Source organism: Paenibacillus sp. FW126-R14, assembly GCF_058789495.1.
Map to the genome: position 1 here is coordinate 57,257 of NZ_JBYTBS010000012.1, position 57,671 is coordinate 114,927.

Sequence of the window (57,671 nt, forward strand, 5' to 3'; positions counted from 1 at the left end):
CCGTTATCCCGATGCCGTTATCTTCCACGCGAATATAGAGCAAATGTCCCTGCTTCCATGAGCTTAAAGAGATAAGCCCGTGTTTCTGCTGCAATCCATGGAGATAAGCATTTTCAATTAGCGGCTGCAGCGTAAATCGGGGAATCATCGCAAGCAGCGTATCTGAAGCCAGACTGATGGCAAGCCGAACATTCTCCAGATGCCGGAAATTCATAAGCTTCATATACTGTTCAATCGTACCCGATTCCTCGTGCAGCGTAATGTATTCGTTATTCCGGTTAATCGTCATCCGAAGAACCGTGGACAAGGAACCAATAATTTCTGCGATTTCCACCTCGCCCTTCATCCTGACCTGAAGCCGAATGGAATTAAGGGTATTAAATAGAAAGTGGGGGTTAATTTGCGCCTGGAGCGCCTCCAATTCGGCCATTCGCTTCCGCCCTTGCTCCCATTCAATTTGGCGGATCATATCCTCAATCTTGTCCAGCATTCTGTCGAATGACGAACCTAGCCGTCCGATCTCATCCTGTCCTGTAACCTGCGAACGCTGATCCAGATTGCCGAGCTCAACACGCGAAGCTGTCTTGACCAGCTGCACGATCGGCTTGGTCAGCTGCCGCAACAGGTAGAACAGGACGAGAGAAAACAAAACAAAAAACAACGCTTGAAAGACAAAAATATCGTTCAGGAAATTACCGATATTGCCGGTCACAACCCAGTACGGCGTCAAGCTTTGCAAGCTCCAGTCGGCGATAGCAAGGGAATGATTATACGCAATGTACTCCCCGCCGTTCCAATCCAATTTCTCCGTCAAGCCGGAGGAAAGCATCGAAGCCGGAACCTTGCTGCCGATCATCTGTACATTGGCATGGGAAACTATCGTCCCCGTCCCGTCCAGCAGCATCATCGTCTGATCCTCGGCATATTTGCTGAAGATTTCATGAATCTGTTCCTCCGGCTTGCTGATAATGATGTAGGCATTGGGTGCGTTGGCATACAGCTGAATCGTACGAACAACGGTAATCAGCTTCGGAAACCGTCCGGCATCGGAACGCACATAGTTGTTTTGGACGCCGACCCAATTGGTGGTATTGACCGGATCCCCCGCCATCTGCTGCAGCCACGCTTCTTTGTATAACGACGATAAATTGTTCTGGTACGTAGAGTAGTTGGAAAAATACAAGCCGCTGGGCAGCACAATCGTTACATAGGTCTTTCCTCCAAAAAAGGTGAGCTGCTCCAGCTTCTCGGCCACGGGCTTATAGGCGAAAAAGTCGACCTGATTGCCGCTGCTCTTGTCGTAGCTGTTCGATGCGAGCCTTAAATTCGTAATGAACTCGCTGTCATATTGAAGCATGTTAAAAGCGTTCAGCATGTCCCTGACAATGTTGGAAATATACAAGTCCGCCACTTCCAGCGATTGCTCTGCTTTAACGGACGCTTTGGTGGTCAGTTCATTTTTGGTATACAGCCCCGTAAGCGCAAGCGTAAGAATAGAAGGAATAACCAGACATAACAACGAGATGGTGATCAGCTTCTGACGCCAACTAAAGGAAGGCCATCTCATCCAGATCTCTCCCTTCTTTTGTGAACATAGGCCTGTCTATCTGGAGTGTATCATATCCGTACGCGTCCAGATACAGCTCACGAAAAAGGGATGCCGTGTTAGGCATCCTCTTTCTTCCATTTTTATTTCTTATTCGCATCGATTATTTTTTGCAGATTCGTTTTAATACTTTTCATCGTCGTTTCGATGTCTGCCGCACCGAGCAAAAATTTCTCGGCTTCAGAAATGTAGGCTTTTTCGATGTCTGCAAAATAGGAAACGGCGATCGGGGGATCAGGAAGCTTCGATATGGTCAGCGTATTGATCAAGGACGCCTTATCAATCTTGTCCGGGGTCTTCGTTGCGGCAATAATCTGATCCAGCTCATTGTTAAGATTCGCTTTTTTCCATGCGGACAATTGCTTTGTCAGCCCCATTCCTTCCGTAGAAAGGAAACGGATGAATTGATAAGCCTCCTGTTTATGCTTCGACTTGGACGAGATGACCAGAGAATCCGCTCCGCCGAACGAGTAATTCTCGTCTCCCTGGTTGTTAGTTGGCCAAGGAGCGAATGCGGATACGAACGCAGCAGGAATTTTATCGGTGCCACCCGCTTCTGCGATCATCCACGGTCCGGTCGGCAGCATGCTGGCTTTGCCCTGGAAATATTCGTCCCGATACGGAATTTTCTGCGTGACAACATCTTGGTAAGGTCTGACACTGCCGTCCGTTCGCTCCATAGCGTAACGCAGCTCAAGCGACGCTTTCATCAAAGGATTATCGGCATCAAGCGCCGTTCCATCATCGGTCATAATGCCTTGATTTTTCGGTGAGCTGTACTTTTTGAGCAAGAAATAGTCCTTCCATGTGTGCATGAACGCGCCATACTGCTTGTTCGGTCCCTCCCCCTTCGTAAGCTTCTTGGCGTAATCCCGGAATTCATCCCACGTCCAGCTCTTCGGAACGGCAAGTCCCGCTGCATCGAGCTGCGCCTTGTTCAGCAGAATGAACCACGGCCCGAATTTACCCGGCAATGAGTACCGTTTCCCGTTCACTTTCATTTGTTCGGCTTTGTATTCATCGCTGTATTTTACATTTTCTTTGGTCAAATATTCGTCAAGCGGCTCCAGCATGCCGCTGGTGGCCCTTTTACTGAAATCCGGGGTTGAATTCAGCGAAAACACGTCAAAATCCTCTCCGGATGCATACATAATATCGATTTTTTTCTGCGTTTCATTTGAATCATTTTCCACTAACGGCAAGTATTGAACTTTAATGTTCGGGTACTTCTTCTCAAAAGCATCAATCGTCGGCTGGTAGACCGAGGCTTTCTCCCAGTTCAGGAATTTAATCGTTACCGGTTTGGCGGGACTGGCCGCAGCGGACGCGACGGGATCGGATGCTTTGATTGGTTCTGCCTTGGAACCGGTCTCTCCGCCGCAGCCCGCGAGCAGGCTTGCGATAACGATAGAAGACGCGGATACAGACAGCCATTTTCTTTTCATGATTGAATACCTCCCTTAGGTGAACAACCTTTATGTTCTCTACTTCATAACCTTATCAGCTATGAATTCGTTTTCAAAGTTAGTATCTTTACTACTTCGCTTCTTTTTTTTACCCTTTAACGCCTCCCAGCGCTATACCCGCAATCACCTGTTTTTGCCCAATGATGAAAATAACGAGCAGCGGAATGATGGCTGAAACCGTACCTGCCATGATGAGTGAGTAGTAAGCCCCGCTCTCGGAAGAAAACTTTTGGATGCCGATTTGAACCGTTGCCAGGACATCGCTTCTGAGAAAAATCAATGGATTCTGATAGTCGTTCCAGGTCCAGATAAAACGCAGAATCCCGTAAGTGGCAATCGCGGGTTGAACAAGCGGCAATGCAATTCGGGTGAAAATAACAAATTGACCTGCACCGTCGATTCGCCCCGCGTCCAAATATTCTTTGTGAATACCAAGAAAAAACTGTCGGAGCATAAACGTTCCCAATGCGCTGAAGGAACCGATCAACACAAGCCCGAGATGCGTATCGAACAGATTCAGCCATTTGAAGATCATAAACTGCGGCACAATAATGGATGAACTCGGAATCATGAACGTCATCAGAACGACCGCAAACCAGGCCTGCTTTCCTTTGAAGTCAACATGAGAGAAAGCGTAGGCGGCCATACTGGACACGATGATTGAAATCAGTGTCGTCAGCACACTGACTTTCATCGAATTCCAGTAATATCGCATAAACGGATGCTCCCCAGACCAAACCTCATGGTAATTTTGGTAAGCTTGCCAGTGCTTCGGAATCCATTCGACCGGGTATGTAAACACATCGATCTCCGGCTTCATCGAAGCGGATATCATCCATATAAAAGGAAGCAGAAAGGCTGCTCCCACGATCAGCAGGAGAATCGTAACGACGGCTCTCCCAAGTTTACCAGTTGTTTCCATTTGCCTGCCTCCACACCTAGTAGTTGACCCATTTTTTCTGTCCATAGAGTTGGATAATTGTCATGAGCAGGACGCAGCCGAACAAAACCCATGCCATGGACGACGCATATCCCGTCTTCAAATTTTCGAACGCCGTCGTATACAAGTAATACGTAATGACCGAAGTCGAGTAAGAAGGGCCTCCGCCCGTCAGCACTTTAATAATATCGAAAGACTTGAAGGAGCTGATTAGTCCTGTCACTAACAGGAAGAGCGTTGTCGGCGATACCAGCGGCATCGTGATTCGCAAGAACCTTGTCCAGGGCCCCGCCCCGTCCATATCCGCCGATTCATACAGATCCCTTGGAATCGCCTGCAGCGCAGCCATATACACAATCATGCAGAAGCCGATGCCGATCCACACGAGAATCAACATAACCGATGGAAGCGCGTAGTGCATGTCTGCCAGCCATTTGGGAGAATCGGCAACCCCGAGCGCCTTTAGCGCTTGGTTGACCGGACCGTACGAAGGATGGAACAGCAGTTGAAAAACAATCGCCACAGCTACAATGCTGGATATGTAGGGCATGAAGAAAATAACTTTAAACAAACTTTTCATGTACACATACTTATCTATGAGCACCGCCAGAATTAACGCGAGAATAAGCTGTATCGGCACGACAAGTAAAAGCACCAAATTGTTGCGGAACGATTTCAAAAACACCTGATCATCCAACAGCAGGAAATAATTTTTAAATCCGATAAATTTCATTTTGTCCAATCCCGCAATAAAGCTCCAATCGGTGAAACTGAGAATCAGAGACAGCAGCGTAGGAATAATGGTAAAAATGATCAACCCCATCAGCATCGGCCCCACAAGGATGTAGCCCGCCAGATTCTCCTTTTTTTCGCCTTTTATCTTTCGAAGAGCGGAGGCCGGTTTTGTTTCAGTTTTCAGCACGATGTCTCACCTCAGTGTTCTTGTTAAAATAGCTGTCTCGCTAATGCTCTAACGATAGTTTTATTAAACTGTTTTATGTCGTAAAAAAAAAGTTATAGATTTGACTATTCTCAAAAATATTTGACTACTATGCCTCTCTGATAATAAAAAGCGCAGCTTTTGAATCGCTCCAAAAAGCTGCGCCATTTTTCCCGTTATTCATTGCGAGGCATAACGTACTAATTGTAGACGTTAAACTCCCTTACGGACCACCAGTTCGTCGCCGTCCCGGTCTGCACGACCTTAATGTAACGCGCCGTTTTGGGGGCGAGACTGATCGTAATCAACGGATCCGTACCGGTTCCGCTGGCAACCTCGCTGCCCCAATTGGTGCCGTCGCTGGACACAAACACTTGATATCCGCGCGCATAGTCCTTACTGTTGCCGGTGCAGTCTAGGGTCAATTTATTGAAAGTTTTGGCCGCTTTCATATCGACGATGAAATATTGGCCGGGGACCATATCCGTCCCGGTCGTCCAACGGGTGGATGCGTTGCCGTCCAGCATGTTGGCCGGCGTGCTGTTGACTGGGGAGGTTGTCGCCGTCCAGCCCGTGCGGTCAAGTGCGGAACCGCTTGCTGCTTTCGTATACGCGCGCACGTAATCCACATACATCTTCTGCGGCAATGCCGTATCGTCAGGGCTCGTTTTTCCGGTAAACGGTGTGTTGGGACCGCCAATCGCCAAATTCAGAATGAGATAGAACTTCTGATCAAACGGCGCCGGATACGGAGCGGAAGGCGTGAACCATCCCGTTTTTGTGGAAAAGAGCACATCATCAACGTACCAGCGGATGGCATTTTCTTCCCATTCGACCGCAAATGTGTGATACGAATCGGCGAAGGATTGCCCGCTTGGCAAGAAGTAGCTGGCCCCGGATGAGGAGTCGTTCGGCCAATCGTTGCCGTAGTGAATGGTACCGGACACTTTATCCGTCACGTCACCGCGATTTTCCATAATATCAATCTCGCCGCTCTTCGGCCAACCGCCGTAAAGGCCATCTGTCGAAAGCATCCAAATAGCCGGCCACATGCCTCTGCCCTGAGGAAGCTTGGCGCGAATCTCGAAACGTCCGTACTTCCAATCGCCTTTGTTTTTGGAAATGAGTTTTGCCGACGTATAGGACTGACCGCTATAGCTTTCTTTCTTGGCGGCAATGACCAGCGAGCCGTTCTCCAGATACGAATTGTCTCTTCGGCTTGTATAGTACTGAAGCTCGCTGTTGCCAAACCCGCCCCCTTGATCGATAAGACTCCAATTGGCGGAATCCGGTGCGGAGCCGTTCGTTCCGTTAAACTCATCGGACCACACAAGCTGCCAGTTGTCGCTAGGAGCCGAGTATGCGGAATGGACGGGCAGCAGGCCTATCATCAGAAACAGCAGAAGCATCATAGATACACGTTTATTCAACAGTTGTCACCATCGCTTTCTTCATTCGTCAATTGTACACATTGAACTCTCTGACAGACCACCAGTTCGTTGCCGCAGCGGTCTGCACCACCTTAATGTATCGCGCGGTTTTCGGCGCAAAATTGATCGTAATCAGCGGAGCCGTGCCCGTCCCGCTGGCCACCTCGCTGCCCCAATTGGTACCGTCGCTGGAGACGAACACCTGGTACCCGCGCGCATAGTCCTTGCTGTTGCCGGTACAGTCAATCGTAAGCCCGCTGAACGTTTTCGACGTCTTCATGTCTACGACAAAGTATTGTCCTGGCACCATGTCCGTCCCGGACGTCCAGCGGGTTGTCATATTGCCGTCCAGCATATTGCTTGGCGTACTACTCACTGGAGAAGTCGTTGCCGTCCAGCCCGTACGATCCAGCGCTGTCAGCATCGGTGTGCCGGTTCCCTGGAATTCAGCCACCGTCTGCCTCATCGCTGCGCTCGGTGAATTCGCATAGACGCGATCGCCAATGTTGTTAATGACATGCGTGATCTCACTGCCCGCCGTTCCCGAAAGCCAGATCGTCGTCATGTGGTGTACCTTGACTCCCGTTACATCTGGCACCTCGATGCCGCTATTCAGTTTGACCGCCGCATCTCTGAAGAAAGAATAAACGCCAAGTCCCCAGGCTTCATGCGTAGTGACGGTATCCGCGACCTTGTAGGAGGGATAACCGTTCTCCGTTCCATTCCTGCTCATCCAGACCGATTGATTCGGTACATCGTACGGAATTTCCGATTGATAGAAATAAGTGCGGCCACCATTGCCGTTCCAGAGCGTTTGATACTTGTTGTGATGTTCGTTGAACAAGCCGTAGACCGTCACGTTGTTTCCGTTCACAACCAGCCCGTAATTGGAGTCGTTCACTCCCCAACCGCTGCCGGTGCCATGATCGGCGCGCCAGATCCAGAAATGATCGCCGATCACATTGCTGCTGTTGATTATCAAGTCAGTGTCTGCCAAGCCTGCGCCTGCTCCGCCAACCCGGAAGAACAAATCCTGTAAAATCGTCGGATTCGAGCTATGGCTTAGCGAACTGCCCGTCGGTCCGACTTCCAGCAGCGAGGACGACATGGACGGGCCGGCATCGTACAGAATGCCCGAAATTTTCACGCCGTCGACATCAGCTACCGACATGGCAATTTTCCCGTTATCCGGCACGAGTGTCGGCATGCCGATGCCCAGAACGACCGTGTTTGCATTTGTGATACGAATCGTATCATTTAAGTGGAAGATGCCTGGTGTAAACAGCACATGCTTGCCTTGATTCAGTGCAGCGTTAATGCTCGCAGCCGTGGCCGTTTCCGGCCGGGCAATATAGAACTGATCGATCGGGAGAGAGGAGCCCGGTGTCGAGCCGCTGGCCCAGCTGACGCCTTTGGTATTCGTTTGCAGCGTCGGGACGAAAATGTTATATTGCCCGGAGCTGTTGACATACAGATACGGTTTTTCCCGCACGACGGGGGTATTGGCAACAATCGTGTAGGGCGGATCAGGGAAAGTGGCCGCAGGCGGCGAAGCGTCTCCTACCATAACCGTGTTCCAGACGGAACCTCCCCAGGACGCATACTGATTGTTTCGATTGAACCACTGCTGCTGCGAAGCAGGTGTGACTTTATTGTCCACGATGGAATCCGCCAAGTATCCGCCGCTGGCCCAGCCGGCATTATAGTTGGCATCAAAATCGAACAACTCCAGACTTCCCTTGACGTGAACGCGCCGCATAGGCGCAGCCTGCGAAACAGCCCACCGCATCTTGCCGCTCGATGGCGCCACCGCCAAATTTTCAATGGATCGCCAAAAATTTTGCGTCGCGTTGCCGTTGGCCCACTTGGCATCCACGTTAAGTCCACCCGTAATGCTCACGTCATCGGGATTCTGTCCCAGCCCCGCAACATGCGTATAGAAACCCTCACGGATATTCACATTATACGTTCCGGGCTTAAAAAGCATCGCATATCGCTGAGTACCGAACTGATTCGTTTCCTGCTTGGTGAAAATGGTTCCGGCGACGCTCTCGATGTCGGCAGCCGGCATCGTCGGGTCGAATACGTAGACATTCGGCCCGAAAATCGTGGTGTTTGCGTCGCTAATTGATGCCGCTTTGGAAATTCCGGATAATACGGGCAATAAGCTCATTGCCAAACTTACAACGGAAACAGCCGCAAGCACTTTTTTAATCATGATACCTCCTCCTGAACTGAAAAATAAGATATGATGCTCTTGATTTCTGCGTAAAGTAAACGCTTTCACCTCCTCTTATCTGGTATTGTAATCAAAAATCAATGATTTTCTAAGAAGCTAAAATGACTGTTTTTAAAATTTTTTTACCATTGTTTCACTGTCATGATAGCGGTACATGAACAAAGCCCCCAACACCTGTTGGAGGCTCCGTCTTTGTCTTTGTCTCTGGCTTTGTCTCACCACTGCACTTACTCAGCACTGCTCTTACTTCGTCACCTTCACCGTCACCTTGTCGCTGGACGTAACGCCGCCCGCATTAACCAACTCGCAGCGATACTCGTAAACGCCGACGGCCCGGCCGGCGATCGCGCTCACCGCGCTTTGCGCACCAGGCGAAGCTGCGCTTAACGCTTTCGTTTCGATCAATACGCCATTTTCGTATAAACGGTACTCTGTCGCATTGGTGCCCCACCACATGTTCATCGTCACCTGGTAGTTGCCGTCGCCATCCCAATTGTCTTGAGAAAGCACCGGTTTGCCGGGAGCTGCATCGGTGATCTTCACAACAAGCGGGGCGCTTGTTGTCGTTCCAAAAGAATTCATCAATTCACTCGTATACGTATAAGTGCCATTCGGTTTGCCTTTCACGTCCGCTTTGGCCGTTTGAGCGGCCGGCGATGCATCAGTCAGTGCTTGCGTATGAATGAGCACGCCATTCTCGTACAACTTGAACACCGAGCCGTTATTGCCCCACCACATGTTCATCGTTACGGTAAAGTTGCCGTCTTTCAAGCCGGTCGCATGACCGCTGTTATCCGACAGCACAGGCATGCCTGGCGCCCCTGCGGACAACGGCTTCACAACGGTAATCGTAACCGCATTCGTTTGCACCGTTGTTCCATTCAGCGTAACTGCAGCTGTCAGCTGTGCCGAACCTTCCGCCTTCGCACTGACTTTGCCCAGTGCATCTACAGTCGCCACAGCCCCATTGCTTGTGCTGTACACTACAACAGCACCGCTCAAGTCCGCAGGCGCCCCGCTGCTCAGCACACCCGTTACACGGGCAGCTGTCGTTTCGCCCGGTTTCAGCGAAGCCGCATCAACCGCCAGCGTCGCTTGGCTGAGCTTCACCCGCGCGCTCACGTTGAACGGCACCGTCGCTTGCGCAACGTTGCCCGCAGCGTCGACAACACGGTACCCGACCGTGTGCGCGCCCAACGTTAAGCTGCCTGCTGCAATCGTTTGGCCGCTGCTGATCGCTGCGCCATCGAGTGTCAACGCCTGCTCGGCTACGCCTGAAACAGCATCTGTACTCGCCAACGCAAATGTTAACGTATCTGCATCCGTTACATCCCCAACCGCATGACCGGATTGCGTCAATACAGCTGTCGGAGCGGTTTTATCCAGCTTCACCTGCAAAGTTTTTACAGCCTCCGCATTCCCGGCCGCATCGGTGGAAGAATACGACAGCGTATTCGCACCCTCTGTTTGAATCACTACGGGCGCTTCATAACGAACCGATGCCCCGCCGTTCATGCTGTACTGCGTCGTCACCGCACCCGCACGATCATCCGAAGCTGTCAACGTGACCGTCACATCTTCCTTAAACCAGCCCGCGCCGTTCGGAGCACCTGATAAGGCGGCTGTCGTCACTGGCGGAATCGTATCCGCAGCTGCGGTAAAATCGCTAAGGCCTCTAGGCTTCAACTGGTATACGCCTTTAAAAATGGCCGCGATACCTTTGATACTCACCGTTTGTCCCTCTTGATAAGGGAACGTGCTCTGGGTTAAACCGGTTCTCGCATCAACACGGATATGATTGCTCACCGAGCCCTTTACGGCATCGAATTCAAATGAGCCCGCCGGTGTAGCGCTTATCACATTTTTCACCGTAACGTCCGTAAGCTCGACCAATTGCCCTTGATTATCGTTCGTGACCGCTGCCACCGCTGTTGGAACCGGCAGTGCCGCAACGCCTGTTTTTTCAATAGCAACCGGATCCGCTAGTTCCAGCTCCGTATTGTATAAAGCTGTAGATGCCGTAATCTTCACTTTATCCCCGAGATGAAAGCCGCTCAAACTTTGGAACACATAGATTCCGCCGGTTGCATCCTGCAGGTAGAAGGCTTGACCGCCAAAAGCGCCCGGTTCTGTCGTCACAACCCCTTCCACAGTCACCAAAGTGCCAGCCGTTTTACTCCGGGCATCGGAGATATTGATCTTCGCAGGGATTGGGTTCTGCTCTTCGGGCAATGACTCGGCAGGCACGTTGCCTAGAGTAACAGCCTCTGTGATCAAATTCGTAGAAGCTTGACGCAGGCGCAAATTTGCCGCAGCCGTCGTTCCCGGCTTAATGCGAACCATCAAATCCTTTGATGCATGACCCTTAATATCAGAGGTCACACTGAACTGTGCACTATACCCGTATGCCGTAGGCCATGTGCCGTCCGCATTCTGAACCATCGCAATTTGCGTGCCGCCGGTAACCAAATAAATGCCGACATTGAACCCCGAAACGGTTGTGGACGGAGGCAAATTATCCACCGCAACCCGCAGCGGGAATTCCACCGCATTCGGCAGCGTCGCTTGATGCACAAAGCTGTAAGCTGCACTCGCCGTTGCCGCCGGACCGCCATAGGAGCCTGGCTTGAAGGTGCTGCGGTCATACCATTTGTAGCCCGCATTCGGGGCAGCCCAAGGCTCTGGCTGCGGCTCTGTCGAGGCGGCAGGCTCTTCGAAAGGCAGCAGCGCCGTCCGCTGATCCAACTGCAAGCCGCTAACTTCCGTCAGGCTCGTGTAGCTTTCTTTTTTCGCAAGCCAGTTCACCATATTAACAAGCAGGACGCCGTCGTCCACTTCTTTAAAACCGTCATACGTCGTCTTCTTCGCGCCCGTATCCTCGCGCAAATACTTCGGCGTCGCATCCTCAACCGGCGAGGAATCGCCGATGAACCCGGCCTTCCCTGCGCCTGATTTCGCTATGGCCACATACGGGCCTTCGGCCACGCCGCCTCCGTTGTATACACCTTGATCCACCGCACTTGCCCAAGCTTCGTTCGTTTGCGGCAAGTAGACAAGCCCTTTGGCCTTGGTCGGATCGATGATCGCCAGTGTGGATCCTGCATGCATCGCAACGTTCGAAACGCCAGTCGTAATGCCGAACGACTGCTGAGGCGGCACGATGTTATTCGCATTAATATCGCCTAAAGCGTTATAGCGGAAACGCAAGCCGAATTGGGTCGCCAACCAGTCCGAGCTGGCTACATCCTGCATGGCCGAGGAGGCCCTTTCTTCGGCGCTCATGCCTTTCGCCGGATCCGTCCATGCGCCACGGCGGTAGCCGTTGAACACTTCCGAACCGTCCCAACGGTTCTTGTTGCGGTCCGCATTGTAATGATCTGCAATGAAGAAAATACTGCCGCCGCCCTGTACATACTGCGACATAGCTGCCTGCTCGCTCGTCTTGTAAGGAATATTGGACTCAGCCACGACGAAGACATCATAGCCGCTCAAATCGCTGAGTGTGATGGGGGTTGTTTTACGCAGTTCTTTGACGTAGTAGCCGTTATTCGCTAAAGCATTCGCAAAATCGGAAAAAGCGCCGTCGATCACCCAGTCCGCCGCACCGGCAGTCTGTTCATGCGTGTTGTCGAACAGCACCTTCTTCCCTGCATTTTCGTTTACAACTTTGGCCTCGATGAAAGGAGCCGGATCGCTCGGTCCTTCCGCCATCACCGTCTGCCAGCTGCCAATAGCCAGCACTTGAAGAGGTAGCGCTACTGTCAATGCCAGCGCCGCTTTTAACGCTTTTGCCTTCCATCCCGCTCTCTTACCCATTACAATTCCTCCTTTTAGCTTCTAATGAGACAAGCCTAATAACTCCCTTATTTTACCATGGTTCAAAAAAGGATGGTGCAATTATTTTGTAAAGAATGGGAAATTTTCGATATAAACAAAAACAGAGCTGTCTCTCAGGTTTTTCAAACCTTCCGAAACAGCCCCATATATACGCCAAGCCGCCTTATGACGACGGCTGAGTCCCCTTATTCTGCCCGCGAAAAACATTCGGCACTGTCCCCGTATGCGCTTTGAACAGCTTCCCGAAATAATTTTTATTCTCGTAGCCCAGCATATCGGCGATTTGTTCCACGGTTTTATCCGTGATTTCCAATAGCTCCTTCGCCTTCTCCATCTTCATCCTCGTCACATACTCCACGAAATTCTCACCGGTTTCCTTCTTGAAAAGCCGGCTTAAATAGCTCGGATGGAGGTGCAAATGCGCCGCTGCATCTTCGAGCGATATTTTCATATGCAAATGATTATAGACGAAGCGCTGGCACTCCAAAATCTCCCGGTTGTGCGACTCGCGGTACACCTGCCCCGCCCACTGAATCGCCTGCTGCAAGTAATCCTTCAGCCACAGCTCCAGCTCCCTCACAGACGACAGCTCATGCACATCATGATGCAAAAGCTCGGAAGAGAACGTCGACTGGTAATGCTGCAGAGACTTCAGCCGCATGCGCACGTCGAGGATCATTTTCAGCAGCCATTCCTTCACTTCCATTGGACGGAACCGGTGGTATTGGATAAAGTCGATCCATTTCGAGACATACATATCGATCAAGTCCGAGCGCTCATCGAACACTACACTTCGGAACTCCTCCAGCGTTTGGGCATATTCCGCAAGCAGCAGCCCCCCGTCTCCGAAGCCTTCCCGGACATGCTCCAGCTTCACGACGGTGCTTTCCGGCAGGTAAAACCGCAAGCTTCTCGCTTCCACCATCCGGATCAGCTGATCCTTCAAAGCACGCACATCCTTAGCCGGACTTCCCGTTATGAACGAAAAGGATACCTTCGCAAACTGCTGCAAGCAGCTTTGCAGATGGCGCAGCGTCTGCTCGACCTTCTGGCTGTTGTTCACATGCATGCTGCCGTATTGCGGGAACAGCAATATAACCTCACCCGTATCATACGTGAATAGTGTCGTCTCCTTCTGGTCGACAAGCAGCTCTTCAATAATATTTTGAATCGTATACTCGAATAAATCCTTCGTTTGGAAACGCTGATGCGCCTCCTTCGCCCGGTTGACATAACCGAATACCGGCAGGACGCCGTGCTGTCCCAGGCGAAGGCCGAAGCCTTCCGCTTGCTGGCTCCACTCTTCCGAATCGAACAACGGCTCGTTGACGGTACTCCGGATAAAATGGCGCTTGGACGAGCTGCGGTGCAGCGCGGCCTCCTTCTCGAGCTTGCGGCTTTTGGAGAGCACGTGATTCTCGGCATCCAGCTGCTCTTTTAATCTGCCGAGCACCTCAGAGATGTTGCTGATATTCATCGTTTCTTTCAGAATATATTCGCTTACCGAAAGCTTCATGGCTTTCTGGGCATAGTGAAAATCGTCGTGACAAGACAGGATGACCGCCTTCACGTGAGGATCGCCCTCGCGGAGAGAGCGGATCAGATCCAGCCCGTTCATCTCCGGCATGCCGATATCGCTGATCAGCACATCGGTCTTCATCCGCCGTCCGGCCTCCAGGGCTTCCAGCGGATTTTCGAAGGCTCCCGCCAAGCGGAATCCCAGTTCTCCCCATTTAATCGCTGAGCTTAAAAATTCAAGTACGGGTAAATCATCATCGACAATGATGACTGTATACATGGCTAGCCCTCCTTTCCTGTCTGCTGCGGAAAGCGCAGCACGATGATCGTACCCTGATCCGGCCCGCTTGCGATTTCATAATCGAAACGATGACTGTAAATGATCCGAAGGCGTTCTAATACATTGTGCAAACCGATTCCGGACAAGGACGGACTTCGCGAAGCATGGCGATGCTGCGCCGGCACGTTCGCAAGATGTTTGCGAAGATCCTCCAAACGTTCCTCGGTCATGCCGACACCCGAGTCCCTTACCTCCAGTTGGAGCCGTCCGTCCTCGCAAATCCTGGAGGCAATCGTGATTTCGCCCGGTTTGCTTTTTAACCCGTGGATATAAGCGTTCTCGATAAGCGGTTGCAGCAATAACCGCGGGATCTCTATCAGAAGCGTGTCTGAGGCCGCAGAAATGCGGAGGTTGACCCGGTCTCCGTGCCTGGAATTCAGGAGCCGAACGTAATGCTCGTTAATTTCAATCTCCTCATGCAGCGGAATATATTCATTGTTGCGGTTGATGGTCATCCGCAAGAGCGAAGACAGGGAAGAGATTAATTCCGCGTTCTCCGAGTCGCCCTTCATCATAATTTTCAAGCGGATGGAATTCAGCACGTTGAATAAAAAATGCGGATTGATCTGCGCCTGCAGCATCGCTAGCTCGGCCATACGCTTGAGCTCCTGCTCGCGGCGGTTTTCTTCCAGCATCAGCTCAATACGGTCAATCATCCGGTCGAACACATAACCAAGCCGTCCTACTTCATCCACACCGCTAATATTGGAGCGTTCGCCAAGCTGACCGGATTCGATCCGGACGACCGTTTGGACAAGCCGCGCAATCGGTTTCGTAAGCGTACGCACCATGTAGAGAAGAATAACGGCAAATAAGATCAAGAAACATAGCTGAATGAGAAAATCCGTTTTCCGGAACGACTCGATTTTCTGTGCGGCTGTTTTATAGGGACTCATGTTGACAAGCTGCCACTCCGACGTCACATGGCTGCTTAGCAGAATATAGTCTTCCCCTTCCACTTTCACAAAAGAGGAGCCGTCCTCCTTCGGAAGCTGAGCATAGTAAGGAAAGGTCGTTCCGATTGTAGTCGAATCTTTATCGACCAAAATACGCCCCTGCTCATCGATGATAACCATAGATTCATTATTATGATATTGACTAAACAGATCTTGAAGGCTTCTCGGCTCTAGTCCGACAATGACATACCCATACGTCGTATCGTTCTTGCGCAGCGGTTTGGCTGCCGACAGCAGATACGGCTGGTTGGTCGATTGACTGTAGTTGGGCTCCGCTCCAATCCACTTGACATTATAACCGGACACTTGCTCCACAGCACTAAACCAGTCTCTGCTCAGAAAATCAATCGGATTAAAAGAGAAAGTCGAATAAGAGGCAACGTACTCATGATTGGGCAGCAGCACCGTCACATTCAGATTGCCGAAGGAATCGATCACCGTCGACATTTTTTTGGCAATCGTCTGCTTGTATTGCAAAACATCTCCCTTATCCGTTTCCTCATTCGCTCTGCCTAATTCCCGGATGGACGGCTGCAGCTCCTCGTCGAATTGAATGAAATTCATGACATAAATCATATTTTTCATCTGGGTGTCAACGATTTGACTTACGATCCGCATCGATTCGCGTGACGAGTCCGTGACCTGCGATCTGACCGCATCCCGTGTAAACAAGCTGGACACATTCATCGAAACAAGCGATGGCAGAACGAGACATACCAGAATCGTCAGCACCAATTTGTTGCGTAATGATAACCTGCGAAGCCATCCCGGCACTGCGCTCTCCTGCCTTTCAGTCGCACCTTGGAAAATGGGAAAAAGAGGAGCCTAGGGCCTCCTCTTTTCATTATACCAATAACGATGCTAGATTCGTTACTTTCCTTACTGCTTATTTCGCGTTGCTTTTACGAATATCTTCGATTTTCGTTTTAGCCGTTGCAATTGTTTTCTCCAAATCCTGCTTGCCTGTCAAGAACAGCTCAACTTGCGTTAAGTATTCTTTCTCTTGTTGCAGCGCATACGTTGGAGGAACAACCAATTTCGTTGCTTTGTTAACTTTCAAAGTTGCAAGCAAGGAAGCTTTGTCGATCATAGCCACTTGTTCCGGTTTGCCGCTTTTTAGAATCGCGTCAACGTTTTTCTCAACATCGGCTTTTTTCCAGCCGGAGAAGAACAGACCTTGCGTTTGAATACCTTCCGTTGTGTACCATTTTACGAAATCATAAGCCGCTTGCTTGTTTTTGGAGTTTGCTGCTACACCCATGAAGTCAGCGCCTACTTCTGTCAAACCGTTTTGATCTTTTGCATCAAACTTCGGATACGGAGCGAATACGGTTTTGAACTTCGCGTTTTGCGCCAGCTCTCCGACCATCCAGTTGCCTGTTGCCAACATTGCTGTTTTACCGCCGTAGAACACATCACGGTAAGCCATTTTTTGCGATACGACTTCGAAGTATGGCACGGACGTTTTATCTACGTTCTCCAATTTGTTTCTCAAATCAAGGGAGTAACGAACTTTTGGATTGTCAATGTTTTGCGTGCCATCGGATTTCACCAGGTATGGGTTTTCCATATCATTGTTCAAAGCCAGAAGCGCGTAGTCTTTCCAGTTGTGGAAATAGGAACCGTATTGCTTGGCGGCGCCTTCGCCTTTAGTCAGCTTTTTCGCATATTCCGCATACTGATCCCATGTCCATTCTGTTGGAACCGGAAGCTTCGCTTCATCCAATTTGTCTTTGTTCAACAGAACGAACCATTCAATCATTTTACCAGGCAGGGCATAGTATTTCCCATTAACTACAGGGTCAAGTTTATATTCGTCTTTAACGACAATGTTATCTTTTTTGAGGTAATCATCAAGCGGTTCCAAAATTCCTGCGCCAACGCGTTGCGCGAAATCGGATGCGCTGGAGTACATCACAACGTCCATTTGCTCGCCGGAAGCAGCCAGAAGGTCAAGCTTTTTCATCCCTTCTTGGGAATCGCCTTTCTCGGACATGCTTTCATAGACGACTTTTACATTCGGGTGGGTTTTGTTATAAGCCTCAACCGTTGCATTCCAGTTCCCTTGCGCTTCCGTGTACCAAGCTTGAACTTTAATGGTAACCGGAGCTTTCGTTCCGCCTGCAGGGCTGGCGCTATTCGTTGCTGCCGGTGTTTCGCTTTTATTGCTGCCACAGCCTGCAAGTGCAGTACTGATGGCTAGTACACCGCTTAATACTAATAAACTCTTTTTCATAGGAACCCCTCCAAGTAAGCATTGTTTTGTTTGAAAACCTTTACATGACCGATCGTATCAAACTTGCGTGGAGCACACGAGGCACTATTTTAACCTCATGCACTCATATTTTGACTTTTCCTGCTTAGCCCTTAACGCCGCCCATCGAAATACCTTCGATAACTTGTTTTTGACCAATGATGAAAATAATCAGAAGCGGTACGATCGCCGACACGGATGCAGCCATGATTAAAGAGTAGAACTCACCGTTCAAATCGGCAAAAGACCGGATGCCAAGCGGAAGTGTGAACAAATCTTTGGTTCTTAAGAAAATCAACGGATTCTGGTAATCGTTCCATGTCCAGATAAAACGCAGAATCGCATACGTAGCAATAGCCGGACGCACAAGCGGCGTACAAATGGACCAGAAAATTCTCAAATGGCCTGCACCGTCGATCCGTGCCGACTCCATATACTCATCGTGAATGCCAAGGTAAAACTGACGGAGCATAAATGTTCCCAGAACGCTGAAGGAACCTAACAAAATCAAACCAAAGTGGCTGTCAAACAAGCCCATCCAACGGAACAACAGAAACTGCGGAACGAGAATCGCTTGGCTGGGAATCATGTAGATGGCCAAAATGAGGACGAATAGTCCGTTACGGCCGCGGAATTTAATCTTCGAGAAGGCGTAAGCCGCCATCGATGAAAGCAGGACCGATAACGCCGTCGTTAACACCGTAACCTTAATAGAGTTCCAGTAATATAGGGAGAATTTAGATTCCCAAACCGTTTTATAGTTTTCAATGACATTCCAATGCTGCGGTATCCACTGGATCGGGTAGAGGAACACGTCGGATTCCGGCTTCAACGAAGCGGATATCATCCAGAGAAACGGCGACATGAATAGTATGCCAACTGCAAGCATTAGTAATGTAAGGAGAATTTTTTTAAAGTTTTGATACTTGTCCATCGGGATATTCCTCCTTCTCTATTAGTAGTTCACCCATTTACGTTGTCCGATCCATTGCAGCAGTGTAATCAGGAGCACAAGCACCACAAGTACAATCGCCATAGCGGAAGCGTAACCGGATTGCAAGTTGATGAAGGCTGTTTCATATAAGCGGTAAACGACCACGCTCGTGGAGTTCGCCGGGCCTCCCCCGGTGAGAGCGGCAATAACGTCAAACACTTTAAATGTACCGATAATCCCCGTTACAAGCAGGAAGAATGTCGTTGGCGACAAGAGCGGCACCGTGATGCTCATGAACTGTTTAAATTTCGATGCTCCGTCAATGTCCGCCGCCTCATAGAGATCTTTCGGAATCGACTGCAAGCCCGCCATGAAAATAATCATGTTATAACCGATAGAAATCCAAATCATTAGTCCCATTACGCAATATAAAGCAACATCTGGATCGGCGAGCCATTTCGGCGGATTGGCGAAGCCCATGTCCATCAGAATTTGGTTAATCGGCCCGTACGTCGGATGAAATAATACTTGAAACACAATAGCCACGGCAACAACGCTAGAAATGTAAGGAATGAAGTAAACGACCTTAAAGAAATCTTTTAAATAGATCTTCTTGTCGATAACGACTGCCAGAACAAGCGAGAAAATCAACGATAAAGGAACGACAAACATTAAAATCATGTTGTTCTTCAGGGAGGATAGGAAGACTGTATCTTTAAGGAGCTTAATAAAGTTATCTAAGCCGAGAAATTTCACCTTGGAAAAACCGGCAACAAAGTTCCAGTCGGTGAAGCTGAGGAAGAAGGAAGCTATAATTGGAAATAACGTAAAAACAAAGAGTCCGAGTACCATCGGAGCCACGAACGCATAGCCGGTCAGGTCCTCACGTATTTGCTGCGCCGAACTTTTCCGTTTCACTTTGGTGGCTGAAAGGGTGCTCGAATGTGTGTGTGTATTGTTGGCCATCTATTATTCACCCCATATGTTGTGTTTTCTATAGTCTACCCTGCGAGGACGAATCGGGTAAGTCAAATAATTTACTCGTTTGAGTAAAATTTTAACCTGCGGGGAAGCTTCCCTTCCGCCAAAAGGCAAAAATCCGCTAAGCCGTAATGGCCTAACGGATATTCTCCCCTTACTTATTTGCTTCATGCACTTTCAGCAGCTTGCCTTTGATCGTGGTATTTTTCATGATTTTGAGCACCATCGGGCCTTTGCCGTTCAGAATATCTACATAGGAAGCATTGTCCTGAATCGTTATGATGCCGATATCCGCGGCCGTCACGCCTTCAATTTTGGCCAGCGTTCCGACAAAGTCGACTGCCCGAATCTTCTTCTTTTTCCCGCCGTTAAAATAGAGCTTCATGATGCCCTTGTTCAACTGGTCGCTTCTGTCTGCCTTGATCGCTGGCGTGGCCTGCATTGTCCGGTCGAAAGCCGGCTGGCCGTGAGCGACCTCCTCTTCCGTCGGAGCCTCTTTGCGCGGAATTTCAAAGCCAAGGTAGTCTTCGATATCGGCCAGATACCTCAGCTCATTCGGCGTGGCGAAAGTAATGGCTTTGCCCGTCTTGCCTGCTCGTCCGGTTCTTCCGATCCGGTGGACATAGCTTTCCTTCTCCATCGGAAGGTCATAGTTGATGACGTGCGTAATATCCTCCACATCGATGCCCCGCGCCGCAACATCCGTCGCGATCAGGAAACGGAACTCGCCTCTCTTGAACGCGTTCATGACGAAGAAACGATCGTCCTGCACCATGCCGCCGTGAATCTTATCGCAGGGATACGTAAGGTAATCCAACTCCCGGTACAGATGATCGACATGTTCTTGCGTCCTGCAAAAAATGATGCAATTATCAGGATTCTCGGTCACAAAGACATCCTTAAGCACATTAAATTTCTCTGCTTCCTTTACCATGATCAGGGAGTGCTCAATCTGCACTTTGGCGGCTTCCGGCGTGTGAATTTCAATATCGATCGGGTTATGCATATACCGGTGACACAGCTGCTCCACATCTTGCGGAAGCGTCGCTGAAAACAACATCGTCATACGGTCCGTCGGGACCTCATCGATAATCGCTCCCACCTGCTCAATGAAGCCCATCCGCAGCATCTCGTCCGCTTCATCGATGACGAGCATCCTCACCTTCTCCAGATCCAGCGTTCCCTTCTGAATATGATCCAGCACCCGCCCCGGCGTGCCCACGACTACATGACACTTCTGATGCAGCTCCAGCTTCTGTCTGGCAAAAGGCTGCTTGCCGTACAACGCCACCGCTTTAATCCGCTTGAACCGCCCGATGTTCGTCATATCCTGCTTCACTTGATCCGCGAGCTCTCTTGTCGGTGTCAGAATCAACGCCTGCGGCCGGTTCTCTTCCCACTCGGCCAGCTCGCAGATCGGGATGCCGAACGCCGCCGTCTTCCCGCTTCCCGTGCGCGACTTCACCGTGAGATCTTTCTCCTGAAGCGCAATCGGAATCACTTCGTGCTGGACATCGGTCGGCTGCTCATAGCCTAAACTCTCCAGCGCCCGGAGAATATCCCCGCTCAATTGATAGTCCGTAAAACTTCTTAATGCCACTAAATAACTCCCCTTTTCACACCACATTCTTTCCTCCAACTATCTCATAAACCTGCCGAAAAAACCATCCGCAGCGGCTGTGAACGCCAAACGGATGGTTTTTATATCTGCCTTCTTTTTATCTTACCCAGCGTAACGCGCGGCTTACAAGCGCAGGAAGCACGGAAACATGCCCTTCCCCCGCAAACTCGTAAAAGTCCGCATCCAGCTTGTTCCGGGGCATCCGGGTCAATCGCTCGTAAAGCTCTTGAGCATTCGCAACCATATTGCTCGGGTGTCCGCCCTCGAGCTCTCCAACCGCGATCAGCAGGTTAAGCTTCGTATCGGCGTGCTCCAAATAGGAGCGAAACTGCTCCTCCTGCTCCCGCAGCAAGGCTTTATTCCAATGTATGGAGGGGCTTCCGGCCACATATGTTTGAAAAGACTGCGGCCTCGTAAACAAAGTTTGCAGTACGAAGAGGCCGCCTAACGAATGCCCGAAAATCGCCTGACGGCTTGCATCAATCGCATAATGACGCTCGATGTCCGGCTTCAGCTCATGCTCAATGAAATCTCTGAAGGCATCCGCTCCGCCGACCTCCGGCCAGACGTGATTCTCATTTCTGACCGGCAAAGCTTCCAGCACTTCTTTAGGCGTCGGCATCGTGAAATCATAAAACCGCGAAGGATCGAACGGCTCATCGGTCGGATAGCCGATGCCCACGATGACAGCCGGGTGAACGCCTGTCTTCTCCGGCCTGCGCGCTTGCACGCGCATCGCTTCCACCATCGTAGCGAACATAGCGTTGGCATCGAGCAGATAGATGACCGGAAAGCCCTGCGGCGGCGGCTCCTGTGCAGGCACCGCTGCATAGATTTGATACGTCCGCTTGCAAGACTCACTGTGCAGGAGATATTGCTCCGTGTTCCGCATTGAAAAGGGCTCTCTAGCCCCCTCGTCGGAACCGGTATATATATTAGAAGAGATTGAATCGATACGGGGCATTTGGCTACCTCTTTTCCTTGAATTGATCATCGCCGATGCTTATTCTTATACAGCAGCCATACGAAATACGGCACGCCAATAATCGCGATGACGACGCCGACCGGCATCTCAACAGGCGTAAACACCGTCTTGGCAATGAAGTCGGAGACCATCACGAGCAGCGCACCCACCACAGCGCTTGCCGGCAGCAGTCGCCGGTGCGCCAGACCGACTAGACGGCGTGCAATATGCGGGGCCATCAGACCGATAAAGCCGATGCCCCCTGATACGGAAACGCAGGCGCTGACTATGCCGATGCTGCTAAGAAGGAGAATGGCTTTCTCTTTATCGACAGCTACGCCTAACCCCAGAACACTGTCCTCCTTTAGTTGAAACACATCCATAATCGAGGAGCGCAGTATCAAAATAGGGGCAAGCAGCAATAACCATGGCAGCATCGAAACGATATACTTCCAGTTCGCGTTGTATATGCTTCCCGATACCCAGACGGCCGCCATCTCAAAATCTTTGGCATTCATCTTAAGCGTAATGAATACTGTCGCAGCCGAAAGCCCTGAGGCAATTGCGATGCCTGACAACAGCATCCTTTGAGATTCCAGCCTGCCATTGAGCTTCGAAAACGAATAGATGAGAAGCGCCGCTCCCAGCCCGCCGAATAAACCCACAAGCGGCATGGCCAAAATAGCCCCCCACCCGGTTCCCTTGACTTTGCCTTGAAAGAAAACCAAAAAGGTGACAATGGCCAGTCCCGCACCCGAATTAATGCCCAAGATTCCCGGGTCGGCCAAATGATTGCGGGTCAAGCTTTGGACGACAGTGCCGGCCATGCCAAGCCCCATCCCGACTAGAATCGCTATTACGATCCGGGGCAGCCGAAACTCCAGGATAACAAGATCATAATCGTGCTGCGGATCTATGCGCAGCAGCGTGCGCACAATATCACGCAAGGTAATGTCGAACGCGCCGTTTGTTAAAGATAGGTATGCCGTCAACAGAATAAGGCATAGACCCACTGCCATTTGCATGACGAAACGCGTGTTAGAACTTCTAACGATTGGACTCCCCTCCCCTTGTACGGATCAAGTAGAGGAAGAAGGGAACGCCAATTATGGCGGTCACAACGCCGATCGGCATCTCGAAGGGGTAGTTCAGGAACCTGCTGAGCACGTCGCAGAGCGCCAGAAAGACGCCCCCGATGACCGCCGAGCAGGGAACAATCCATTTGTAATCGATGCCGACCAGAAATCGGGTAATATGGGGAACAAGCAGACCGACGAAGCCAATCTTCCCCGCAATAGCGACCGAAATCCCCGTTAACAGAATCACGCTAAGCGTAACCAAAAGCTTCACCTGCGTCGTTCTCTGTCCGAGCGAAAGAGCGATTTCCTCGCCAAACGACAAGATCGTCACCGACTTTGACATCCAAACAGCCAGAGCTAATCCGACTATGGCAAAAGGCACCGCCAGCATGATCAGCTTCGGATCAAGCTGATGCAATCGTGCGTTGTACCAGAAGCTAATATTTTGCGACACTTGAAAATACATCGCGATTGCGGCTGATACGCTGCTCAAGAAAGTCCCGATCAACGTCCCCAATATCGCCAATCGTACCGGAGACAAGCCTCCTGGCAATAATGAAGCCAGGCCAAACACCATGACGATGCTGAGCGCCGAGCCCGCGAAGGAGGAAGCAATCATCGCCATCGTGGAGGCATACGGCGCTGCGACCATACAAATCGTCACCGCGAATGCCGATCCGTCCGAGATCCCCATAATGGAAGGGGATGCCAGATAATTTCTGGTCATCCCCTGCATGAGAGCTCCCGAGACGGCCAGGAAAGCGCCGACGAGCAGCGCCCCTATCACCCGCGGCAGCCTGGAGTGCATAATAATCTGATGGTCCACATTATCTGCATCAAAGTGCAGCAATGCTTCCATGACACGGCTTGCATCTATGTTCTTAGCGCCATACAAGATGGATAGTACAATGGTGCCTAGCACCGCAATTGGAGCTGCCGCCAGGATCAGCGCCGGTGCGTAACCTCTTAATTTCATCGCCGAACACTCACTTTGCTTGAACTAATTTGCTGCTGCCGAGAGCTTCAAGGAATTTAATTTTGCTGTAAGCCGTCCCGCCCTGCGTAAGAGGATCTACAAGATTCGTATACAGCTGACCATTCTTAACGGCATTTATGCTTTTGAAAATCGGATTGTTTTTCAGCTCCTCGAACACTTTCGGCGTATCTTTATTCTCTTCTTCGGAGAATTGCACGAATAAATAGTCAGGATTCATTTCGGAAAGCTTCTCCAGCGAAATATTTTGCTGCGCTTTCGCCTGCTTCACTTCCGCAGGAACCGCTGCGCCAAGCTCCGCATAGATCGACGGATTGAAGAACACATCCTCCGGATAAATGAACAAGCTGCCGGAACGAACGCGCAGCGCCAGCACCTTTTTATCCTTCAGAACGGGGCCTATTTTCTCTTTCAGCGCTTGCGCATCCTTCTTGTATTTTTGAAGGACCTGGTTGGCTTGATCCTGTTTGCCCGTAAGCTCGCCCAGAAGTTTCAGGTTATTCTCCCAGTCCGTTGAAATATGGGAAACCGGGATCGTCGGCCCGATTTTGGCCATTTTCTCAATCGTCTCCGCCGGGAATTTGGTGCTCATCAAGATGACATCAGGCTTCAGCTTTAGGATCGTTTCCAGATTAGGCTGGGTTTTCTCGCCAACGCCCTCTGCTTTATCTGTAATCGAGGCAAACAAAGACGGGAATTTTCCGCCCACGGTTATAGCACCCACCGGCTTTACATCCAGCAGCAAAGCATCCTCCATGGACTCCAAAGCGCCTGTAATGACGATTTTGTCCGATTTGGCCGGTACGGTATATGTTTTGCCGCCATATTGGATCGCTTTCGTGCTTGATGAAGCAGGCGCCGTTGCCGCGGCCGCGGTGCTTGCCTTCTCGGGAGCCGTTGTGCCCGCCGCTGCAGGAACAGTCTCCGCTTTCCCTCCGCATGCTGTCAATCCCAGCAGAACTAACGCCGAAAGGCCAAATGTAGCTATTTTTTTCATATGATGTAGATCCCCTCTCTAATCCGATACAATTGATAATCATTCTCACCAAATTATAGGGGAAGACCTCCTCTTGGAACATGGATAATAGTCGGAAGTTGTCATGAACGATTTCCACATAAACGCTCCTCAATATCTTGAAGCCTGCGTTCGCTGGCATAAGCGGAGTATTCCCGCCATGGATCAGAAGAGATGATGTGGAGCCGGTTCTTCCGTACAGCCCTCAAATCCTGCCATAGCGGAGAATTCTTTATTTGCTCCCAATGGTGAAGCGTTTCGGTTTCCTGTTGAATGTTCAGCAGCAGGTAATCCGCCTCAAGGAGGGTGAGCGCCTCTAAGCTCAAGCCGCCGCGGGTATCCAGATGCCGTTCGATGCCCGAAGGGGCGGTCAGCTGCAAATCACGGAACATATCTTGCATCCCCTGCGTAGGCAGAATACGAAATCTGTTCTTAAACATACTGACGATCAGCACATTCTGATTTCCCAGCTCTTCGCGCAAACGCTCCCGCACTAGAGCGACTTTGCGATCGTAACTATCCAGCCACACCTCCGCTTCGTCCGCAGCCCCTACGATCCGGGCTATCGATTGAAGCTGCTCCCGCCAGTCGTCTTGCTGAGGAATCACATGGACCGGTGCGATCCGCTCAAGCCTTTCCTTCTCCAAGGGATTCAGTTGGTCAGTGGCAATAATACAATCTGCTTGGCTGCCTTCTAGCGCTCCAACATTCGTTTCCCAATCTTCGTTAAACCGGTAACCGCTCAGATGAAGCGGAATATCGGCCCGATAATTTTGATAGTAGTAAGAAGTCCACTTAGGGTGAAGCGGCGCAGCATAAGGCATGATTTTCAGCGCGAGGAGCTGCCCGAGAATCGTGGCCGAGTATGCTACGACCTTCTGGCGGCGGTTCTTCATATAGATCGTCGGCGATACGCCTACCTCTTTTTTGAACATGCGGCTAAAATAAAACTCATCGTTATACCCCACCTGGTACGCAATATCTTTCAATCGGGCATCGGACTGGAGCATAAACTGCTTCGCCATCTTCACCCTGACTTCGGTTAAATAGTCGATCGCTGTTTTGCCATACGTTTTTTTAAATAAACTCACATAGTATTTGGGGCTGATTTCAGCCATACGCGCCAGCTGTTCAATGGTCAGACTCTCTTGGAAATGGCTTTCGATATACGTTTTGGTGCGATCCATCGCCGAGCGGGAATCCGCTTTAGGCAGATGACGAATGTGGTTCATTATCCAGAAAAATAGTTCCTGAAAAACAGACTGTCCCCGGAATCGCTCCATAGCACTTTGACTTCGATGGCAAACACACAGCTGTTCGCAAAGAACGCCCAGCGCATTGTTCTCGATATGCACAGCAATTTCGCCTGATAAAGGCAACCGGAGATTGTCATTCGCATCCCAATGGACATCAAATTCTATCATGTATATCTCCGGTTTCTCTTCTGCGGCATGGTCGTATCCCAGCGTTTGGCCCGGCGCAGCCACATACACAGCATCAGGCAGTACGCGGTAGCTCTGAAGATCTAGGGTAATCGTCCCCTCCCCCTGCTTAAAAACAACCAAACAGTAGGAGGAGACAAGCTGATGCGCCAGTCTCCCCCCTTGCAGCAATTGTGCGGAACGAAATTTCAGCCATATATGATCAAGAGACGCGAGCGCTTTCTCCTCTGAACAAAACTCGGTGGGCAAGGTTAACTCCCTCTCTCTTCTTATGAAAATGAGAATCATTATCAAATAAAACTTAGCATACCAGCAGAAGACGTGTCAACTTGGGCACAAAGAAAAAGAAGCCGCCGCGGCAGCTTCTTCGTTCTTTCTATTCCGTTACGAGTTTAAAAGCTTGCACAGCCTGCTTCAGCTTCGCAAAGTTCTCCTGATTTTCCGGTAGCGGCTTATCTGACCGAATCGCTTGCAGCACTTGAAGCAGCAAGCCTTCCGGCATGTCCACATCATTCGAATTCGCGGTTGCCGCCACGACCAGCTGCAGTTCGGGAACGACGAAAATGCGCCGTCCGCCTGCACCCGAAGCATAGAATATATCGTACGGCTTCTTGCTTCCTCTCACGATTCCTTTGGGCAGCGTCTTGGTCCACCAGTATAGACCGTAGCCCCCTTGCGTACCGTTGCTGTAATTCAGGGTGATTCGCCCTTGAATCGAGTCGCGTATCCACGTTTTCGGGAGAATGGTTTGATCTTCCCATTGACCTTGTTTCATATACAGGTAGCCGATCTTGGCCATGTCCCTCAGCGTTAAAGCCATTGCCCAAGCGCCGATGGTGCGTCCCTGAGGATCGTCATTCCAGCTCACCTCTGTAATGCCAAGAGGTCCGAACAAGCGGGATTTGGCGTAGTCGAGCATCGGCTCTCCTGTCACCTTGTGCAGTAAAGCTGACATGAGATGCGCATCGCCATTACTGTAATTAAACATGGAGCCTGGCTCCATATGACCAGGGCGTTCCAAAATGTACTGCACCCAGTCGGAAGAATACATCATCTCGGTCGAGGATACTTCATCCGTATTATCCCATGCCGTGCCCGAGGTCATGCTCAGCAAATGTTTAATTGTCATTCTGGACTTCAAGGGATCGCTCGCAAGCTCAGGAAAAAAATCGGCAACTTTCTGGTCCAAACTGATCAACTTGCGTTCCGATAAGGCAATACCGACCAGTGCAGACGTTATGCTTTTGGTGACGGATTTCATATCTTGGAGGGTATCGGCTTGTGTGCTGCTGTTATAAGCTTCTACAACCAAATGCCCGTTTCGAATAACCGCTACGCTATGCACCTGCTGGCTGCTGAACGTCTCAAGTGTCTTGGCAAGCGTCCCTGAGAACATGCCTTGCGCCTCCGGCGTGCTCGTTCTCCAGCCCTCTGTCGGCCAGTCGGATGTTGATTTCGTGTTCACAACTGTATGTGGTGGCGATATGGTATTGTTTCCCGATTGTACGAATATGTTGTTTGGGGTTCCAGACATCTCTATCTATCCTTCCAGTATGGTTTTAACCCTCTCTCTTATGTAACTAGCTTACTATTCAAATATGAAGCAAGTATGACGTAAACCTTAATATTACCTTAAATTAACCTTAACGTTAGCTGAAATCGAGGACTGCAAGTACACTTATGTTACAATATCCGTAACGAAAAAATCCGTAATGACAAAAAGATTGTTCTTGGAGGTTCGCATGCGCAAACTCATTTTTTTCATAGGCCCGGCAGGGGCAGGCAAAACGACATTAGCCAAAGCATGGGCAGGCAAACATGGCGGCGCCTTTCTGGATATGGATACTTTGCTGCGACCCGCGGCCGAAGCCCTGATGACGCTAGCCGGGCAAGATCCCGAGGATCGGGATTCCCCTTTTTATAAGCAGCACTGCCGCGATCTGGGCTACCGCATCACCATGAATGCCGCGCTGGAGAATCTGTCTTTAGGCTTGGATGCCGTCGTTATCGGACCCTTTACCCGAGAAATCAACGATCCATTGTGGCTTGACCAAGAGCTTTCGGCCATCCGTGCAAGTACCAAAGATGTACAAGTCAAAGCGATTTACGTATACCTTCCGTCGGAGAATGCCTATCATTCGCGCATAAAAGCTAGAGGCTCCGCTCTGGATGTGTGGAAGCTGGACAATTGGCAGCAGTTCAGCCCTTCGCTGCGGCGAAGCGAGATTCGCTGGTCGGTTACCCCATCCTCCATTCTCTATTTCGACAATTCGGGACCCTTCTCGGCTGAGAAGCTGGACATGCTTGAAAAGTTTATTTACAACTTTGGTTGACATTACGAAATTGTAAAGTTACATTTTCAGATTAATTTACTTTACATAACTCCCCTGAAAGCTTTACAATTTGTAGAGAATTTACTTTCCGCTCAAGGGGTATTTAACGAAATGAACTCGAAAACTTCCATGCAAGACATTGCCGATCTGCTGGGCATTTCCAAAAACGCTGTCTCCTTAGCCCTCAATCACAAAGCAGGTGTCAGCGATGAACTGCGTACACGCGTATTCGAAGCCGCGCAGCAGCTAAAGTACCGAACGGAGACAAAGGCGACGAAGAAGCAGAGCCACCTTCTCGTCTTGTTTCCTGAATATATCCAGAACGATAAAAACTTGTATTATGACATGTTCTGGTCCATTGAAAAAAGAGCCAAAGAGAACGGCTATTCCGCCATTATCAGCGGGGTAACGAAAGAAATGGAACGGCTGCAGCTCCTACCCAACTTGTATCATGAAATGCCGTTCGGGGGTGTGCTGACCGTCGGCCTCTTCCACCCTGACTATGTTGGCAAGCTGAAGGTTCTGGGGACTCCGATCGTCACGGTGGATCATTGCTATGAGGGCTTGAAGCTGGATGCGGTTGTTACAGCGAATGCAGAAGAGGCCTACAAAATGGCCGCCTATCTCATCCGTAAAGGCCACCGGCACATTGGTTTCATCGGGGCGAGCGTCATGCCCAAGAGCTTTAGAGAGCGCTGGTTCGGATTCGAAAATGCCATGTCAGATGCGGGACTTCCGGTTGACAGGAGATATTGTCTCCTGGGCTCCAAACCATCCGAGGGGCAGGACGTTCCGGCGGATGAATTGGCCTCCTTCCTGGAGACAATAAGCCTAGATGCAATGCCCAGCGCTTGGTTCTGCGCCAACGACCGACTTGCCATTGCGCTGATTCAGCATTTGACCGTCAGAGGTCTTCGCGTGCCGGAGGATATTTCCGTCGTCGGTTTTGACGATATTGAGGCCGCACAGTTGGTGATGCCGCGTCTCACCACCATTCAAGTGCAGCGGGAGCAGCTTGGCCATGAGGCCGTTGATTTATTGATTCGCAGGATCTATAAAGGCGGAGGCCCGACGAAGACCTCGGTCTACGGCGAGCTGATTGAACGGGATTCTTGTTGCAAATTATGAATTCTACTTCTGTCTGGAAAATGGTATACTCCAAATAGACGAAGAACGTCCTTGAGCCACTCGGCCCGGGGGCGTTTTTATTTTATCTGCGCAAGGAGGCCTATTAGCTTGGAATTTGAATTTGAATTTGAGCAACAGCATCAGAAGTATTTGGCGAGCCATCTCGCACTCCGATTCGGGGAGCGACAGGGCCGTTTACGCAGAGGTCACAATTTTGCGGAAAAATTGCTGCTTTACAACGTATGGTGGCCTTTATTCGGCAACTTCGACAACCTGCATCCGGAATATGAAATCTATGATTGGAACCGGAAATCGCAGTTCCTCGATTTCGCTTTCCTCACCCCGTATGGGCGATTCGGCATTGAGTGCGACGGCTTCCAGAGCCATATCAAGGAGATGGATCGCGAGAAGTTCAGCTATGCGTTGAACCGGGATACTTTTCTGAGTGGAATGGGGTGGAAAATGATCCATTTTTCCTTCGATGATATCCAGTATCGCCCCGAGATTTGCCGTATGCTGCTTCAACTGGTGATTGGCCCCCATATGCTGCGCAGTGGTCCAAGCACCGCCATTTCCATTTCCCCTGAAGAAAAGGAGGTCATCCGGCTCGCTATCAACCTAGGCAGGCCCATCCGCCCTAAGGATCTCATCACGGAGTGCGGAATCAATTTCCGCACCGCTCGCAAGCGGCTCCAGAGCCTGGCCGAGAAAGGCATTCTCCGCCCGATCGGGCGTGGCACAGTGACTCGCTACTACGAGTTAAATGCGGATGCGTGGCGTTACCTGCTCTAGACGCGGCGCGGCGCTCACTCTCTTCCTTCTTACTACCGTACCCTCACTACACCTTTGGTACTAAACCTGTGCTTCTTGTTTCCCTCCTCATTTCGACTAGCGTTGCTATATTGCACTTTATGTCACTTTATGCAACCATTTCAGCCTTTTTTCGCTTCTCCGGTAGCTATATTGCACGTTGTACAACCATTTCAGCCTATTCTCGCTTCTCCGACATCTATATTGCACGTTGTACAACCATTTGGCCTCAAAAGCTAGTTTTCAGTGCAATTCTAGCGAAAGCATTGCACTTTGTACAACGAGAATGGGCTCTTGCTGCAATATGCCCGCTCTATGCTGCACAAAGTGCAACATAAAGCACATCCTGAAACCCACCCGTTTCAGCTTGCCACAAGCTCCTCCTCACCTCACCTTTAGCGCTAAACTGTGCTCCCTAGTTTCCCTCCTCACTTCGACTAGCGTTGCTATATTGCACTTTGCACAACCATTTCAGCCTTTTTTCGCTTCTCGGGCAGCTATATTGCACTTTATACAACCATTTGCCCTCAAAAGCGAGTTTTCAGCAAAAATCTGGCGAAATCGTTGCACTTTGTACAACGAGAGTGGGCTCTTGCTGCAATATGCCCGCTCTATGCTGCATAAAGTGCAACACAGAGCACATCCTGAAGCTCACGCGCCTCAGCAAGCTCACAACCGCCCCCTCACCTCACCCATGCTACTTTTCCTGCGCTTCCCCGATCCCCTCACCTCACCCATGCTACTTTTCCTGCGCTTCCCCGATCCCCTCTTCACTTCGACTTGCACCGCAAGCTGCCCACATCTGCCGGAAACAAACAATTCCGGCCCACACAACTATTCACCCTCCCTAGCTAGTCGTACCCTCCCCCCTAACCCCGCTCATTGTTAAATTAATCTACAAGTTATACAATAAACATAAAAATTAAACATCGAGGTACCCCCTATGCACATTGAAGTGTCCACTAAAAATATGGCTTTTCTCGAATGCTTCTCCTCCGAAACGCGCGTGAAAATGATCGAGCTCCTCGGACAGGAGCCTCTCAACATCAAGCAGCTCTCGCAAAAGCTGGACATTTCCTCCGCGATCGTGACCAAACATATCCAGAAGCTCGAGCAAGCGGGCATCGTCTCCTCCGAGAACACAACCGGTGTTCGCGGAACCCAGAAAATATGCCACCTGAACATGGAGCAGGCCGTCCTTCAGATCAAACCAAAAAAGCCGAGCGAGCTCCCAACGAACACGGTAGCTATCCCGGTCGGGCAGTTCGCCTCCTACGAGGTTAAACCCACCTGCGGGCTCGCCTCCCCGACCCAGCTTATCGGCGTGCTGGATGACCCGCGCTATTTTGCTGATCCGGGACATGTCCATGCGGGGATACTGTGGTTTGCCAGCGGCTATGTGGAGTATCGGATCCCCAACTTCCTGCATAGCAACCAAAAGCTGCGCACGCTTGAAATCTCCTTCGAAATTTGCTCCGAAGCGCCGGGATACAACGAGAACTGGCCGTCGGACATTACGTTCTACATCAACGACATCCCACTGGGCTATTGGACAAGCCCTGGCGATTTCGGCTCTCAGCGAGGCGTGCTGTCGCCCGATTGGTGGAGCAGCAGCAATACGCAGCACGGGTTGCTCAAAGTCATAACCGTCAGTCCCACCGGCTCCTACCTGGACGGAACGAAAATATCCGAGACCGCGATCCAAGATCTGGCCGTCACATTCGGCAAGGATATTCGCTTCCGCATCGCATCCCTGGAGAGCGCTCCCAACTGCGGAGGCGTCACCTTATTCGGCAAAAGCTTCGGCAACTACGCGCAGGATATTGTCGTCACCATGCATGAGGACAAATAGACCTGCCTCCCGGCCGCAGCTTTACAAATCAAAATTTCGTCAAGCAGCATCCACGAATAAATCATAAATAGCAGCTATCCAAAACTCAAATTTGAAATTGACAACAAACTTGACATCATAGAGCGAATGCGCATTTTTTCGCGAAAATTGGCCTTTTTTGAAGGATAAAAAGAGGGAAGAAGCGCCCCGTCTAGCCGTTGGCATAGGCGTAGCGCATTCCGTCTGACAGAGGGATGAAATGATGGTCAGTTTCAAAAATGGCGCGAAGCATATGATGAGCGTCCTGATGACGCTGGCCTTGCTTCACATTCTCTTTCAGCTTCGACAAGAGGGATTGATTGGCGATTACTTCGAGCAGTTGGCTCCTCAGCTCCATCGCATTCTTTACTTCGATCGCAGCTCCCAGGCTGACCAGATAGGCGGCATTTTCCTGCTCTTGGCCAGGGATCGGTTTATAAAGCATCATGGGAAGCTCCAACGCCATCGCTTCAGAAATAGTCAAACCTCCCGGCTTCGTGATGATCAAATCCGATAGAGCCATCAGCTCATGGACATGGTCCACGAACCCTGTCACTTTCACGCGATGCCGCGTTTTTGCGCCGCCCAGCTCCTCTTCGAGGAGCTGCTTCAATTTCTCGTTGCGCCCGCAAACGAAAACAAACTGAACCGGCTCAGCCAGTTCCTCCGACTGCAGCACGGACTTGAACTGCTTGCCGATCAAACCGTGGCCGCCGCCCATCACGAGCACGGTCGGCATCTCGCGATCCAAGCCATGCTTATCTCGCAGCTCCGCCCGATCATACACTTGGGTGAACGGCTCGCGGATCGGTATTCCCGTAACCACGATTCGCTGCTCCGGAACACGGTATCGCAGCAGCGCTTGCTTCACGTGCTCAGCGCCGACCAGATACCGGTCCGTTCCCGGATGAACCCAATAACTGTGATCCGTATAATCGGTCATCACAGTCACGGTCGGCACCGATGTGAATCCGTTGCATTTTAAGTACGACATCGCCGCGGCTGCACCCGGGAATGTACACACCACCTCGGTCGGACTCTCTTCATGCAGCAGCTCCAGCATCCGGTCGGTGCTGAATGATTTCATTTTTTTAAACATATGGGAAAAAGTATTATCGTCACGCGTCTTCCGGTACAAATAGCCATAAACCGACGGCAGGCTTTTCACCCACTGCATATAGCAAAATTTGCCCACGCCATGCAAGTACGGATGCGTCCACTCTAAGAAATCGACCACCTTCACGTCGACATCCGGCTTATGAAATCTCGTAGCTTCGAGTATCGCCTGCGCCGCCTTATTATGTCCGTCCCCTAAACTGCCGGTCAGGATCAAAAGTTTGTGCCTGCTTTTCATTGTCTTAATCCTCCTTCGAGCTTGCTTTGCTGTGTACGCACCGTTATAGGCGAATCCGCCAACCAGCCTCTTCGCATGCGGTCCAAGGCATAGACGACACACTCCGCCACAAGAACGGCCCCTGCGATATCAAGCAGAACATGCTGTTTCACGAACTGTGTGGATAAAATGATGAGCAGCGACATGCAGGTAACGATCATTTTATAGCGCAATGCAACATGCGTAGTACGCAGATATGCTCTCATCATGAGATACGAAGTCAACACATGAGTGCTTGGAAAACAGTTAAACGGTTGATCCGTTCGATACACCCACGCCACCATCTGCAGCAGCGAGTCGCTTCCGGTTAGTTCCGGCCGGGGAACCGTCGTTTGATAAATCGCATACACCCCATAACAAATCAACAAGCCAACCACAGACTCCACTAGCGTTATATAGTAAGTTCGGCGATCCTTGTACGCCAAGTACAGGAAACCGACGAGCAAAAATCCGTACCACGACAGGTAAGGGACAACAAAGCCTTTCAAGAATGGAATTTGCCGGTCCAGGTCGGTCACCAGACTGTAAACCCTCGGGCCCTCTTGATTCAGATGAACGTAGATCAGACCCACTAACGGGATCAGCAGCAAAGCGCTGCAGGCGATGCAGTAAGACCACCACGATGCCGATTTCACATGAATCACTCGCTCTCCTTAACATTATCTACATCATAAAGGAGAACATTTTTCATCTAAACGCTCTAAGGTACTGTCTTTCGTTAGCCAAAAGTCTTGAACAAACCTAGACCAAAGGCTAAGTTTTTATGTAAATGTTCTATCTTCGCATAACAAAGACCCAAGGCATCGCCTCAGGTCATCGCGCATGCTCTGTCCTAACCATTCTTTCCTTTTCTCAGCTTCCCAAAACGTCCCCCGCCATACACCACGGAACGAGCGTTACTTTTTAAGAAATCAGCTTCGTCATTTTCGCCTTTTCAGCCACGCGCTTCGTATACCCGCTTAGCGGCTTTTTCAGAGCCAACGCCACGACATAGCAGACCACGATAAACACGCAAAGGCAAAGGGCATCCTTCAGCACCAATCCCCACAGCATCCCGCCTACCGCCTCGCGCATCAATCCAACCGCATAGGTAAACGGAACGAACGGATTCAGCTTTTGAAAAAAGGACGATGCCGTGCTTACCGGGAATGTCCCTCCCGAACTGGAGAACTGCAGCACAAGGAAAATAATTGCGATACCCTTGCCGATGTTGCCAAAAACAGAAACCAACGTGTATGTGATCGTAATGAACACCGCGCTGATTAACACGGCAAAAACAACAAACCAAATCTTATCCACAACATATGTGCCCAAAAGAAAAATATCCCCAATGGTGACAATTAGCGCCTGAAAAAATCCTACCGTCAAGAAAATCAGCATCCGTCCAAAATAAATGTGATGCGTCTTGAAACCGCCGTCCAAGTTATCCACATCGACCCTCATCAGAGAGACGAGCAGCATAGCGCCTACCCACAGAGAAAGCGTTGTGTAAAAAGGCGACATGGCCGAGCCGTAGTTCGGAATCGGAAATCGTTTATCCTCTTTAATCAGCACGGGATTTGCGAGAAAATCGCTTTGCTTTTGAATGTCATTCTGGAGCAGGCGGAGAATCTCGTCGACACTGCCGCTTCCTTGGACGTTGCGGATTTGATCAGCCGCCTTGTGCACGGCCGCTTCGAACTCCGGCAGATCGCTCCGCACCAGATTAGCCGCCAAATGAACGGCGTCCTCCACTTCCGGGAGCTTCGTCTGGTACAGATCCGCCACTTTGCGGATATCCTCCTCCGCCGAGGGCAGATCGTTGCGAATAAAATCCGAAGCGGCATGCAGCTTCTGCTCCACGCGCGGCAGGTCATTACGGATGAACGGAGCCGCCTCATTGATGCCGTTCGTGAACGCATCCAGCTTGCTTTGGAGCGTTGATGACGCTTCGTGTACTTTGGCCCGGATATCCGGCAGCTCCTTCTGCAGCGTATCCAGCTGCGTTTGAGCGAAATGAATGCCGCTTTGGGCATCCGTCAAAATTCCTTTAATATTGGGCAGCTGCTCCTTTAACGTTTGTAAAGCGCTCCCTGCATTCTGGGCTATGGACATGATTTGGCCTAGCGCTTTGGTCATATTGGGCACAATCTCGGAGTCGTATCTCGCGAGGATATTCCCTAAAGTAGCGCTGGCCTCTTTGGACAATGCGTTCAGGTTGTTTACGATATCCTTCGCCGGCTTCTCGCCGCGCCCGATGGCGCTTTGCAGCTTATTCAGCGCTTGAATTTGGTTCGTCAAATTCGTTCGCACACCCGTCAACCGGGTTATCGTATCCGTGAACGGATTGCCAGGCAAGTATGTATTCAAGCGTGTAAAAACGTCAATCGTATTATCCAGCACAGCCGCTCCGGTCGTAAGACGTTCGGACAAAAGAGCCATAACCGCCAGCGCCTTCTGTGGGTCAAGGTTCACATCCTGCAGCATCCCTGTCAGCTGTGTGACAGCATCCGCTGTTTGCTGCAGCAGAATCAGATTTTGCTTCACCACAGGAATTAGCGTTTGAAAAGCAGCCTCATTTTTTTGCAGAAAATTCGTTAATTGATCGGCAAAAGCAGCCCCTTGCGTCGCGATTGCGTCGATTTTGGGCAATGTATTCAGCGCCGACGTTACAATCTCATCGGCTTGCCGTGACTTGTCGATAGCGGTATTCAGCACCTCCTCCACCTTGCCGAAGTTTTGGTCCAGCTCCGCGACGCGGCTTGCAGCCTTCTGAATATCAGGCAGCTTCTGCTGAATGAGCAGCACTTCCTGCGCCACCTCCTGGATTTTCGGCCAGCGTTCTTCAATTTTCAAAACCGTATCCGCCGCCTGGTTAATATCAGGAATTTTTTGTTCAAGTTGGACGATCTTCTGCCCCTTTTCTTTGATTTCAGGCAGCTTCTGCTCAAGCTCCAGCGCCTTATCCCCCATGGACGCTATTTCCGGCAGCCGCTTCTCCAGCTCCAAAATCTTCGCCTCCATATTGCGAATCGTCGGCAGTTCCTTCTCAAAATCGATGCCGATCTCCTTCATTCGGGTCAGGATCGAGCTGCTTACCGTTTTGATAAAATTTTCACTGATTTGCTGAGTGACACTGGAAGCGCCTTTGCTCGTGATTTTGGGCGCTACCGCATTGATTTTCTCATTCACGGTATAGAGAATTTCCGGCTTTTCCATCGTCCCGTCGACAATGCTCGTTATTTTCTGCGAAAAGTCCTCAGGTATAATCAGGCTGGCATAGTAGTCCCCGCGTTCTACGCCGCGCAGCGCCGTTTCTTTATCCACAAAGGTCCAACCGAGCGTATGGTTGTTTTTTAAACTATCCACAACCTCGTTTCCTATGTTAATGGCCTTATCCTCAATTTTGGCCCCCTGATCGTTGCTTGTTACCGCAATTTTGATCCCCGACGTATTGGAATAGGGGTCCCACATCGCCTCCAGGTTGATCCAAGCATACACAGAAGGCAGAATAGCAAGCGCAACCATGAGCAAAAGACCTGTCGGCACCCTCCACAAGTTGATTAGATCCGTCCGATAGATGCTGAAAATCTTCTTCATCGACGTCTCACCTATCCCTTCACATTTGGTTATTAATGTAACCTTACAGCTTCCATCGCATACAGAACATTCTAGCACCATATGGTCCGCGTGCCTATCACCATGTGGACAACTTCAATTGTGGATATGTGTACAAGATGCATAAAACCTTATGCACACCGTGAATTGTGGACATGTTAATACTGTGGGTAGTTTTGTGGATAAGTGCGTGGGAGGTGTGAATAGCAGGTGAAAAAGAGGGAGGGTGAGGGCGTTGGTGGGAATGATTGAGGGACGGATGAGTGAGGGAGCAATGAGGAAGGCGCGAGGGTGGCTTGGAGAGGAGGAATAAGGCGGCAAGAAGGGGCGAATGAGGTGGGGTGAGCGAGGGATGATGGAGAAAAGAAGGAGAAAAGAGCATCGAATGAGGGAGGAACGAGAGGCGAATGAGTGAGGAATGAGGATACAATGAGCGTGGGATCAAGGAGAAATGAGCATCGAATGAGGGAGAACCGCAGGTAAGCGTTGGATGAGGGAGGAGTGAAGGAGGAAAGGGCTCGAACGAGCGTTGGGTTAGCCAGGAATGAAGGAGGAAAGAGGGTCGAACGACGTTGGGTAAGTGAGGAATGAGGTGACAAAGAGACTCCTTAATTTAACGTAAACTTAAGGTTTTCCAATGATCTCAACAATTCAGTTTGAATCTCCCTCTCCTAGATGTGTTATTCTGTACTCATGAGCTAAAAAGAAACAAAAGGAGCTAACACATGTCAACTGAACTAGGAACAAAAGAAAATCCATGGAAATTAAAGACGCCGCCTCAAACCTCGGACTATGAAATGTATCAAGCTGAAAAAGACGGCAAAGCCATCCTTGTTTGCACCGTAGGGAAAACAATTCTTCATTATGACTATCGCTGTATTGAAGATTTGCATAACATGCTCAAACAGCATGGCGATTGGCTGGAACTCGGCAGCGCCGATGAGCAAAAACCCGCAAAAGAAGGCACTGTCGAAGCCTGGGGACGTTCCCCCGAAAATCCCATCGGCGGTTGGTACGGCTTGAAAAAAGGCTTCCGCGGCCGTTTCGGCATGTACGTTCCACCACTCTTGGAAGTATTGGGACTTGCTGAAGTTGAGCATAACCCGAGGAATAACCGTATGCGCGCTATTTAACTTGAGTGTCGGACAGAACCAAAGCTGTCGAGACAACTGCTGCCTATATTTCCCCTAAGAGATAAGGGGAAACATAGGCAGCTATTTCGGCTGGGTGGGCTTATTTTCAGGTTCCGCTCCTTTATATAGAGTAACTCCCCTCATACTTAAGCTTGTTTTAATGACGCAAACTTCTACTTGCTGCTCTGTCCGCCTACTTTAGCGCTGAAAAGCGACTTCCCAGCATCCAACCCCTGGGATTTATCGCTTATCCCCTCACTTAAGCTTGTTTTATGACGCTAACTTCTACTTGCTGCTCTGTCCCGCCCACTTTAACACTGAAAAGCGACTTCTCAGCATCCAACCCCTGGATTTATAACCGATCCCCTCACATAAGCTTGTTTTTATGACGCTAACTTCTACCTACTGCTCTACACGGCCATTCGTGGGAATTGATGTTTTCAGCGCTAACGGACTGAGATGCTTCTATTGGACACTTTTATGCGTGGAATAAACTGTGACGGACTCACATGCCGTTATTTGGCTTGAATTACAGCCCTGCAGCGATAAATCAGCAAGTAACGGCTTCACAGTCCGTTAGCTTCTTAAAATGTGCCGAAACTGAAAATAACGGCTTTGGGGTCCGATAATGACCTACACAGCGAGGAGGACATCAACCCTCGTCACCCCGCTCACTCATCCGCGGGCAACGGCAAAGGCACTACCTGACGCCAGCCGCCAAGCGCCGTCACGTCTTCCGCGCCCTCGGCCGCGTAAGCCTCGCAAACAAAACCCGGGACCTCCGTGCCGTCCCGGAGCTCGACCTTGCCGATCCCGAGCGGTGCCGGGATCTCCGCCGCAAAGCCGCCGAATGCCTGCAGCGGCATCTCCCAAACCTCCAGGGCGATCGCGGCGCCGCCCTGCGCCTGCTTCACGAGCCCCGGCTTCGCTGGCGTGGTCGGCAGCTTCACGAGGCTGTACTTCGCCGCGGTTACATCCTCCCGGATGAACCGCGCTCCACAGCCTAGCATCTGCTTCTCCAGCGGGTAGCCGCGCATGTGCAAGCCGCAAACCGCAACGAGCGTCGCCGCCGCTCCTACTGCACTTGCTCCCGCATCGCTGCCCGCCGACGATGCGCCCTCACGAGCGCTGGCAGCCTCGCCTACAGCGCTCGCGCCCGCCACGATCAGCTCTGCTGCGCCGCAGATCAAGCTCTCCTCTTCGGCAATCCCGAAGAGGGTAATGCCAAAAGGCGTGCGCGGAGCCGCATCCCCCGTCGGCAAGGCAACCGCGCACCAATCCAGCAGATTGCAATGGTTGGTGTAGCGGCCCATATCCCGATTGGTCGCAATCGGTTCAGCCAGCACCTGCTCGCGGGTCCATGTCCCCCCGCAGGTTGGCATGGCAAGCACCGCACCCTGCAGCAGCTTGCGGGCTTCCAGCTTGAACCGCTGCAGCCGGTGCATCGCTTGGAACACCGATGCCGCATCATACTCGGCAGATGAGCCTGAGCGCAGAATCTTCTCCGTCACCGGATAAGCAGCACCCGGATTCGCTTCAATAAAGCCCCCCAGGGCTGCCCAACGTTCAGCTACCCAAGGACCCTCATATAGAATCGCCGCTGCTTGAGCGAACATTTTAACATCTACGTAGGCGATTGGGAAATTTAATCTTTTCAGCTCCTCGACGGCTCTTTCCCATGCTGCTTCGTACTCTGCAGCATAAGGGCCGTAGAACGAGAGCGGGCCATCCGGCAGCAGCAGGATCTGCGGCAGCCGGGAGGCTCCTCTGCCCACACGCCGCGACCACGGGTCGTCCGTGTGCGGACCGCGAGCCACGCCGTCTACGGCGAGCGTGTCCTCCAATCTGTGCGTAAAGACGGTTACACAGTCTAAACTCGCACAGGCAGGCACTACCCCCTTGGTTGGCCAGGCGCCGAGACTCGGCTTATAGCCAACCAGCCCGTTCAAAGCGGCCGGCACGCGCCCCGAGCCCGCTGTGTCCGTGCCAAGCGAGAAAGCCGCTTGGCCGCGAGCCACGGCGACAGCCGAGCCCGAGCTGGAGCCGCCGCTGATCAGCTCCGGGCGCAGCGCGTTGTACGTGTCGCCGTAAGGGCTTCTCGCCCCGACGAGTCCCGTCGCGAATTGGTCCAAATTCGTTTTGCCGAGCGGAATCGCTCCTGCGGCAATCAATCTTTCCACCACGCCTGCGTGCTCCGTAGGGGTATAAGCATACTCCGCGCAGCCTGCCGTCGTCGGCACCCCGGCCAGATCAATGTTATCCTTGATCGCAAAAGGAATCCCCCACAGCGGCGCATCCGCCGGATTCAACCCAGCCAACGCGTCCAAATAAGGCTGAATGAGCGTCATGGAAGGCGGCATAATCCAAATATTCATGTCCGCGTCATCCGCCGCCCGCTGCACAATTGCCGCGATCACCTCTTGCGGCGTCAACGCCCCCTTTGCATATTGATCCTTCAGCCAAGAAATCGTCAGCTCCAAAGGCAGCCTTACATCGGCAGCTTTCCCCAGTCCCCTATTTTCGGCTATTGTCATTTGCGAACACCTCTCCTTAAGCAGATTGGGCAATGCCAAGAATCAGCTGCCCTGCATGAACTTGATCACCCGGCTTCACGCGGATCATAGAAACATAACCGTCGCAGGGAGCATGCTGCGGGAACTCCATTTTCATACTTTCAAGAATCGCCAATGGATCGCCTTTCTTCACTTGCTCGCCCGGCGACACGAGTACTTTCCACACGCTTCCCGGCATAATTCCGCGCACAGGGATTGTGCCTGCCGGCAGTTCATCTTCCGGCTGCTCGCTTGCCGTTTCTTGTTCGGACACATACTCCGCTAGGCCTTTCGCCTTCCAACTCTCCCGCTCTTCGCTGAACGCTGTTTGCTGCTGCTTGCGGAACGTCTCGGCACTTTCTTCAATAGAACTCAGGAACTGCACATATTCGCCTAAATCAAAGGTCGTCTCCCGAATTTCCGCTTCATAACGGCCGCGCGGGAAGTCTTCCCGCAGTTGAAGCAGCTCCTCTGCGCTCACTTCATAGAACTGGATTTGGTCGAAAAATCTCAGCAACCACGGCTTGCCTGCCTTGAAACTCCCCGTAGACCGCAGCCGATTCCACATCTGAATCGTTCGTCCGACAAACTGATAGCCCCCCGGTCCCTCCATGCCGTATACACACATGTAAGCCCCGCCGATGCCAACGGCATTTTCCGGTGTCCATGTACGAGCCGGGTTATATTTCGTCGTTACCAAGCGGTGCCGCGGATCAACAGGCGTTGCAACCGGAGCGCCTAAATACACATCCCCTAATCCAAGCACCAAATACTTAGCGTCAAAAACAATCTGCTTAACATCATTAATCGAACCTAATCCGTTAATGCGCCGAATAAATTCCAGGTTGCTCGGACACCAAGGAGCATCTGGCCGCACCCCTTGCTGATAGCGCTGAATCGCCAGCTGTGTCGCCGGATCATCCCAGGAAAGCGGCAGCCGCACGATGCGCGATGGCACACGGAATTGTTCGAGCGGCGGCAGGGCTGCGTCGATTGCTGCGACTTTGGCGCACGCCTCGCTGACTGTGATTTGAGCAGGATCGATATGGATTTGCAGCGAACGGATACCAGGCGTCAAATCCAACACCGGTATCTCGCCATTTTCCACGATCGCCTGCATCAAAGCTTGCACTTGGAAGCGCAGCAGCAAATCCAACTCGAGCTCACCATATTCCACAAGCAAGTTCTGGTCGCCGCAGCAGCGAATCGCAATCGGGAATCTGCGACCTGCCGCTTCATGGAACAAGAGAGGGTATTCCGGTGTGATCGCTTCATGAACTGCGGGAAGCGCACAGGGAGTCAGCCGCCCAAAGTCACCCTCGCCGATCGCCAACAAATTCCGTTCCTGCACTTCACGCAGAGCCTCCGCCTCCTGAAGCGTCAGCAGGTGAAAGCGAACTGTATCGCCGGGATGCAGCTGGCCCAGCTTCCAAAACTCCGCCGATGCCGTCGTCACCGGACAAACGAAACCGCCAAGACTGGGACCGTCCGGCCCGAGCAGGATCGGCATATCCCCCGTCAAATCCAGCGTTCCAATCGCATAAGCGTTATCGTGAATATTGGAGGGATGCAGCCCCGCTTCTCCCCCGTCTTCCCGCGTCCATAATGGCGCAGGCCCTTTCAAGCGAACCCCCGTCCTTGAGGAGTTAAAATGCACTTCCCAGCTCGTTGCCGTCAACTGCTCCAAATACTCCGCACGCAGGAATTCTCCCGTACAATGCGGTCCGGGGATGACGCCAATCGTCCACTCCCGCGTCATTGCAGGACGGTGCAGGACGGTGAGCTCCGCCCCATCCTGCACCGGGCTGCCGCCGGCGTTCACGCCAAGCACATCGCCGGTTCGCAGCGCACGGCCGCCGTGTCCGCCGAAGCCGCCCAACGTGAAGGTAGAGGAGCTGCCGAGAATCTTCGGCATATCGAAGCCGCCGCTGACCGATAAGTAAGTCCGCATGCCTTCTTTGGCTTCACCGAAGCTCAGCACTTGCCCGCGAGCCGCAAATACCGGCTTATACAGCGGAATGGCGGCTCCATCCAACTCGGCTTGCATATCCGCACCGGTGACGCAGAACCACAAATCGCTGCGGAACTTGTAGGAGCCTCCGCGCAGCGTCATTTCAAGCCCGGGGGCGTCATCCGCATTGCCGAGCAGCTTGTTGCCGATCCGGAACGAGAACGGGTCCATCGGTCCGCACGGCGGCACGCCCACATCCCAGTGGCGGATGCGACCGGGGTAATCCTGCACGGTCGTTTGAATGCCGCCATCTATGACTTCCAGCGCGCGTTCATCAGGCTCGAACGTGCGGAGCAGTTGCGTGAAGACATTCCCGTCCACACAATCCCGCTCTCCTAAAAGCGCCTGCAGATAGGACAGGTTCGTCGTGATGCCATACATACGCGTCTCGGACAGCGCATCGATCAGCTTCCGGATAGCGTCCATACGGTCTGTCCCGTGGACAATAATTTTCGCCAGCATCGGATCATACAAGGTCGTGACCGTCAAGCCGTCCCGCACCCATGTTTCATTGCGCGCCCCGCTCGCAAATACCGCACGATCCAGCTGGCCCGCACTCGGACGGAACTGCTGAAGGCAATCCTCCGCGTAGATCCGCGCTTGCATACTGTGACCGATCGGCCTGCGAATGAGCGATTGGATGTCCGTCAGCTCGTTCGCCGCTTCGCGCACCATCCACTCGACTAGATCAATACCGAGCACTTCCTCCGTCACGCCATGCTCGACCTGAAGTCTCGTGTTCACTTCCAAGAAGTAGAACTCGCACGTGTCCGGATCATACAAATATTCCACCGTCCCTGCGCTGCGGTAGCCCACTTCAGCCGCCAGACGCTTCGCTGAGGCGAACATCCTCTCACGCACGTCATCCGACAAATTGGGAGCTGGGCTTTCCTCAATGACCTTCTGGTTGCGGCGTTGAATGGAACAATCGCGCTCACCGAGCGTAACGATTTCCCCGAAATCGTTGCCGAAAATTTGCACCTCGACATGGCGCGCCCTGGCGATATATTTTTCAAGGAACATGCCGCCGTTTTTGAAATTCGTCTCCGCCAAATGACGCACACCGTCGAAAGCGGCTGTTAAAGCCGCCTCATCCGCACAGACGCGCATGCCAATACCGCCGCCTCCCGCCGTGCTTTTGAGAATAACCGGATAGCCGATCCGCGCAGCCTCTGCAAGGGCAACCTCCAGCTCTGTAAGGAGCGGCGTTCCCGGCAGCATCGGCACTCCGGCTTTCTCCGCTATTTCACGAGCGGAGTGCTTGAGTCCGAAGCATTCCATTTGTTCCGGCGTTGGCCCGATAAACACAATGCCATGCTCTCTGCAAGCGCGGGCAAAGCCGGCATTTTCGCTCAGAAATCCGTAACCGGGATGAATCGCCTCCGCGCCGGTTTCCAGCGCTGTTTTCAAAATCAGCTCAGCATTCAAATAGCTTTCCGCAGCCGGCCCCTCGCCGATCAGAACCGCTTCATCCGCTCCGTCGACATGCAGGCTGTCTTGGTCTGCCCCTGTATACACGGCAACGGAAGCCACACCGAGCTTGCGCAGCGTACGCTCAATGCGCACAGCAATAGCACCGCGATTAGCGATAAGTACTTTCGTAAACATCGTATCCACACCCCTTTGAATTTCTATTTCTCCCAAATAAGCACTTGAATCGGCGTTGGATTGTATGCATTGCAGGGATTGTTGAGCTGCGGACAGTTGCTGATGAGCACCATGGAGTTGCCCAGTGACTGAACTTCCACGTAGCAGCCGGGCGCGGAAACGCCGTCATCGAACTTCAAACCGCCTTCCGCCGTTACCGGCACATTCATAAAAAAGTTGATATTCGGCGCCAAATCCCGCTTCGTATAAGCCCCGCCGTGCTGTGCGAGCTGCAGCATGAAGGTATCCCGGCAGTTGTGCATCGACAGCTTGTCGTGCGAATAACGCACCGTATTGCTTTGAGCGGAGCACGAGCCTCCGACGGTGTCATGCCGGCCGCACGTATCCGCTACGATTCGGAGCAGCTCCTTGCCGGACTCCGCGCGCAGCACCGAGCCTGTGCTCAAATAAATATTGCCTTGGCCTGCAATCGTCGCCACAGCGCTGTAATGATCCTCCGGATGATCCCCATCGTAAAACAGCGTATCCGCCGCTTGGTTCCCCTCCAGATCGACAATGCGCAGCACTTGACCCGGCTTCAGCATGCGCATCCAACCGTCCCCCGCTTGAATGATTTCGCTATAAATGGCATCCTCGACGCTCCGAGGGCTTTCCACCCGATTAAATACAGCCATCTCCATTCCTCCTCATCGTTTTAATGTCCAAGCAAAGTGTGGTATTCCCATGTATTTTCAAAAGCGCGGCGGTTCTCCGGGCGATAATTGACACAAACATCATCCTCGCCTACAGGCTCAGCCTGAAGCACCTCCATTTTGACCGATACGGATGGGTATGAAATTCTGGGATCTAACGGATTAGGCGTATTCGACAGCACCAACAACGTATCCAACTCTGTCCGCAGCGCAACGCTCGCCCCAGCCGGGCAGTGGCCCGGGCTGAAATGCATCTCGCCCTTTTCATCGCAAAACACTTTCGAGAACAAGTTGAGAACAGGCATCATATCGCGCATGCTCAGCCCGTTACGGACAAGCTCTACGGCAAAGTTCTCCTGCCCGCTCCGCAGCCGCTCATTGCGCAGTTCCTGATACGTGGTCGGGCCATATTTGGCATCGGTCCCTGCACGGCTTGTGTATCCGCCAAGAGGATCATGCCAGCCTAGACTATCCTCCACGATGCTCGTGAGCACTCTTCCGTTGTCGCTCATGAGCACATGCCCTCGCGTCAAATGGGCGGTATACTGCGCCTTAAGCGTATCCGGCATATTGTAGCGCTCCGTCAAATCCCTCGCATGGAACAATTGGACAGACACATTCGCGCCAGCTTCCAGCGCCGTAAACCTGATCAATTTCCCTTTGCCAACCACGCCCGACCACTTGTCTCCCGGACCTATCGTCTTGCTCCACACATGTGCCATCGCAACCATCTCCTCCTGTGTTCTGGTTAAACAAAAAGGGAGACATCACAAGACATAAATTGTCTTGGTGATATCTCCCAGGTTTTTATCCTTCCGTGTCGCTCCTAGAACAGGAACGGTTTACTCTCGGACCAGCCCGGTCATACGCCGGCGGAACCCTAGTAAACAATCGTATTCGTTTATGTTAATAAACATAACATTGCTTCGATGAATATGTCAATAACTTCTATCATTTTTTCATTTTTCTTGCAAAACTCTTCTCACACTGCTTTTATTATGTTATATTAACTTACACAAAAGTAAGGCGGATAACATTTCATAAGAAATTCGTTTATAAACGCGTATTTAAGTAACAATTCATAACATACATGTTTTCTAGGGTTCCGTGAGCGCCTTAAGCCTCAGTCTGGTCCGAGAGAAAACGCACAGCTCACCCTGTGTTCACGGAGGGACAAAAGCCCGGGAGGATATCTGTTCATGAGATATCTCCTTGGCTTTTTTGCTTATCATCACCCTTCCGCTTGATCGCAGAACCACACAAAGGAGTGTTACCATCATGACAAACGAAGTCTCGCTGCGGAAATCCTTAAGTCTGTTTCAAGTCGTCTACATGGGGCTTGCGTGGATGACGCCTATGATTTATTTCTCCATCTATGGAATAGCCTACGAGAATGCCCATGGCATGCTGGCCCAGGCTTACTTGCTGGCTTTCATCGCTATATTTTTCACGGCGTACAGCTATGGCGTCATGTCTAAATCTTTTCCTACATCGGGCTCCGCCTACACCTATACGCAAAAAAGCATCCACCCCTACCTTGGCTTCCTCGTCGGCTGGGCGCTGCTGCTGGATTACTTTTTCTCCCCGATCATCGCTTGTCTTACCTTTGGCATCTATCTGCATGCGCAGTTCCCCTCCATTCCGGCTTACGTCTGGATCATTGGACTCAATATCGTCCTTGGCGCCGTCAATATGATCGGCATTCAATTTTCAGCCAATATCAGCAAACTGTTCGTCTGGATTCAAATCCTGTTTATTGCCGTTTTCTGCTTCTTCCTTGCCCGCAATTTGACGGGAGACGTTCATCCTATGGGAGTTTTCATGCAAAATGAAGTGCCGTTCTCCGCGATTTTGGCCGGAGCTTCGATGATTTGCTTCTCCTTCTTAGGCTTTGATACGGTTACCACCATGTCCGAAGAAACGGTAAACTCCAAGAAAACGATCCCTCGGGCTATCATGATTATCATTATTACGGCCAGCATCCTTTACTTGGTGCCGTCCGTTCTGACCCAGCTCATTTATCCGCACCTCACCTTCGTCAACGTGGATTCCGCCGGCTTCGAGATCGTGAAGCTTGTAGGCGGAGCTGCGCTTAGCTCCGTGTTTATTACCGTGCTCATACTCGCTATTTTCACCCAAGGCTTATCATCCGTAACGAGCGTTTCCCGCCTTCTCTATGTGATGGGACGCGATTCCATCCTGCCTAAACGGGTGTTTGCCTTTCTGCATCCGAAGTTCAACACGCCGGTCATCAACATCGCGATCGTCAGCTGCGTCTCCCTGCTGGCACTCGTAATCTCCTTGGACAATGCGGTCAAATTCGTCAATTTCGGGGCACTGACAGCCTTCTTCTTCGTGAACATCTCCGTCATTGCACAAAAGTACATCAAAGAAAAGCAGCGTTCCGTGAAATATACCTTCTTGTATCTGGCGCTTCCGCTTGCGGGAGCCGGCTTCATTGGCTATTTGCTGTCGCTGCTTGATGGGGACGCCTTATGGATGGGCGGCGTGTGGCTCATGATCGGAATTATGTATCATCTGATCCGGAGAAAAGCCAGCTCTGGAACTGGAACCGTACTCACCCCTAGGTCTATCCCTCATAAACCCATGCGTGCCTCCGGTACTATTGAATAAGAAAAAACCGAGCGAACTCAGGACCGTCTCCTGATCATCGCCCGGTTTATTTATTTGCGGTCGGCGGGGAATACAAGCCCCATCTGTTTTCTGGCCTCGTCCATAATCGCCATTGCGATGCTGGAATTGGCATGAGAGTTCGTTTCGGACTCTGACGCTCCGTTTTGGATCAGGCGGATGAACTCCTCCGCTTCGTAACGCATCGTTCTTGCGCTTTGCTCACGCGTCAGATTTTCCACAGAGCCGTCCCGGTAGCGGATTTCCACTTTTTCCGGCTGGTTGATTTTATCAATGACCATCGTTGCGTGCTCGCCCTGGATTTCCGCCGGCAAATAGGAGCTTGCGATTTTGGAATGCATAATGACCGCATCCATTTCTTTGTAGCTCAGCAGAAGACTGCCTTCCCCGTCAACGCCGGACTCCAGCAGCATGCCGCTTGCCTGCACGCGATCCGGGCTTCCGAACAATACCGCTAGCGGATAAATGCCGTACACACCAAGGTCCATCAAGGAGCCGTTGGAAAAAACGGGATTGAACGCATTCAGCACCGTACCCTGCTTATAGGCATCATAGCGCGAGGAATATTGGCAGTAGCTTGCAAAATAACGGCGGATTTTACCAAGTTTATGAATATTCTCTTGAATGGCTTTGAAGTTCGGCATGAGCGTGGATTTGAGCGCCTCCATGAACACAACCTTGTTGCTGCGCGCAGCCTCAATCATCTCGGTCAGCTCAGCCGTATTGGAAGCTGCCGGCTTCTCGCAAAGCACATGCTTCCCGTGGTTCATGCAGTGAACCGCATACTGGGCGTGCAGCGAGTTCGGACTCGCGATGTAGACCGCATCGAAAGCATCGCTTTGCGCGAAGGCATCCAGATCCGTAAACCTGTGCGGAGCTTCGAATTTGTTCACGAATTCCGCTGCCTTCTCTTCTGTGCGTGAATACACCGCCGTTAAAGCGAATTCCCCCGTCTCGCGGGCTGCGTGGATGAACTCTTCTGTAATCCAGTTGGTTCCTATTACGGCAAAACGTATCATAGTGTCTCCTTTGTTGTTAGGTTTTGGTTCTTTTTACTATACCTGATTTGAGAGGGTTGATAAAGGCTGGGCTTGGGATTTTTGCACATAGGATGAGATGGTTAGCTAGTAACTTTATCTATAGAAGGTTACGTATAACTCATCAACTTTCAACAATTTCACTACTTTCAAGGACATAGAAACTTCTATAGAATATAAAATGTCATCACGTACAAGTCTTCATAAAAATTAGTATTTACTAATATCAAGAGGAATGTGGGAGGATGAAGCATGAAGTATTCGTATTTAGGGAAATCCGGATTAAAGGTCAGCCAGCTCTGTTTAGGAACGATGAATTTTGGACCGGAAACGGAGGAAAAAGAAGCTTTTAGAATCATGGATGCCGCATTAGACGCGGGAATCAATTTTTTTGATACAGCTAACGTTTACGGTGGCGTGGAAAAAAGAGGCTGGACGGAAGAAATAATCGGACGCTGGTTTAAACAAGGCGGAGGCCGCAGAGAGAAAGTCATTCTGGCGACAAAAGTCTATGGAGACATGAACGATTCCCATGACGGGCCGAATGCGGAACGAGGATTATCCGCCTACAAAATCAGGCGTCATCTGGAAGCATCGCTCAAGCGATTGCAAACAGATCATATAGAACTGTATCAAATGCATCATATCGACCGCAACGTGAGCTGGGATGAGTTGTGGGGAGTGTTCGAATCCGCGGTCAATCAAGGGACCGTTGACTATATCGGCTCCAGCAATTTTGCAGGCTGGCATATCGCATGCGCCCAAGCCGAGGCCAAAGCCCGCCACTTCCTAGGTCTGGTCTCCGAGCAGCACATGTACAATTTACTGGCCAGATTGCCGGAGCTGGAAGTGCTTCCCGCTTCGGAGAAGCTCGGCCTTGGCGTCATTCCGTGGAGTCCGCTTGCAGGCGGATTGCTAGGCCGCAACGCCTTGGCCGGTACGGGCGCGCGCAGTGCGCGTTCCGCCGAGCGGGTTGAGAAGCACCGGAGCCAATTGGAGCAATTTGCAGCGCTCTGCAAAGAGATCGGTGAAAAAGAAGACGTTGTCGCCCTGGCTTGGGTATTGTCTCATTCGGCCGTTACCTCGCCGATTATCGGGCCGAGAACGATTGAGCAGCTTCAAGATTCCTTACGCGTCCCTGAAGTCACGCTAAGCGAAGAAACTTTGAAAAAGTTGGATGACATTTTCCCAGGCCCTGGTAAACCAGCTCCGGAAGCTTACGCCTGGTAAAACAGGATGATTCGGCACTGGAATTGGCCGTATTGGCCGATCCTGTGAAGCATGATTGAATTATAGACAAACCCTGGCCGACGGCCAGGGTTTTCTTTTTGATTGCATTCAATACATCGCTATGCGTATGTCTTAACTGGGAATGCAGAAATAGAGGCGATGCAAGCATGGCCCCTATTCCGATTCGTTTAATTTACGGTCAGGCTCAGATCGTCAAAGTGAATTATACCCGTCTGCTGCTTGTAAGCCTGCAGTACGACGCGAAGCTGATTGCCGGTCGGCGTGAAGGTGAGATTCAGCGTTTTGCTGCTGTTTGTAAAATCTTGCGCAATAATCTGCGAGCCATCATAGATGTACACGTAGCCGTACGTCGGATCGCCCGTGCTCCATATGCTGCCTGTGAGCTTATACGCTTGGCTCGGGGTTACGCTGACGACTTGCTCTACCTCGGCAATGTCCATCTGGCTTGGATGCAAGTTCAGCGTGCCGCCAGTGACGTCAGCTGCGCCCGTTTGATTGTTCTTCCAGCCTTGCGTCGAGCTGCTGACGAGACCTGAACTAAAATCTCCGTTCAGTAATAAGTTCGTTACAGCGCTGTTTGTCGTTACATTAAGCACACTGCTTGCTAGTGAAACATTGCCGGCCGCGTCCTTGGCTTTTACATAGAAGGTATACGCTGTCGCAGGCGTCAAGCCCGTAATCGACGTCGTTATTCCCGGCACAGTACTGTACAAACTGTTGTTCATATACACATCGTAGGAAACGACGCCAACGTTATCCGTCGAAGCTGTCCACGACAGGTTGATGCTGGTTGATGTTTTGGATGGCGACGCGAGATTCGTCGGCGGCGTCGGTGCTTGCGTATCTGGCGCAGCGGCATCGGTTGTGACGTTGAGTGCGCTGCTCGCCGGGGACACGTTGCCGGCGGCATCTTTGGCTTTCACCGTGAAGCTGTACGCTGTGCTTGGCGTCAAGCCGGTAATCTGAGCCGATGTGCCCGTTACGGTGCTGTTGTAGGTATTGTTCACGTACACGTCATAGCCGGTTACGCCAACATTATCCGTCGAAGCCGTCCAGGCAAGGCTTACACTGGTTGAAGTCTTCGCAGGAGACGCGACCCCGGTAGGTGCCGTTGGCGGGACGGTATCTCCCGTTTGCGGCGCGCTGCACGGGAATATACAGTAGCCCGGATATTCCTCGTTCGCTGCCCATCCCGCCATCGGATACGATTCTTGCTGCGCCACTGCACCCGAAGTGCTGTACGGCTTGAAGTTCACGTAATCGATCAGCAGCTGTGCTTTATCGAAGTTCGCTTTGCCGCCCCAATTGCGCGGGAACCAGTAGCCGAGCCAGAGACGTCCCGGCTTGGTTGGCACGAATTCACCTGCTGTCGCCGTATATTTGGTGACGCCATCCACCATAAACTTCACATAAGGCGCGATATTGTTCGCCGGGTCGGCGATTTGCCAAATGATTTTATACGTATGCCATTGATCGTCCGACACGTTCATGCCCAGATCCGTGTAGTTTGTGTGATACTCGTTATCGTTTTCGCCCTGCCACGTGTTGAATAACGCTTTGTTAAAGGTCATGCCCGTATGGGTTGGCCCCGGACGGCCCGGGAATTCCATATCGATCTCGTTATTGCTCACCCAGTAGTCTGCGTTCGGATCGGCGCCCATCTGCACGGCTTCCGGACTGGTGACATCCATCTCCTGATAATGGAACGTCCAGATAGCCGGTACAGCGCCGTGCGGCAGCCCTTCGCCATTAGACCCGGCAATGACTTTCGGGATTTTCATCCGGACTTCGTACTCGCCGGAGCCGTAATAGTTCGAGGTCGCAATGGCGGCCCCAACCCGTTTGCCGTCATTGCGCGGTACGCCCTTCGCATTAATGCCCAGCGGCAAGCCGTTATAGTAATCGCCGTGCGCCTCCAGCACAAGGTGGCCCTGGCCGTCGAGCTTGACGTTGTCCGGATGCACGCCGCCGTTCCAGCTTTGCCCGTTCACGCCGGAGTTGCCCAATTGGCCGCCCCAGTTCTTCTTGGCGACTTTCCATTTGCTCGAATCGAGCCGGCTGCCGTCAAAATTGTCCCGGAACTCGCCCTTTGTCGTGCCCCAACGCGTATTGATCGCAGCTGCCGTCATCGGGCGGAAGTCGGAATCCGCCCATCCGTCGTCCGGGAACGTTTCCGGCATCCAGGTGTCGTTCGGCTCGTGGTACGGCTCGAATTCAAAGTAATCGACCGCCATTTGCTTCACATCAAAGTTGGCGGAAGCCCCTGCCCACGCATCCGGGAACCAAACGCCCAGCCACAGCCGTCCGGCATTGGTCGGGAGCGTCGACGTGTTCGTTGCGATGTAGGTATCGTCGATATAATAGTCGACGCGAGGCGTTTCCCCGTTGCCGCCGGTATGCCAGCGATATTCGAAATTATGATAGCTGCCGTCCGCTACGTTGATGCCTTTGGCGGCCAGATTCGCATAGATCGTCGTATATTCGTTGTCGCCTTCTCCCGTGAACGTATTGAGCAGCGCGCGGTCGTACGTCTGTCCCGTATGTGCGCCGCCCGGTCTGCCCGGAAGCTCAATGTCAATTTCATGGTTGTATGCGTAGTATTCCGGATACACGCCGCCAACCGGCTGCAAGCGTCCTTCCTTAAACGCACGGACATATTCCGGATCGCCCTTCGCCACTCCGTTGGTCACGGAGCCGTAATACTCCTGGTAGTGGAAACTCCACATCGTGGAGGCGACGCCGAGATCGGGAATGATTTTCGCCCGCATCGTGTAGCGGCCCGAGCCTAAATACGCCTTCGTGGCAATGGCGGCGCCAACGCGCTTATTGCCCCGCTGAACGGTGTCCACATTGTAGGCGAGATTGTACGGCGATACGTCTTCTTTGCTCTTGTTCGGCTTATACAAGCCCTTCACCGGGCCATTGTACAAATCCCCATGCGCTTCCAGAATCAGATTGCCGTTCTCCACTTTCACATTCTCCGGCACGACGCCGTTGTTTTTAAGACCGCCCCACTGCTTGGAGGCAATGAGCCATTTGTTCGGATCCAGCGTATTGCCGTTAAAATCTTCTCTGAAAATCCCTGTGTTCTCATGCCCGTAATAATCGTAGGCTTGTGCCTGATGGTGCGTGAACAGGCCGCTGACCGCCGATGACAGCAGCACGAGCGAGCAGACTTGCGACATGAATTTCACTTTTTTACCTTTGGCCCATTGGATCATCATTTGACGCATCATGATTCCCGTCCTTTCTTTGACTGCAGCTTCCTGTAACCCTCCCTGACCTTTCCGTTCGTTCGCTGACACGTATCCGAGCCTCACCTCCTTTCGATTCCAACCGACGGGGCCTTACTGCGGCATCACCGCTGCCGCCCGCACCTTCAGCGGATGCAGCTTGGTGAGCACAATTTCCTCCGCCTCCGCCGTGCGCATCCAAGGCTCGCACCAAAGAATCGCCTCGCGCTCCCACAGCTCCGCCTTATTCAGCCACTCCGCCAGCTTTCTCTGACCCCGCTGCAAAATAACATCGCTGGCCAGCGGCTTCTTCCTGCCGCCAAACAGCTTCCACTCGACGTCCCGGAGCGCCGTCTCCAGCTCCAGGGCCAGCTCGCCATGCTGCGCAGCGAGGCGAAGCCCTTGCACATACCGCAGAAGCGGCTCGCTCGCGGGGGTGCATGCGTCAAGCAGGCGCTGCGCCGCCTGCGCATACTGCGGCTTGCGGGAAGCCGCCGCCTGATCGATCCAGCGCAGCGCCTGCAGCAGCCGGGCGTCGCCTTCGGCAAAATGCTGCGTCCAGCGCGCATCCAAATCGTCCCGCGCCATCGCCGTATGCCAGGCGCAGCCGGCATGCGCCCACTGCGGGTACCAGCCGGTTTCCCATGGCTCGATCGAGGGTGACATCGAGTAGAAACGCGTCCAAGCGGAGGCTATGACGCCGCTCAAACCGCCCGTTTGGGCAGCCACCGCCCAGGAAGCGACATTGCTCACGCGCTCCTCCTGCTGCGCGAACCATTGGTTCGTATGATCCGCTCCGCGCACGCAGGAGACGCCGAATACCTCGCCGACATGCTCCCGATACGCGCCGATCCAAGGCAGATTCAGCCTGCCATACAGCGGATACTCGCCTTCATCCCAATACTTGCGGATCAGTTCCTGCTCCGCCTCGGGCAAATCCTCCAGCCAATAGGACTGCGGGATTTTTCCGGGGTCTTTCACCAGCCACCTCTTGGAGGTGTAGTACCGCCCGCCCCACCAGACCCAATTGCTGCGGCCTGTTTCGTAGTAGCTCCAGGCGCTGACCGCCGTTCCTTGCGGCAGCTCGCTCATGCGATCCAGACATTTCTCCGAATGAAACATATCGTCCCACATGATCGGCGTTCTGCCCTGCTGAAGCACATACGCCGCCGCCTGCTTCACGTAGTCGAGAAACAGATCCTCCTTGGATCGCCCGGCTTCCGCTTCCAGCCAGCTTTGGCAGCGCTTGCAACATCCCAAGGCCAGCGCCTCGTCGGCGCCGATATGGATATACCGGGAGTTCGGGTGCATGCGAATGACTTCATCGACCATTCGCCCAAACAGCTGCAGCGATTCGGGGTGGCTCGGACAGAATTGAAAAGTCAGACCGTCTTCGCGCAGATGCGCATACGCCTCATGCTCCAGCACGTAATCCAGATGACCGATGCACTGGACGACGGGAATGATGTCCATGCCATAAGCCTCGGCGGTTTGCAGCAGGGCCCCAATCTCTTCACGGGTATAACCGTCAGACCGGTGGACGTGCGGAATGTCCGCATAGGGGAATTGATCTTCATATTCGATAAGAAGAGTGTTGATTTTTAGCCGGGCTAAGCGTTCAATCGTTTCTTGCACATAAGGCATTCGGGGAACGCTGCCTTTAAAATCCAGATGATGCCCACGGAGGGCGACATCCGGCCAATCCTGCACCGTAACGGCAGGAATCTCACGCTGCTCGTTATCACTGGCTCCAGCCGCTCTCATCCACGCCTGCAGCCACTGCTCCAGCGTAAACCAGCCGTAAAGAAAACCGCGTGCCGTATTCGCTCCAATGCTCATCCCACTCGGCCTAACCGAACAGACATAACCATCGGCGTGGTCTGGAACCGGCATAACCGGCATACTTGGCTGCCCAACTGCCTCATCCGGGAAGATATGCTGACCGCTATTCTGAACAGCGGTCAGCAGCAGCCGGGACTCCCCTTCTTCCCGGAATTCCACTTGAAGCCCGCAACGCGTCTCCAGATACGCAGCCATCAGGCGCGCTGCCGGTATCGCATCCTTGCCAGCATGCAGCACCAATCCCGAACGGGATAAAAGAAATGCTCCGCTTTCTCCCTCGACCCGCTTCACTTCCGGGTAAAAGGGCCAACTCTCGCAGCTTGTCATGCCGCACCTCCTTTATACATGTCCGGCCGGCATCTCATTGCCGGCCGGTTCACCCATCTTATTTAATGCCCATTTGCTGCGCTTTATCGTTCACTTCCTGCACGACCTTGTCGAGACCCTTGCCTTTATAGGCATCGACTTCCTTATTGAACATCGACTCGACGCTGTCGCTGCCGAGCATAATTTTGATCAACATATCCGAGTTAATGACGGAGAATTTGTCTTTGGCCGGCGTGGAAACCAGCGTCAGTTCCGGCGAGAAGCTTGGAATTTTGGTTTGCGTTTTGACGAATTTCATGTAGTCGATAGCATTCTTCTGGAGGTCCTTGTTCACCCAGCTTTGATCGTTCGGATCGTCCACCGTGTAAGGTGTTTCCCAAGTAGCTAAGGTGTTGAAAACGAGCGTGCTCGGATACTTTTCGCTGATCGCGACTTTCGGATCCGTCGGCACAATTTTGGCGCCGTCCATTTTGTAATCGACATTCTCAAGACCGAAGCTGACCAGGCGTTTGCCTTCGTCGCTCAGGAGGTAATCGTACAGATCCAGCACGCGTTCCAGCTTCTTGTCGCTCATTTTGGCGTTGAAGTAGCTTTCCGACCAGTAAGTTTTAAATACCGGATGGTACCGGTTTCCATCGGCGCTGACGAGCGGCTTGAGCGCTTTGACGGCGTCGGTAAACTTTTTGTCCGGATACACTTTCTCGAAGCGGTCCTTCTGAATTTTCTTGTAGCCGTTGATGTAACCGCCGCTTACGACGATGGCAGCCGCTTTGCCGGAAGCGAATTTCTCGTAGTGCTGCTCGCCTTTGAGCAGCGGCAAGTCTTTGTCGACGATGCCGGATTTGAACCAGTCGCGGGCCATGTTCAGCGTTGGCAGGGACGTTTTGCTGAAGACAGCTGGAATGAACTTGCCGTCTTCCTTGATCCATTTGGAATCGGCGCCGCTGCCGTCCGATGTCGCGAGCGGATTGCTGTACGTCCAGAATACGTCAGGGGCCGTCTTCGGCAGACCGGTTAAGCCAACCGGCTTTTTCCCTTCCGGATTGGCGCTGACGATTTTGACCATCATATCCTTGAACTCGTCGTACGTATCCGGCTCTTTCGTCACGCCAGCCGCCTGCGCCCAATCCCAACGGTAAAAAATGACGCGGTCATTCGCGTTGTAATCGAGCGACGGATACGTCCGTCTCGGGATGCCGTAGAACTGGCCTTTGATTTTGGTCGCTTGAATGTCGGCGACATCGAGGTATTTGGACAGGTTCTTGTAGGCGGAGAGATCCTTCGGCAGCGCTTTGACGACGCCTTGATTCACCCAGTTGTAGAAGGTCGGCGTGCCAATCGCGTCGATGGAGAAGATGTCCGGCAAGGAGTCGGAAGCCGCCCATAGATTGATTTTTTGCGCGTAATCGTCCCAGGTGATGCCCACTGGCTTGAAGGTGACGTTGAATTTCTTGGAAAGGAATTGGTAAAGGGCATCATCCTTCGCCTTGGCAAGGCCCGATTCGACATCCCAGATTGCGAGCGAAAGCTCGACCGGATCTTTGTACTTATCTGCCGCCGCCTCCGGCGTGTTGGCCGCCGTTCCTGCCGTTGGCGCCGCGCTCGGCGATTCCTTAGGGGCGTTACCTGCGCTGCAAGCGGTAAGC

37 protein-coding genes and 2 riboswitches (2 of these 39 running past the window's edge) are annotated in these 57,671 nt (G+C 51.9%); of the genes, 7 read left to right on the forward strand and 30 right to left on the reverse strand.

Annotated features, from left to right (window positions below; genetic code table 11):
* The 19 genes from AC3WRW_RS10995 to AC3WRW_RS11085 form a co-directional block, all read right to left on the reverse strand.
* Nucleotides 1-1,567 carry the 5' portion of a cache domain-containing sensor histidine kinase gene (locus AC3WRW_RS10995; protein WP_492546358.1) on the reverse strand. It extends 236 nt beyond the left edge of the window, so the window shows 1,567 of its 1,803 coding nt (coding positions 1-1,567); it begins with the start codon at nucleotides 1,565-1,567; its stop codon lies beyond the left edge, outside the window.
* 122 nt (nucleotides 1,568-1,689) lie between these two features.
* Entirely contained in the window at nucleotides 1,690-3,051 is a 1,362-nt protein-coding gene (locus tag AC3WRW_RS11000; RefSeq protein WP_492546359.1) for an ABC transporter substrate-binding protein, read from the reverse strand.
* A 109-nt stretch (nucleotides 3,052-3,160) separates the two neighbouring features.
* Complete coding sequence (locus tag AC3WRW_RS11005) at nucleotides 3,161-3,994, reverse strand: carbohydrate ABC transporter permease (RefSeq protein WP_492546360.1); 834 nt, start codon at nucleotides 3,992-3,994, stop codon at nucleotides 3,161-3,163.
* Nucleotides 3,995-4,010: 16 nt separating this feature from the next.
* Entirely contained in the window at nucleotides 4,011-4,934 is a 924-nt protein-coding gene (locus AC3WRW_RS11010) for a carbohydrate ABC transporter permease (RefSeq protein ID WP_492546361.1), read from the reverse strand.
* Nucleotides 4,935-5,152: 218 nt separating this feature from the next.
* A complete protein-coding gene (locus AC3WRW_RS11015) occupies nucleotides 5,153-6,364 on the reverse strand; it encodes a family 16 glycosylhydrolase (RefSeq protein WP_492546362.1) in 1,212 nt (403 codons plus the stop codon).
* A gap of 46 nt (nucleotides 6,365-6,410) precedes the next feature.
* On the reverse strand, nucleotides 6,411-8,600 hold the full coding sequence (locus tag AC3WRW_RS11020; RefSeq protein ID WP_492546363.1) for a pectate lyase-like domain-containing protein: 2,190 nt from the start codon (nucleotides 8,598-8,600) through the stop codon (nucleotides 6,411-6,413).
* Between the two features lie 264 nt (nucleotides 8,601-8,864).
* Entirely contained in the window at nucleotides 8,865-12,437 is a 3,573-nt protein-coding gene (locus AC3WRW_RS11025) for an OmpL47-type beta-barrel domain-containing protein (protein WP_492546364.1), read from the reverse strand.
* A 184-nt stretch (nucleotides 12,438-12,621) separates the two neighbouring features.
* On the reverse strand, nucleotides 12,622-14,256 hold the full coding sequence (locus AC3WRW_RS11030) for a helix-turn-helix domain-containing protein (protein ID WP_492546365.1): 1,635 nt from the start codon (nucleotides 14,254-14,256) through the stop codon (nucleotides 12,622-12,624).
* A 2-nt stretch (nucleotides 14,257-14,258) separates the two neighbouring features.
* Nucleotides 14,259-16,004, reverse strand: a complete 1,746-nt coding sequence (locus AC3WRW_RS11035; protein ID WP_492546366.1) for a cache domain-containing sensor histidine kinase — start codon at nucleotides 16,002-16,004, stop codon at nucleotides 14,259-14,261.
* A gap of 154 nt (nucleotides 16,005-16,158) precedes the next feature.
* Entirely contained in the window at nucleotides 16,159-17,508 is a 1,350-nt protein-coding gene (locus AC3WRW_RS11040) for an ABC transporter substrate-binding protein (RefSeq protein ID WP_492546367.1), read from the reverse strand.
* Between the two features lie 124 nt (nucleotides 17,509-17,632).
* Nucleotides 17,633-18,460, reverse strand: coding sequence for a carbohydrate ABC transporter permease (locus AC3WRW_RS11045; RefSeq protein WP_492546368.1), 828 nt, complete (start codon nucleotides 18,458-18,460; stop codon nucleotides 17,633-17,635).
* A 21-nt stretch (nucleotides 18,461-18,481) separates the two neighbouring features.
* Entirely contained in the window at nucleotides 18,482-19,426 is a 945-nt protein-coding gene (locus AC3WRW_RS11050; protein ID WP_492546369.1) for a carbohydrate ABC transporter permease, read from the reverse strand.
* Between the two features lie 169 nt (nucleotides 19,427-19,595).
* Nucleotides 19,596-21,041: a DEAD/DEAH box helicase gene (locus AC3WRW_RS11055; protein WP_492546370.1), complete on the reverse strand. Its 1,446-nt coding sequence runs from the start codon at nucleotides 21,039-21,041 to the stop codon at nucleotides 19,596-19,598.
* 118 nt (nucleotides 21,042-21,159) lie between these two features.
* Nucleotides 21,160-21,954: an alpha/beta hydrolase gene (locus tag AC3WRW_RS11060; protein WP_492546410.1), complete on the reverse strand. Its 795-nt coding sequence runs from the start codon at nucleotides 21,952-21,954 to the stop codon at nucleotides 21,160-21,162.
* 98 nt (nucleotides 21,955-22,052) lie between these two features.
* The gene (locus tag AC3WRW_RS11065; protein ID WP_492546411.1) at nucleotides 22,053-23,081 is read right to left on the reverse strand and encodes a FecCD family ABC transporter permease; all 1,029 of its coding nucleotides are present in this window, start codon (nucleotides 23,079-23,081) and stop codon (nucleotides 22,053-22,055) included.
* Nucleotides 23,074-24,081: a FecCD family ABC transporter permease gene (locus AC3WRW_RS11070; protein ID WP_492546371.1), complete on the reverse strand. Its 1,008-nt coding sequence runs from the start codon at nucleotides 24,079-24,081 to the stop codon at nucleotides 23,074-23,076. The genes AC3WRW_RS11065 and AC3WRW_RS11070 overlap by 8 nt, the downstream gene beginning before the upstream one ends.
* Before the next feature lie 10 nt (nucleotides 24,082-24,091).
* A complete protein-coding gene (locus AC3WRW_RS11075; RefSeq protein WP_492546372.1) occupies nucleotides 24,092-25,096 on the reverse strand; it encodes an iron-hydroxamate ABC transporter substrate-binding protein in 1,005 nt (334 codons plus the stop codon).
* A 101-nt stretch (nucleotides 25,097-25,197) separates the two neighbouring features.
* A complete protein-coding gene (locus tag AC3WRW_RS11080; RefSeq protein ID WP_492546373.1) occupies nucleotides 25,198-26,805 on the reverse strand; it encodes an ABC transporter substrate-binding protein in 1,608 nt (535 codons plus the stop codon).
* A 127-nt stretch (nucleotides 26,806-26,932) separates the two neighbouring features.
* On the reverse strand, nucleotides 26,933-28,021 hold the full coding sequence (locus tag AC3WRW_RS11085; protein ID WP_492546374.1) for a serine hydrolase domain-containing protein: 1,089 nt from the start codon (nucleotides 28,019-28,021) through the stop codon (nucleotides 26,933-26,935).
* Nucleotides 28,022-28,298: 277 nt separating this feature from the next.
* Here AC3WRW_RS11085 and AC3WRW_RS11090 point away from each other — a divergent pair, with 277 nt between their 5' ends.
* The 4 genes from AC3WRW_RS11090 (at nucleotide 28,299) to AC3WRW_RS11105 (ending at nucleotide 32,679) form a co-directional block, all read left to right on the forward strand.
* Nucleotides 28,299-28,889 carry a P-loop nucleotide/nucleoside kinase family protein gene (locus tag AC3WRW_RS11090; protein ID WP_492546375.1) on the forward strand — a complete coding sequence of 197 codons (591 nt, stop codon included), beginning with the start codon at nucleotides 28,299-28,301 and terminating at the stop codon, nucleotides 28,887-28,889.
* A 111-nt stretch (nucleotides 28,890-29,000) separates the two neighbouring features.
* A complete protein-coding gene (locus AC3WRW_RS11095) occupies nucleotides 29,001-30,017 on the forward strand; it encodes a LacI family DNA-binding transcriptional regulator (RefSeq protein WP_492546376.1) in 1,017 nt (338 codons plus the stop codon).
* A gap of 108 nt (nucleotides 30,018-30,125) precedes the next feature.
* Nucleotides 30,126-30,809, forward strand: a complete 684-nt coding sequence (locus AC3WRW_RS11100) for a putative endonuclease domain-containing protein (protein WP_492546377.1) — start codon at nucleotides 30,126-30,128, stop codon at nucleotides 30,807-30,809.
* A gap of 988 nt (nucleotides 30,810-31,797) precedes the next feature.
* Nucleotides 31,798-32,679, forward strand: a complete 882-nt coding sequence (locus AC3WRW_RS11105) for an ArsR/SmtB family transcription factor (protein ID WP_492546378.1) — start codon at nucleotides 31,798-31,800, stop codon at nucleotides 32,677-32,679.
* Nucleotides 32,680-32,869: 190 nt separating this feature from the next.
* Here the strand turns inward: AC3WRW_RS11105 and AC3WRW_RS11110 are convergent, their stop codons facing one another.
* From AC3WRW_RS11110 to AC3WRW_RS11120, 3 genes are all read right to left on the reverse strand, one after another.
* Entirely contained in the window at nucleotides 32,870-34,051 is a 1,182-nt protein-coding gene (locus AC3WRW_RS11110) for an MGDG synthase family glycosyltransferase (RefSeq protein ID WP_492546379.1), read from the reverse strand.
* On the reverse strand, nucleotides 34,048-34,734 hold the full coding sequence (locus AC3WRW_RS11115; protein ID WP_492546380.1) for a phosphatase PAP2 family protein: 687 nt from the start codon (nucleotides 34,732-34,734) through the stop codon (nucleotides 34,048-34,050). The genes AC3WRW_RS11110 and AC3WRW_RS11115 overlap by 4 nt, the downstream gene beginning before the upstream one ends.
* A gap of 259 nt (nucleotides 34,735-34,993) precedes the next feature.
* Nucleotides 34,994-37,669 (reverse strand): YhgE/Pip family protein, encoded by a 2,676-nt coding sequence (locus AC3WRW_RS11120; RefSeq protein ID WP_492546381.1) that lies wholly within the window; start codon nucleotides 37,667-37,669, stop codon nucleotides 34,994-34,996.
* A 743-nt stretch (nucleotides 37,670-38,412) separates the two neighbouring features.
* Here AC3WRW_RS11120 and AC3WRW_RS11125 point away from each other — a divergent pair.
* Nucleotides 38,413-38,820, forward strand: coding sequence for a DUF6855 family protein (locus AC3WRW_RS11125; RefSeq protein ID WP_492546382.1), 408 nt, complete (start codon nucleotides 38,413-38,415; stop codon nucleotides 38,818-38,820).
* A 671-nt stretch (nucleotides 38,821-39,491) separates the two neighbouring features.
* Here the strand turns inward: AC3WRW_RS11125 and atzF are convergent.
* From atzF to AC3WRW_RS11145, 4 genes are read right to left on the reverse strand one after another with little or no spacing between them, the layout of a single operon-like run.
* Nucleotides 39,492-41,354, reverse strand: coding sequence for an allophanate hydrolase (gene atzF / locus AC3WRW_RS11130; protein ID WP_492546383.1), 1,863 nt, complete (start codon nucleotides 41,352-41,354; stop codon nucleotides 39,492-39,494).
* Nucleotides 41,355-41,370: 16 nt separating this feature from the next.
* A complete protein-coding gene (uca, locus tag AC3WRW_RS11135) occupies nucleotides 41,371-44,991 on the reverse strand; it encodes an urea carboxylase (RefSeq protein ID WP_492546384.1) in 3,621 nt (1,206 codons plus the stop codon).
* A gap of 23 nt (nucleotides 44,992-45,014) precedes the next feature.
* Nucleotides 45,015-45,665 (reverse strand): urea amidolyase associated protein UAAP2, encoded by a 651-nt coding sequence (locus tag AC3WRW_RS11140; protein ID WP_492546385.1) that lies wholly within the window; start codon nucleotides 45,663-45,665, stop codon nucleotides 45,015-45,017.
* A gap of 20 nt (nucleotides 45,666-45,685) precedes the next feature.
* Nucleotides 45,686-46,405, reverse strand: coding sequence for an urea amidolyase associated protein UAAP1 (locus AC3WRW_RS11145; protein ID WP_492546386.1), 720 nt, complete (start codon nucleotides 46,403-46,405; stop codon nucleotides 45,686-45,688).
* Nucleotides 46,406-46,477: 72 nt separating this feature from the next.
* Nucleotides 46,478-46,578: riboswitch (guanidine-I (ykkC/yxkD leader) on the reverse strand.
* Between the two features lie 191 nt (nucleotides 46,579-46,769).
* Nucleotides 46,770-46,873: riboswitch (guanidine-I (ykkC/yxkD leader) on the forward strand.
* Nucleotides 46,874-46,961: 88 nt separating this feature from the next.
* On the opposite strand from AC3WRW_RS11145, the gene AC3WRW_RS11150 reads away from it, so the two are divergent.
* The gene (locus tag AC3WRW_RS11150) at nucleotides 46,962-48,317 is read left to right on the forward strand and encodes an APC family permease (RefSeq protein WP_492546387.1); all 1,356 of its coding nucleotides are present in this window, start codon (nucleotides 46,962-46,964) and stop codon (nucleotides 48,315-48,317) included.
* A 50-nt stretch (nucleotides 48,318-48,367) separates the two neighbouring features.
* On the opposite strand, the gene AC3WRW_RS11155 is transcribed toward AC3WRW_RS11150, so the two are convergent.
* Nucleotides 48,368-49,354 carry a Gfo/Idh/MocA family protein gene (locus AC3WRW_RS11155; protein WP_492546388.1) on the reverse strand — a complete coding sequence of 329 codons (987 nt, stop codon included), beginning with the start codon at nucleotides 49,352-49,354 and terminating at the stop codon, nucleotides 48,368-48,370.
* Nucleotides 49,355-49,624: 270 nt separating this feature from the next.
* Here AC3WRW_RS11155 and AC3WRW_RS11160 point away from each other — a divergent pair, with 270 nt between their 5' ends.
* On the forward strand, nucleotides 49,625-50,602 hold the full coding sequence (locus tag AC3WRW_RS11160; RefSeq protein WP_492546389.1) for an aldo/keto reductase: 978 nt from the start codon (nucleotides 49,625-49,627) through the stop codon (nucleotides 50,600-50,602).
* 188 nt (nucleotides 50,603-50,790) lie between these two features.
* Here the strand turns inward: AC3WRW_RS11160 and AC3WRW_RS11165 are convergent, their stop codons facing one another.
* The 3 genes in view from AC3WRW_RS11165 to AC3WRW_RS11175 are tightly spaced (at most 58 nt apart) and all read right to left on the reverse strand, a layout consistent with a single transcriptional unit that may run on beyond the window.
* The gene (locus AC3WRW_RS11165; RefSeq protein WP_492546390.1) at nucleotides 50,791-53,928 is read right to left on the reverse strand and encodes a fibronectin type III domain-containing protein; all 3,138 of its coding nucleotides are present in this window, start codon (nucleotides 53,926-53,928) and stop codon (nucleotides 50,791-50,793) included.
* Nucleotides 53,929-53,970: 42 nt separating this feature from the next.
* Nucleotides 53,971-56,025, reverse strand: a complete 2,055-nt coding sequence (locus AC3WRW_RS11170; RefSeq protein WP_492546391.1) for a family 20 glycosylhydrolase — start codon at nucleotides 56,023-56,025, stop codon at nucleotides 53,971-53,973.
* Between the two features lie 58 nt (nucleotides 56,026-56,083).
* Nucleotides 56,084-57,671 carry the 3' portion of a type 2 periplasmic-binding domain-containing protein gene (locus AC3WRW_RS11175; protein WP_492546392.1) on the reverse strand. Its footprint extends 59 nt past the window's final position, so only the last 1,588 of its 1,647 coding nucleotides appear in the window; its start codon lies off the right edge, out of view; its stop codon occupies nucleotides 56,084-56,086.

What these genes read in the sequence shown, in the direction of transcription:
- AC3WRW_RS11000 (WP_492546359.1), bottom strand. Translation starts at nt 3,051, where the DNA reads ATGAAAAGAAAATGGCTGTCTGTATCCGCGTCTTCTATCGTTATCGCA.
- AC3WRW_RS11005 (WP_492546360.1), bottom strand. Translation starts at nt 3,994, where the DNA reads ATGGAAACAACTGGTAAACTTGGGAGAGCCGTCGTTACGATTCTCCTG.
- AC3WRW_RS11015 (WP_492546362.1), bottom strand. Translation starts at nt 6,364, where the DNA reads ATGATGCTTCTGCTGTTTCTGATGATAGGCCTGCTGCCCGTCCATTCC.
- AC3WRW_RS11020 (WP_492546363.1), bottom strand. Translation starts at nt 8,600, where the DNA reads ATGATTAAAAAAGTGCTTGCGGCTGTTTCCGTTGTAAGTTTGGCAATG.
- AC3WRW_RS11025 (WP_492546364.1), bottom strand. Translation starts at nt 12,437, where the DNA reads ATGGGTAAGAGAGCGGGATGGAAGGCAAAAGCGTTAAAAGCGGCGCTG.
- AC3WRW_RS11030 (WP_492546365.1), bottom strand. Translation starts at nt 14,256, where the DNA reads ATGTATACAGTCATCATTGTCGATGATGATTTACCCGTACTTGAATTT.
- AC3WRW_RS11040 (WP_492546367.1), bottom strand. Translation starts at nt 17,508, where the DNA reads ATGAAAAAGAGTTTATTAGTATTAAGCGGTGTACTAGCCATCAGTACT.
- AC3WRW_RS11045 (WP_492546368.1), bottom strand. Translation starts at nt 18,460, where the DNA reads ATGGACAAGTATCAAAACTTTAAAAAAATTCTCCTTACATTACTAATG.
- AC3WRW_RS11050 (WP_492546369.1), bottom strand. Translation starts at nt 19,426, where the DNA reads ATGGCCAACAATACACACACACATTCGAGCACCCTTTCAGCCACCAAA.
- AC3WRW_RS11060 (WP_492546410.1), bottom strand. Translation starts at nt 21,954, where the DNA reads ATGCGGAACACGGAGCAATATCTCCTGCACAGTGAGTCTTGCAAGCGG.
- AC3WRW_RS11070 (WP_492546371.1), bottom strand. Translation starts at nt 24,081, where the DNA reads ATGAAATTAAGAGGTTACGCACCGGCGCTGATCCTGGCGGCAGCTCCA.
- AC3WRW_RS11075 (WP_492546372.1), bottom strand. Translation starts at nt 25,096, where the DNA reads ATGAAAAAAATAGCTACATTTGGCCTTTCGGCGTTAGTTCTGCTGGGA.
- AC3WRW_RS11090 (WP_492546375.1), top strand. Translation starts at nt 28,299, where the DNA reads ATGCGCAAACTCATTTTTTTCATAGGCCCGGCAGGGGCAGGCAAAACG.
- AC3WRW_RS11095 (WP_492546376.1), top strand. Translation starts at nt 29,001, where the DNA reads ATGAACTCGAAAACTTCCATGCAAGACATTGCCGATCTGCTGGGCATT.
- AC3WRW_RS11105 (WP_492546378.1), top strand. Translation starts at nt 31,798, where the DNA reads ATGGCTTTTCTCGAATGCTTCTCCTCCGAAACGCGCGTGAAAATGATC.
- AC3WRW_RS11110 (WP_492546379.1), bottom strand. Translation starts at nt 34,051, where the DNA reads ATGAAAAGCAGGCACAAACTTTTGATCCTGACCGGCAGTTTAGGGGAC.
- AC3WRW_RS11120 (WP_492546381.1), bottom strand. Translation starts at nt 37,669, where the DNA reads ATGAAGAAGATTTTCAGCATCTATCGGACGGATCTAATCAACTTGTGG.
- AC3WRW_RS11125 (WP_492546382.1), top strand. Translation starts at nt 38,413, where the DNA reads ATGTCAACTGAACTAGGAACAAAAGAAAATCCATGGAAATTAAAGACG.
- atzF (WP_492546383.1), bottom strand. Translation starts at nt 41,354, where the DNA reads ATGACAATAGCCGAAAATAGGGGACTGGGGAAAGCTGCCGATGTAAGG.
- uca (WP_492546384.1), bottom strand. Translation starts at nt 44,991, where the DNA reads ATGTTTACGAAAGTACTTATCGCTAATCGCGGTGCTATTGCTGTGCGC.
- AC3WRW_RS11140 (WP_492546385.1), bottom strand. Translation starts at nt 45,665, where the DNA reads ATGGCTGTATTTAATCGGGTGGAAAGCCCTCGGAGCGTCGAGGATGCC.
- AC3WRW_RS11145 (WP_492546386.1), bottom strand. Translation starts at nt 46,405, where the DNA reads ATGGCACATGTGTGGAGCAAGACGATAGGTCCGGGAGACAAGTGGTCG.
- AC3WRW_RS11150 (WP_492546387.1), top strand. Translation starts at nt 46,962, where the DNA reads ATGACAAACGAAGTCTCGCTGCGGAAATCCTTAAGTCTGTTTCAAGTC.
- AC3WRW_RS11155 (WP_492546388.1), bottom strand. Translation starts at nt 49,354, where the DNA reads ATGATACGTTTTGCCGTAATAGGAACCAACTGGATTACAGAAGAGTTC.
- AC3WRW_RS11160 (WP_492546389.1), top strand. Translation starts at nt 49,625, where the DNA reads ATGAAGTATTCGTATTTAGGGAAATCCGGATTAAAGGTCAGCCAGCTC.
- AC3WRW_RS11170 (WP_492546391.1), bottom strand. Translation starts at nt 56,025, where the DNA reads ATGACAAGCTGCGAGAGTTGGCCCTTTTACCCGGAAGTGAAGCGGGTC.